Origin of the sequence: Roseiconus lacunae (genome assembly GCF_008312935.1) — a bacterium.
GTDB classification, from domain to species: domain Bacteria; phylum Planctomycetota; class Planctomycetia; order Pirellulales; family Pirellulaceae; genus Stieleria; species Stieleria lacunae.
This window is the reverse complement of sequence record NZ_VSZO01000001.1, coordinates 1,268,773-1,326,443: the sequence shown is the minus strand read 5'-3', so window position 1 is coordinate 1,326,443 and position 57,671 is coordinate 1,268,773. Positions and strand designations below refer to the sequence as shown.

At 55.8% G+C, this 57,671-nt stretch carries 42 protein-coding genes (2 of these 42 only partly in view); 22 read left to right on the top strand and 20 right to left on the bottom strand.

Translation table 11 applies throughout. The annotated features are described in order from the left end of the window. The 5 genes from FYC48_RS05060 to FYC48_RS05040 all read right to left on the bottom strand — a co-directional run. Nucleotides 1-139, bottom strand: the start of a protein-coding gene (locus tag FYC48_RS05060; protein WP_149495511.1) for an ABC transporter ATP-binding protein. The gene continues 854 nt to the left of window position 1, outside the view; 139 of the gene's 993 nt are visible here — the first part of the coding sequence; the start codon lies at nucleotides 137-139; its stop codon lies off the left edge, out of view. A 5-nt stretch (nucleotides 140-144) separates the two neighbouring features. Beyond that, entirely contained in the window at nucleotides 145-1,419 is a 1,275-nt protein-coding gene (locus tag FYC48_RS05055; RefSeq protein WP_149495510.1) for an ABC transporter permease, read from the bottom strand. Next, entirely contained in the window at nucleotides 1,416-2,345 is a 930-nt protein-coding gene (locus tag FYC48_RS05050) for an ABC transporter permease (protein ID WP_149495509.1), read from the bottom strand. Before FYC48_RS05050 ends, FYC48_RS05055 begins: the two co-directional genes overlap by 4 nt. Nucleotides 2,346-2,370: 25 nt before the next feature. After that, entirely contained in the window at nucleotides 2,371-4,356 is a 1,986-nt protein-coding gene (locus tag FYC48_RS05045) for a peptide ABC transporter substrate-binding protein (RefSeq protein WP_200836536.1), read from the bottom strand. Between the two features lie 99 nt (nucleotides 4,357-4,455). After that, entirely contained in the window at nucleotides 4,456-4,692 is a 237-nt protein-coding gene (locus tag FYC48_RS05040; protein WP_149495508.1) for a hypothetical protein, read from the bottom strand. 155 nt (nucleotides 4,693-4,847) lie between these two features. Here FYC48_RS05040 and FYC48_RS27610 point away from each other — a divergent pair, with 155 nt between their 5' ends. Continuing rightward, nucleotides 4,848-5,090 (top strand): hypothetical protein, encoded by a 243-nt coding sequence (locus FYC48_RS27610; RefSeq protein ID WP_160149328.1) that lies wholly within the window; start codon nucleotides 4,848-4,850, stop codon nucleotides 5,088-5,090. A 969-nt stretch (nucleotides 5,091-6,059) separates the two neighbouring features. Here the strand turns inward: FYC48_RS27610 and FYC48_RS05030 are convergent. Continuing rightward, on the bottom strand, nucleotides 6,060-6,656 hold the full coding sequence (locus FYC48_RS05030) for a hypothetical protein (RefSeq protein ID WP_160149327.1): 597 nt from the start codon (nucleotides 6,654-6,656) through the stop codon (nucleotides 6,060-6,062). Between the two features lie 433 nt (nucleotides 6,657-7,089). Here FYC48_RS05030 and FYC48_RS05025 point away from each other — a divergent pair, with 433 nt between their 5' ends. The 4 genes from FYC48_RS05025 to FYC48_RS05010 are packed head-to-tail and all read left to right on the top strand — an operon-like array spanning nucleotide 7,090 to nucleotide 13,220. Continuing rightward, nucleotides 7,090-7,785, top strand: coding sequence for a DUF6677 family protein (locus FYC48_RS05025; protein WP_235034072.1), 696 nt, complete (start codon nucleotides 7,090-7,092; stop codon nucleotides 7,783-7,785). Further along, a complete protein-coding gene (locus FYC48_RS05020) occupies nucleotides 7,782-7,973 on the top strand; it encodes a hypothetical protein (RefSeq protein WP_149495506.1) in 192 nt (63 codons plus the stop codon). The genes FYC48_RS05025 and FYC48_RS05020 overlap by 4 nt, the downstream gene beginning before the upstream one ends. Next, nucleotides 7,973-9,322, top strand: a complete 1,350-nt coding sequence (gene trkA, locus FYC48_RS05015) for a Trk system potassium transporter TrkA (RefSeq protein WP_149495505.1) — start codon at nucleotides 7,973-7,975, stop codon at nucleotides 9,320-9,322. Before FYC48_RS05020 ends, trkA begins: the two co-directional genes overlap by 1 nt. 7 nt (nucleotides 9,323-9,329) lie before the next feature. Next, a complete protein-coding gene (locus FYC48_RS05010) occupies nucleotides 9,330-13,220 on the top strand; it encodes a hydantoinase B/oxoprolinase family protein (RefSeq protein WP_149495504.1) in 3,891 nt (1,296 codons plus the stop codon). Nucleotides 13,221-13,226: 6 nt separating this feature from the next. Here the strand turns inward: FYC48_RS05010 and FYC48_RS05005 are convergent, their stop codons facing one another. The 6 genes from FYC48_RS05005 to FYC48_RS04980 all read right to left on the bottom strand — a co-directional run bounded on the left by FYC48_RS05005 (nucleotide 13,227) and on the right by FYC48_RS04980 (nucleotide 20,339). After that, nucleotides 13,227-14,963 (bottom strand): hypothetical protein, encoded by a 1,737-nt coding sequence (locus FYC48_RS05005; RefSeq protein ID WP_149495503.1) that lies wholly within the window; start codon nucleotides 14,961-14,963, stop codon nucleotides 13,227-13,229. Nucleotides 14,964-15,013: 50 nt separating this feature from the next. Beyond that, complete coding sequence (locus tag FYC48_RS05000; protein WP_149495502.1) at nucleotides 15,014-16,015, bottom strand: type III pantothenate kinase; 1,002 nt, start codon at nucleotides 16,013-16,015, stop codon at nucleotides 15,014-15,016. Further along, a complete protein-coding gene (gene obgE, locus FYC48_RS04995) occupies nucleotides 16,012-17,208 on the bottom strand; it encodes a GTPase ObgE (RefSeq protein ID WP_149495501.1) in 1,197 nt (398 codons plus the stop codon). The genes FYC48_RS05000 and obgE overlap by 4 nt, the downstream gene beginning before the upstream one ends. A 337-nt stretch (nucleotides 17,209-17,545) precedes the next feature. Then, entirely contained in the window at nucleotides 17,546-18,106 is a 561-nt protein-coding gene (locus tag FYC48_RS04990) for a DinB family protein (RefSeq protein ID WP_149495500.1), read from the bottom strand. Between the two features lie 80 nt (nucleotides 18,107-18,186). Next, nucleotides 18,187-19,020, bottom strand: coding sequence for an alpha/beta hydrolase (locus FYC48_RS04985; RefSeq protein WP_235034071.1), 834 nt, complete (start codon nucleotides 19,018-19,020; stop codon nucleotides 18,187-18,189). Nucleotides 19,021-19,067: 47 nt separating this feature from the next. Beyond that, on the bottom strand, nucleotides 19,068-20,339 hold the full coding sequence (locus tag FYC48_RS04980) for a type II secretion system protein (RefSeq protein WP_235034070.1): 1,272 nt from the start codon (nucleotides 20,337-20,339) through the stop codon (nucleotides 19,068-19,070). Nucleotides 20,340-20,847: 508 nt separating this feature from the next. Between FYC48_RS04980 and FYC48_RS04975 the strand changes: the two genes are divergently transcribed. The 6 genes from FYC48_RS04975 to FYC48_RS04950 all read left to right on the top strand — a co-directional run bounded on the left by FYC48_RS04975 (nucleotide 20,848) and on the right by FYC48_RS04950 (nucleotide 31,022). Beyond that, nucleotides 20,848-22,161, top strand: coding sequence for a phenylacetate--CoA ligase family protein (locus FYC48_RS04975; protein ID WP_235034069.1), 1,314 nt, complete (start codon nucleotides 20,848-20,850; stop codon nucleotides 22,159-22,161). Nucleotides 22,162-22,236: 75 nt separating this feature from the next. Next, on the top strand, nucleotides 22,237-24,864 hold the full coding sequence (locus tag FYC48_RS04970; protein WP_149495499.1) for a U32 family peptidase: 2,628 nt from the start codon (nucleotides 22,237-22,239) through the stop codon (nucleotides 24,862-24,864). Nucleotides 24,865-24,925: 61 nt separating this feature from the next. Next, nucleotides 24,926-26,359 (top strand): aldehyde dehydrogenase family protein, encoded by a 1,434-nt coding sequence (locus tag FYC48_RS04965; RefSeq protein WP_230775696.1) that lies wholly within the window; start codon nucleotides 24,926-24,928, stop codon nucleotides 26,357-26,359. 175 nt (nucleotides 26,360-26,534) lie between these two features. After that, nucleotides 26,535-28,925, top strand: a complete 2,391-nt coding sequence (locus FYC48_RS04960; protein ID WP_149495497.1) for an ATP-binding protein — start codon at nucleotides 26,535-26,537, stop codon at nucleotides 28,923-28,925. After that, nucleotides 28,922-29,428, top strand: a complete 507-nt coding sequence (locus FYC48_RS04955; RefSeq protein ID WP_160149326.1) for a response regulator — start codon at nucleotides 28,922-28,924, stop codon at nucleotides 29,426-29,428. Before FYC48_RS04960 ends, FYC48_RS04955 begins: the two co-directional genes overlap by 4 nt. Beyond that, nucleotides 29,412-31,022 carry a hybrid sensor histidine kinase/response regulator gene (locus FYC48_RS04950; RefSeq protein ID WP_149495495.1) on the top strand — a complete coding sequence of 537 codons (1,611 nt, stop codon included), beginning with the start codon at nucleotides 29,412-29,414 and terminating at the stop codon, nucleotides 31,020-31,022. Before FYC48_RS04955 ends, FYC48_RS04950 begins: the two co-directional genes overlap by 17 nt. A gap of 105 nt (nucleotides 31,023-31,127) precedes the next feature. Here the strand turns inward: FYC48_RS04950 and FYC48_RS04945 are convergent, their stop codons facing one another. After that, complete coding sequence (locus FYC48_RS04945; RefSeq protein WP_149495494.1) at nucleotides 31,128-31,784, bottom strand: biliverdin-producing heme oxygenase; 657 nt, start codon at nucleotides 31,782-31,784, stop codon at nucleotides 31,128-31,130. Nucleotides 31,785-32,120: 336 nt separating this feature from the next. Between FYC48_RS04945 and FYC48_RS04940 the strand changes: the two genes are divergently transcribed. The 3 genes from FYC48_RS04940 to FYC48_RS04930 all read left to right on the top strand — a co-directional run bounded on the left by FYC48_RS04940 (nucleotide 32,121) and on the right by FYC48_RS04930 (nucleotide 36,744). Then, nucleotides 32,121-32,345 (top strand): hypothetical protein, encoded by a 225-nt coding sequence (locus FYC48_RS04940; RefSeq protein WP_149495493.1) that lies wholly within the window; start codon nucleotides 32,121-32,123, stop codon nucleotides 32,343-32,345. Between the two features lie 665 nt (nucleotides 32,346-33,010). Further along, a complete protein-coding gene (locus FYC48_RS04935) occupies nucleotides 33,011-35,506 on the top strand; it encodes an ATP-binding protein (RefSeq protein WP_149495492.1) in 2,496 nt (831 codons plus the stop codon). A gap of 167 nt (nucleotides 35,507-35,673) precedes the next feature. After that, nucleotides 35,674-36,744, top strand: coding sequence for a potassium channel family protein (locus tag FYC48_RS04930; protein ID WP_160149325.1), 1,071 nt, complete (start codon nucleotides 35,674-35,676; stop codon nucleotides 36,742-36,744). Nucleotides 36,745-36,823: 79 nt separating this feature from the next. Here FYC48_RS04930 and FYC48_RS04925 read toward each other — a convergent pair whose 3' ends face one another. The 3 genes from FYC48_RS04925 to FYC48_RS04915 form a co-directional block, all read right to left on the bottom strand. Next, complete coding sequence (locus tag FYC48_RS04925) at nucleotides 36,824-38,068, bottom strand: DUF1559 domain-containing protein (protein ID WP_149495490.1); 1,245 nt, start codon at nucleotides 38,066-38,068, stop codon at nucleotides 36,824-36,826. Nucleotides 38,069-38,136: 68 nt separating this feature from the next. Beyond that, the gene (locus tag FYC48_RS04920; RefSeq protein WP_160149324.1) at nucleotides 38,137-38,301 is read right to left on the bottom strand and encodes a hypothetical protein; all 165 of its coding nucleotides are present in this window, start codon (nucleotides 38,299-38,301) and stop codon (nucleotides 38,137-38,139) included. Nucleotides 38,302-39,102: 801 nt separating this feature from the next. Continuing rightward, the gene (locus tag FYC48_RS04915) at nucleotides 39,103-40,065 is read right to left on the bottom strand and encodes a hypothetical protein (RefSeq protein WP_149495488.1); all 963 of its coding nucleotides are present in this window, start codon (nucleotides 40,063-40,065) and stop codon (nucleotides 39,103-39,105) included. Nucleotides 40,066-40,166: 101 nt separating this feature from the next. On the opposite strand from FYC48_RS04915, the gene FYC48_RS28310 reads away from it, so the two are divergent. Continuing rightward, nucleotides 40,167-40,841: a hypothetical protein gene (locus tag FYC48_RS28310; protein ID WP_235034068.1), complete on the top strand. Its 675-nt coding sequence runs from the start codon at nucleotides 40,167-40,169 to the stop codon at nucleotides 40,839-40,841. Nucleotides 40,842-41,029: 188 nt separating this feature from the next. Here the strand turns inward: FYC48_RS28310 and FYC48_RS04905 are convergent, their stop codons facing one another. The 3 genes from FYC48_RS04905 to FYC48_RS04895 form a co-directional block, all read right to left on the bottom strand. After that, nucleotides 41,030-42,409 carry a tetratricopeptide repeat protein gene (locus FYC48_RS04905; RefSeq protein ID WP_149495487.1) on the bottom strand — a complete coding sequence of 460 codons (1,380 nt, stop codon included), beginning with the start codon at nucleotides 42,407-42,409 and terminating at the stop codon, nucleotides 41,030-41,032. Between the two features lie 4 nt (nucleotides 42,410-42,413). Further along, the gene (locus tag FYC48_RS04900) at nucleotides 42,414-43,778 is read right to left on the bottom strand and encodes an AAA family ATPase (RefSeq protein ID WP_149495486.1); all 1,365 of its coding nucleotides are present in this window, start codon (nucleotides 43,776-43,778) and stop codon (nucleotides 42,414-42,416) included. Nucleotides 43,779-43,996: 218 nt separating this feature from the next. Continuing rightward, a complete protein-coding gene (locus FYC48_RS04895; RefSeq protein WP_160149323.1) occupies nucleotides 43,997-45,211 on the bottom strand; it encodes a PDZ domain-containing protein in 1,215 nt (404 codons plus the stop codon). Between the two features lie 409 nt (nucleotides 45,212-45,620). Between FYC48_RS04895 and FYC48_RS04890 the strand changes: the two genes are divergently transcribed. The 5 genes from FYC48_RS04890 (at nucleotide 45,621) to FYC48_RS04870 (ending at nucleotide 54,245) form a co-directional block, all read left to right on the top strand. Then, on the top strand, nucleotides 45,621-46,418 hold the full coding sequence (locus FYC48_RS04890) for an SH3 domain-containing protein (protein WP_160149322.1): 798 nt from the start codon (nucleotides 45,621-45,623) through the stop codon (nucleotides 46,416-46,418). 270 nt (nucleotides 46,419-46,688) lie between these two features. Then, nucleotides 46,689-47,324, top strand: coding sequence for a sigma-70 family RNA polymerase sigma factor (locus FYC48_RS04885; protein WP_149495483.1), 636 nt, complete (start codon nucleotides 46,689-46,691; stop codon nucleotides 47,322-47,324). Next, nucleotides 47,321-49,843 (top strand): serine/threonine-protein kinase, encoded by a 2,523-nt coding sequence (locus tag FYC48_RS04880; RefSeq protein WP_149495482.1) that lies wholly within the window; start codon nucleotides 47,321-47,323, stop codon nucleotides 49,841-49,843. Before FYC48_RS04885 ends, FYC48_RS04880 begins: the two co-directional genes overlap by 4 nt. A gap of 32 nt (nucleotides 49,844-49,875) precedes the next feature. After that, the gene (locus FYC48_RS04875; RefSeq protein ID WP_160149321.1) at nucleotides 49,876-51,030 is read left to right on the top strand and encodes a hypothetical protein; all 1,155 of its coding nucleotides are present in this window, start codon (nucleotides 49,876-49,878) and stop codon (nucleotides 51,028-51,030) included. A 62-nt stretch (nucleotides 51,031-51,092) separates the two neighbouring features. Then, nucleotides 51,093-54,245: an Ig-like domain-containing protein gene (locus FYC48_RS04870; protein ID WP_149495480.1), complete on the top strand. Its 3,153-nt coding sequence runs from the start codon at nucleotides 51,093-51,095 to the stop codon at nucleotides 54,243-54,245. Nucleotides 54,246-54,768: 523 nt separating this feature from the next. Here FYC48_RS04870 and FYC48_RS27605 read toward each other — a convergent pair. Next, nucleotides 54,769-54,939 (bottom strand): hypothetical protein, encoded by a 171-nt coding sequence (locus FYC48_RS27605; protein WP_160149320.1) that lies wholly within the window; start codon nucleotides 54,937-54,939, stop codon nucleotides 54,769-54,771. Between the two features lie 25 nt (nucleotides 54,940-54,964). Here FYC48_RS27605 and FYC48_RS04865 point away from each other — a divergent pair, with 25 nt between their 5' ends. Together FYC48_RS04865 and FYC48_RS04860 are read left to right on the top strand one after the other, a co-directional pair. After that, nucleotides 54,965-56,296 (top strand): sulfatase-like hydrolase/transferase, encoded by a 1,332-nt coding sequence (locus tag FYC48_RS04865; protein ID WP_160149319.1) that lies wholly within the window; start codon nucleotides 54,965-54,967, stop codon nucleotides 56,294-56,296. Between the two features lie 112 nt (nucleotides 56,297-56,408). Further along, nucleotides 56,409-57,671, top strand: partial view of a DUF1553 domain-containing protein gene (locus tag FYC48_RS04860; protein ID WP_149495478.1) — the 5' end (the start) only. 2,775 nt of this gene lie beyond the right edge of the window; only the first 1,263 of its 4,038 coding nucleotides appear in the window; its start codon is at nucleotides 56,409-56,411; its stop codon lies off the right edge, out of view.

Below are 57,671 nucleotides of genomic sequence, written 5' to 3'. Positions count from 1 at the left end.
TTTCGCCGACGAGCCCGACGGTTTCACCCGGGTAGACTTCGAAAGAAACACCCCGAACGGCGCGAACCTGGGAATCATCGGTTTTGAAGCTGACCTGTAGATCACGCACATCGAGCAACGGCTCGTCATCTTTGTTCATCGCGGTTAGTCTCGATTCTTCATTCGTGGATCCAACGCGTCCCGCAATCCGTCGCCGAGGAAGTTGAGCGCGAACAAGGTCGCGGCCAACGCACCGCCGGGAAAGACCACCACCCACCAAAACACTTTGACGATCGAGAGTGCTTCGACACCGTCATTGAGCAAAAGTCCCCAGGAGACATCCGGTGGCGAAACCCCAAGTCCGAGGAACGACAAGAAGGCTTCGAACAGCATCACGCTAGGGATGGTCAGTGTCAGATAAACGATCACTACGCCTAAGACATTGGGAACCAGATGCCGAAAGACGATCCGCCACGAGGAGGCGCCCACTGTCTTCGCCGCTTCGACAAATTGTTCATGCCGGAGCGACAACACTTGCCCGCGGACGACGCGTGACATCGTCAGCCAGTAAATCGCACCGATCACGATGTAGAAAATCATGATCTGATCGATGCCGTAGCTGGCCAATTCTTGTTTGACCGATTCCTCTCCCAAAAACGTGACCAGGAAGATCACGACGAAGATAAAGGGGATCGAATACAACATGTCGACGAACCGCATCATGACGGTGTCGACCCGGCCGCCAAAGTATCCCGCGATCGCCCCATAGCTGACCCCGATAATCAAGCTGACCAGTGTCGCGACGATCCCAACGATCAATGACACACGCGCCCCCCAAAATACTCGGGCCAATAAATCGCGTCCCAATTTGTCGGTGCCGAATAAACTGGGGACCGCAAAGTCACCGAAAATCGCGACCCGTGCCTCGCACATCCACCAAGCGATGCCACCCAAGTTGTTCCACATTTGATTGAAGGGGTGTTCGACTTCGATCCGAGCTTCGATTTCTTCGACCAATTGTTGACCGCGTTTGGGATCGGTTTCCTCGGCGAGTTCGCGTCGTGCTTCCTCGATCGATTGCTCGAAAGCGGCGAGTTCACTAGTCAATTTACCGTCTTTAAATTTCAAACCCGGACGGCCACCGAGGACCACCGTCTGTAGGTTGGGCGACAAAAAACGCCGGTTGTTGAGGTCCTTGTCGATCGGACTCTGCAGTGGCAGCAGCGGGGTCAAAAACGCGGCGAGCGCCAAAGCCAGCAGACACCATAGCGAGATCATCGCCGTGCGATTGCGTCTTAAACGGTTCCAAGCGTCCTGCCATAGCGAGACCCCGCGGATCTCGCGCGATTCCTGCAGCACGCGTTCGAGCGTTTCTTGATTCGCCGAACGTGGACGTGCCTTGGATGCTGAATCATCTGGTGAAGTGGTCGATTGACTCATTGCAGTTTCACCCTCGGATCGATGATCGCGTACGCAAGGTCAACCAGTGTGTTCATCATGAAAAGCAACACCGTGTAAGTCAGCACCATGCCCATCGCCAGCGTGTAGTCGCGTTGCGTCGCCGCGTTAATGAAGTGACTTCCCATGCCTGGCAGGGCAAAGATTTTTTCCAGTACCAGCGATCCCGTCAGGACTCGCGCGACCGCCGGCCCCAAATAAGAAACCACCGGTAACAGGGCACCGGGAAGGACGTGCCGCAAGATCACCGTTCGTTTGGGCAGGCCTTTGGCAAATGCGGTGCGCACGTGATCGCGAGTCAGCATCTCAAGCATCCCCGTCCGCGTCAGTCTGGCGATGTAAGCCGCAACCGGTAGCCCCAAACAAAACGCCGGCAGGGCAACTTGACTGAGTGTCCCCCAACCGCCGGCGGGAAAGATTTGAATCATGAACACAAACAGCAAGATCGCCAAACTTGCGATCACAAAGTTTGGAACGGCGATCCCAAACACCGCCGCCGCCATCAACATCACATCGGCCGCCGAGCGTCGATAGACCGCCGAGATCACCCCGGCGGTGACCCCAAAGATGATCGCGAACACCAACGCAAAGATTGCCAATGTCGCCGAGACTGGAAAGCCTTCGGCGATGACTTGGTTGACGCTGTAATCTTCCAGACGTGTGCTCCAGCCGAGGTCAAATCGGGTGACCACGCCGACAAGGTAATCCCAGTATTGCTGGAGCGGAGGGGCGTCCAGGTTGTAGCGGGCTTTCAATTGTCGTTCGATCGACGGCGGTACGCTGCGTTCACCGCTAAAGGGATTTCCGGGAACGCTTCGCATCAACACGAACGACACGGTGTAGACCGCCCACAGCGTCAATAGCATCCATGACAGACGCTTCAATAGATATCCGAGCAAATCTCTCATCGTTCTTGAACTCGTTCCCTCGGAGCTAATGGCCTGTCGTCTCGCCTTCGTCGGCATAACGAAGCGTCGAGAGTGGATGAAGGTCTTGGGCCGTCGGGGCGAACCCGATGACGTTCGGCTTGCACATCTCCGCCGACGTATAGAAATAGATCGGAATCACCGGCAATTCCGTCGCCAAGATCTCTTCGGCTTTCCGGAGTAACTCCAATCGCTTGGCGGGATCTTGTTCGGTTCCCGATTCGACGATCAATCGATCGTATTCCGGATTGCTCCAGTTCGTGTTGCTTTGCGGATTACCGGTGACCCACATGTCCAGGAACGTATTGGGATCGGGATAATCACCGACCCACCCGTAACGTGCCATTTGGTAGTTTTCCAACTGTACCGTTTCGGTGAAGCTACCCCACTCCATGTTTTGCAGTTCGATCTTGATGTTGAGATTGTTTTGCAGTTGTTGCTGGATCACCTCGGCGATCGGTCGGTGAGTTTCGCTGGTGTTGTAGAGCAACGTTAATTTTGGAAAACCGCGTCCACCGGGGAAGCCGGCTTCGGCGAGCAGCGTCTTCGCTTTCTCGACGTCTTCCTGCAGTCCCTTCACGCCCTTGTAGCCGGCGAGGCCTGGGGGAACGACACTGAATGCGGGCTGCTGGCCGGCCTTGGTGACTTCCTCGACGATTTGTCGCCGGTCGATCGCCATGCTGATCGCTTGGCGGACGCGAATGTCATCGAGCGGCGGAATGTCATGGTTCAGTTTGTAAAAGTAAATCGACAGCTTCGGCGCACTGTGAAAGTCATCGCGTTTACGTAGTTCTTCAAGAACCGAGGTGGGCAGATCATTGATCCACTGTAGCTGCCCGGTGACGTACATGTTCAGCGCCGTGTTTTGACTTTCCAATGAGATGAAGTCGATCGTGTTCATCCCGACCCGATCGGCATCCCAGTAATCGGGATTTTTTTCCACACGCACGCGATCTCGAAGGCGGCGAAACTTCAGTCGGTAGGGGCCGTTGGTGACAATGTTTTCGGCCTTGGTCCAAAGCTGTGCGCCATAGGTTTCGACGCAGGCTTGGTTGACAGGGAATAGCGGATAGTACGCGACGAGGTTTAAGAAGTAGGGCACCGAGTTGTTCAAGTGAACGACGAAGGTTCGATCGTCGATCGCTTGGGCGCCGCCTTCGTGTCGAAAGTCAACCATGACGCCGTGGGCGCGGGTGATCGTTCGGTCGCCACGAACGGTTTCCGGCGAGGCGGCGAATCGCTCGCGTGTCGGCTCGTGATCCCAGTCGGGGCGATCGTCGCTTCCCATCGGCACGACATCGACCACGTACACCCAACTTTCTTGCCAGTCGAGCTCGGCGTTTTCCTGGTCATCCTCCGAAGCGTCGTCGGGCAGCTCGGGGCGCGGTGGTTTAATGATCTCGCGTAAGACGCCGTACTTCATCGACCCGCGTGGGAAGTGTTTGATCGCCGCGTCACCTTGCGGTGTCTCTCCCGGACGGTCCCACAGTTCGACCTCGACACGGTCACCAACGTTGACGATGGCGTTGTGGTACTCGCTGGCAAGTCGCACTTCACTGATCAGGTAACCGTACTCACACGCCGTTGCCGGGTGAAGCATCCGGTGCCATGACCAAGCAAAATCATGAGCTGTGATCGGCGTCCCATCGGACCATCGAATGCCGTCTCGCAAATGAAAGGTGTAAGTCTTCCCGTCCTCGCTGACATCCCAGGATTCTGCCATCGCCGGTTTGGGGGCGAGCGGCTGAAGGCCGTTCTCGGGATCCCGCTCGCCTTCGGGAAGCATGCGTAGCAAGCCTTCGAAGAGCTCAAACACGATCCGGCTTTCCGGTTGACCGGTCGCCCGATGCGGATCAAGCGTTTTCGGATCAGTCCCGTTTTGAAGTGAAAACTCCGCCGGGGGGACACTGTCTAGGCGAGCCGCCCAGATGACGGCAACGATTGCCACTAAAGCAGCAACAACGACGAATCCTCGGCGAACTTCCGGGGCCACAGATGTGTCTCTCGTAGTTTGGACTTGGCGAATTGGGCGATACGCGAAAGTTTAGTGGGATCGACAACTTCAATGCGAGAGGAATCGCAAGCAAATGTGCTAGGGGCGTTCAGACCGTTGCACGGTTGCCGCGTTGCGGTCATCCAGACAAACCACCGAAACGATCACGCCGTGGTTGGTCGAAATCCATGATGGTGCCATCGCACCGTAGCGGTAACCGCCAAACGGGCTGTTGAGATAGCCACCATCACCATTCAATCCGTGAAAGCTGCGTACGTCATCGCTTCTTTTGTGGCGCAACGGACGACGATGTTCGCCGAGTGGAGTTGGCCACATTTCATTTGAAGGGCGTCGGCGCAGCAAACAAGCCCGATGCTGCGAGGGGCAACACCGGGCTTGATGTGATATTTCGAGTGCGAAAAAAATTCGCGAGTCGAATTAGATATTGGTGTCAGCGTCAGCTGCGGGTGCCGGAGGAGCATCGCTAGCCGATGCTTCTTCAGCCGCAGGAGCAGCTTCTGCTGCTTCGACGGGAGCTGCTTCAACGACAACTTCGCCGGAGCAACCGGCGCAAGGTGCTGGAGCAGCAACGGCGCCACCGCATCCTCCGCAAGGAGCGGGAGCAGCGTCACAGCAAGGAGCTGGGGCAGCTTCGCAGCAAGGTGCGGGAGCTGGCTCGCAGCAAGGAGCAGGTGCTGGCTCGCAGCAAACGGGGGCTGGCTCGCAGCAGGTAGGCTCTGGAGCGCAGCAGCTACGGCGTGCTTTCAGCTTTGCGATCAGACGACCGAACAACTTCGGGCGGCTGCTGCCACAGCAAGCAGGAGCTGGCTCGCAGCAAGGAGCTGGAGCGGGTTCGCAGCAAACTGGAGCCGGTGCTGGTTCGCAGCAAACCGGTGCAGGTGCTGGTTCACAGCAAACTGGCTCTGGAGCGCAGCAATCTGAAGCATGACGTGCCTTCAGCTTTGCGAGCAATCCGCCGCCACATGCCTTTTTGGCGTGCAGCTTCGAGAACAGTCCACCACCGCAGTTGCCAGCGTATGCTGACGATTCATTCATGGCGAGAGCCGCACCAACCAATAGTGCGAACGCGGCAATCCCGCTGACCACATTCCGATTCATCATATTCTCCCAAGTGTTTCGGAGTTTTTGGTGCGATCCCTCTGCGCACACGTTTCAAATCCAGAAGCCCCTTTTTGGGCTCCCCCGTAGGATCCAGCATCGGCGACCATCGCCGAAACTTCCGAACACGCAAAATAGGTGTTTTGCGGAACTTTTGCGGCCCACGTGATTTCGTCGATAAAGTAACTTTGGGCACACGCGTGTCAATCACACCACCGCGCGAAAGCGCATAGAAAAGTGGACCATCCAGGGTGGTCTGCGGCGTTTTGGTGGTTGCGCGGTTTGCTAGCGAAAATCGCCCGAAAAGTACGTAAGTCCCGTTTATCGTTCGCTTAACGGCAAGCTACGAACGAGATCTACACCACCTCGAAATGGGGGCATCGAGACACATTGTCGCGGATCGGGCGAATTCTTGGTGAGTGAGAAGCGAAGAAAAGATTGCCTATTTTCTCACAAATAAGAGCGTGATCGGGCAACAATCACCGCTCCGAACTCTCTGGGTTACCGGCTGACGAGAAGAAAAGTCTGCGTGTTGTCGCCGGTGAACCCCAGGATAATCGCGATCGGAAATTCGCCAAATGGATTTAACGTGTGGTCGTTTCCGGGGTTTGCTCGATTGCGGACAAACGAGCGTTGAATTCGTCCCCGTTTTCGAAATTGAACTCCAACGGGTCCAATCCTTCGCCCTGATCGACATGGAATCCACTGATGCGCCAACCTTCGGTTTCTTGCCGTAGGGTCCAGACGACTTCGTATTGGACGCTCTGGCCGCTGTCGGCATCGGGTTCGCGAAGGTAGGTTTGGACCCAGACGCGATCCTCTGTCTCGGGAACGCGAAACGAGTTGCGAACTTCGAATGTCGTGTCGGGGGAACCCGGCAATTGCAGGGGACGACCGATACGAACCATTTCCTGCTGGGCGAGTTGGGTAAGTAAATCGCTGGCCGCGTTGCCGTCACCGCCGCGTCGCATTCGGTCAAGAAATTGGCTGACGACTTCGGTCGGCTCGGGAAGCTTGTTCGGTGCCGCCACGGCGGGCTGCTCGCCGGTCGCTTGGGCGACCGGTGCTTCGCTCGAACCACCACATCCGACGGAAAACAGGCTGATCACCATCGTTGCCAAGATCGGGCCAGTGCAAGCGAAAGTCCGACCGTAGGGTTGTGTAGTTTGCGTACCGTCCATGTGTGCAAATAATTTATCGAGCGAGGGTGAGGTGTGTGGTAAAGCGACGCGGAAGTCGATCGATCTATCATGCGTGACGAGTTGGGAACCGGACGCGGCAACCACGGACCGTTCGCTTTGAAAATCATTTGACTTCGGTCGAGGACCTTTCCAGTAGCATCGGGAGGGTGTCCGGGTCAACACCAGCGGCTTCGTTGTCACTGGAATCATTTCATCTTGTGCTCGATTCCGAAAAGCGAATTCGATCACCAGACGGGTGATCATGATTGGCGAAGCGTTTCCGCCGAATGTTTCGGAGCGGTTGTTCGTGCCGATGACGGTGCGGAAGTCGCTGCCTGCCAGACTCGGCTATCGCTTGGGGACGGTTTCAAGCAAAATGCGAACTTCTACGACGCCCACCTCTAAGTTCAAATGACCACGGGGTTTTCTCCTGATGCCCGCTAGCCAGAACGTGATTCAGGTCGACAACCAAAAAATCGACTTGAAGAACCGATATCTTGCCGCCTTCCTTGCCTGGTTGCTGCCCGGCGCGGGGCACTACTACCAAGGTCGCCATACCAAGGGCAGCTTGTATTTGGTTTGCATATTGACGACTTGGATCGTCGGATTCGCCCTCGGCGGCGGGCACGTCGTGTATGCGTCTTGGCAGCCGGGCGACAAACGCTGGCACTATTTTTTGCAAGCCGGCGTCGGGGCCGCCGCATTGCCAGCGCTCGTGCAGGGCAACCACATGCGAAAGGCAACCGATGGTGGCAGAACCAAACGAGGTTACGATCCGCTATGGGGTGGATTCATGGCGCCACCTCACCGGCCGGTGATCGAAGACCAACCCGACGAAATTTCTGCTTGGTACGCCCAATACGGTGCCGGCTATGAGATGGGCACTTGGTACACAATGATCGCCGGCTTGCTAAACATCTTGGTGATCTACGATGCTTATTCGGGGCCACTTTCGGTCCCGATCAGCGGTCGCAAAAAGAAGGGCAAGCAGGACGACGAAGACGATCAAGACACCGGCAATGACGCTGCCGGCAATGACACTGCCGGCAGTGACGCTGTAGAGTCATCGACAAACGCCGGGTCTTCACAAACTGTTTCGAACTCCAAAACCGCGGAGGCTTCGGCATGATTTCCATCGGACCGACTTACCTGCTGTATTATGTTCCGTTGATCGTGTCGATTTCGTTGGTCTTCGGGGCGACACGGCACGAAGACACCCAAACGATTCTCAAGCATGCGTTCTACACCGCGCGTTGGGTGACCGGGTTCATGCTGATCATCTTTCTTGTCCTCCTCATGCTCGGTTGGATGCTGTAGTGCGAGTTCTGACGCTGGGTGCTGGAACGGTCGGCCATTGGATTGCGGACGTCCTTTGCCGGCGCCGTCATGACGTGACGGTGATCGACACCGATGCCGAACGGGTTCGACAGATCGACAGCGAACTTGATGTGCGGGCGATTCACGGGAACGCCGCCCACAGTTCGGTCTTGTTCCAAGCGGACGTTTTCAGCGCCGACATTTGCTTGGCGGTCACCGGTGACGACGAAGCCAACGTGGTCAGCGCGAGCATGGCCAAAGCGCTCGGCGCTCGGCGCAGTATCGCTCGTGTGTACGCCCCCGTCTTTCGCGAAGCAAGCACGTTTGATTACCAAACCCACTTCGGAATCGACTCGCTCTTGTCGCTCGAACAACTGAGTGCGTTCGAGCTGGTTCGGGCGATCCGCAACCCGGATGCGATCCCACTGGAACACTTTGCCCGGGGACATTTGGAAGTTTACGAGGTCGAGGTCGAATCGAAAGCCAGTGCGGTCGGCGTTCGGCTCCGAGAATTGCGACTGCCCGGAAGCGTGCGTATTGGATCGATTCAACGTGACGGTGAAATGTGGATCGCCAGTGCCGAGGATGAGATTCACGGCGGCGATCGGATCTCGATGATCGGCGTGCCATCGGACCTTAACAAAAGCCGTGCGAAATTCACGACCGTTTCCAAGCGTCGCAAACGAAACACGGTACTGATCGCCGGTGGCGGTGAAATCGGATTTCACTTGGCTCGCGCGCTCCCCGCTTCGGACTACCGGACGACGATTCTGGAGTATGACCCCCGACGCTGCGAGCAACTGGCGAAGCTGCTTCCGGACCTGACGATCGTTAACGCAAGTGCGAATAACCGTAGTGTGTTGGAGGACGAAGGCGGCGGGGCGGCGGATTACTTTGTTGCTTGCACCGGCAGCGATGAAAGCAACATCATGGCCTGCGTCGAGGCTCGCGAATTGGGCGCGCGGCGCGTGATGGCCGTCGTCGGTCGCCCCGACTATGCGAACGTTGTCGGAAAGTTGGGCATCGATCATGTCGTCAGCGAACGCGACACCGCCGCGCGTCAAATCTTGGGTTTTCTCAACGAAGGCCCAATCATCAGTCATCGCCGATTGCCCAACGGAAACATCGGCGTGTACGAACTTGAAGTCGTCGATGGTGCGCCGGTGACCGAAGCCACGCTGGCCGATTTACCCTTCGCCGGACGCTGTTTGATCACCGCGATCCAGCGCGATAGCTTCATCCGTGTCCCGATGGCTTCGGACCAACTCAAGCCTGGCGACATCGTCGTCGCCCTCGTCGATCAACAACACGCCAGTGACTGTATGGCGCTCTTTGGCGGCCGCAGTTAATTCGATCATGACCGACCCCGCATCGTTATTTGTTTGCGCCGATGTCGGCGGTACATTCACCGACTGCATCGTGGTGCAGACGACCGCCGACGGCTCACAAACGCTTCGCAGCATAAAAGTGCTTTCAACGGGATTGATTCGCTGTGACGGTGTCGCCGAACAGCCGACCTCGCTGCGACTCAACCTACCCGACGAGTTATTGTGTGGGCTTCCGAACCAACGGTTGCCGAACCAGTTCTTTGTCGGTGCCGTGATCAGCGAGTTGATTTCGGGGGTTCATTCACCGATCGGAACGATTACCGATTACGACGCTCGGTCCGGACAAGTGACGGTTCATCCTGACGGGGCAATCGAGTTTGCCGCCGGCGACCTCCGGCGTACGTTTGAAATCGACTGTGGATTGGAAGCCCCCGTGCTCGCGACTCGGTTACTGTTGGGGGTCCCCCTTCGTACTTCGCTGCCGGCGATGGTCGCCCGCGTTGGCACGACTCGTGGAACCAACGCGTTGCTCACGCGAACCGGAGCGACGACGGCCTTGGTGACCAACGAAGGCTTCGGCGATGTGCTTCTGATCGGCGAACAAGATCGCGAAGAGCTGTTCGACCTGTCGTTTACGAAATCGATCCCACTGGCCGAGAACGTGATCGAAGTTCGCGGCAGATTGGATGCGGAAGGTAGCGAACTGATCGCGCTGAACGAATCCGAGATTCACGACGCACTGCAAGCGATGTGGCGACGAGGTGTCGAAGCGATCGCGATTTGTTTGATGCATTCGTACTTGAACCCCGAGCATGAACAGCGAATCGAAGCAATCGCCCGTTCGATCGGCTTTCGGCATGTCAGCCGATCGAGCGAAGTGGCGCCGTTGATCAAACTGATTTCACGGGCCGAAACGACTACCCTGGATGCGTACCTGAATCCGATCCTTTCAGACTATGTTCGTCGGGTGGAGCAACAGTTCGGCAAAACTTCGTGTCAGCTACAGATGATGACCAGCGGAGGCAATCTGGTCGCCGCCTCACAATTTCGTGGTCGCGACAGCGTTCTTTCGGGGCCCGCCGGCGGCGTGGTGGGTTTGCAGTTTGTCGCCGAAAACAACGACCTGAATCTGGCGATCGGGTTGGACATGGGTGGAACCAGCACCGACGTCAGTCGCTTCGACGGACAGGTCGGGCGCCGCTACCTTTCGAAGGTCGCCGGCGTTCGAGTGATGACACCAATGATGGACATACACACGGTCGCTGCCGGTGGCGGATCGATTTGTGACTATGTCGGCGGCCGCTTGGAAGTCGGGCCCGGAAGCGCCGGTGCTTCGCCTGGCCCGGCGTGTTATGGCAGTGGCGGCCCACTGACGGTCACCGATCTAAATGTATTACTTGGTCGAATCGCCATCGATCGTTTCCCCATCCCACTGTCAACCGATGCCGCCCGCGAACGTTTGGAACACGTGGCCGGCAAGCTTCCCGACGCGCCCGAATCGATCGAGTCGTTGGCCGAGGGTTTCCTGGAGATCGCGGTGACGCACATGGCCGAAGCGGTCCGCGCGATCACGACAGCCCGTGGCGTTCCGCTGGAAGATCACGCGTTAGTCGGTTTCGGAGGTGCTGCCGCTCAGCATCTTTGCCGGGTAGCCGAATCACTGGGCATCAAAACAATCGTTGATCACCCGCATGCGAGCGTGCTGAGTGCGGTTGGGATCGGCGTCGCTAAGTCAGGCCTGATCGAAACGATCGGTATCTATCAAAAAGTGGATGACGTCGGCGCAAAAGCAGCACAAAATCTCGCCGACCAATTGATACGGTCGAACCTTGAATCGCTCGGTGTCTCCGATTCCAAAGTGACCCATCGGTTCGAAGCTGATTGTCGCTACGTCGGGACGGATGCGACGATCTCTTTGGAACTGAGTGACTTCGATGACGAGGCAATCGCCGGACTAACCGATCGTTTTCACCAACAGCATCGTGCCCAGTATGGCTATGAACGAAATGATCACACGGTGCAATGGGTCAGCCTGCGTTGTGAGAGCCAATCCGCCGACGGAGACATTCAACGACAGCTTTCAGATCCGTCCGCCGTATCGACAAACAAAACCGTGTCCGCGCAAGCTCGCGTCTTTCACCGCGGGCAGTGGAAACAATTTCGCCGCATTGATCGCGAGTCCTTAGCCAGCGGTGCGGTCATCGATCCGGGCAGTGTGATTGTCAGCGATCAAACGACGTTGATCGTTGAACCGGATTGGAGCGGCGGTGTGCGTGACGACGGCTCCATCGTCTTGACGTTTGATTCGCCGGATCGTGACGAGCGCGCGTCGACGTCGAACGAGTTGGTTCAGATGGAAATCGCCGCGCGACGGATGCAAAGCATCGCCGATTCGATGGGTGAAGTTTTGCGGCGTACTGCGATCAGTGTAAACGTCAAAGAGCGATTGGATTTCAGTTGTGCGATCTTTCGCGGCGACGGGACACTGATCGCCAATGCGCCACACGTGCCGGTTCACCTTGGGGCGATGGGGCACACGGTCAAACACCTTGCCGAAACGTTTCCCGAGATGGCCGAGGGCGACTGTTATGTTTCCAACGATCCGTATGCCGGCGGGTCACACCTGCCCGACGTGACGTTGGTTTCACCGGTGTTCTGCGGGCCGAGTTCGAATGGTGCTCGGCCAGATTTTTTTGTCGCAAGTCGTGCCCACCATGCCGAAATCGGCGGGATGACACCTGGATCGATGCCGCCGGGGGCAACGACGTTGGCCCAGGAAGGCGTGTTGATCCACGCCTTCGCCCTCGTTCGCGATGGCGTTAGCTATGAAACCGAGTTAGCCGAATTGTTGTCTTCCGGTGACTATCCATCACGCAACGTCGCAGAAAACATCGCCGACTTGCGGGCCCAGATTGCGGCCGGTCAGGAAGGCGGGCGTTTGCTCCGACAAATGAACTCAGAGTTCGGATCGGAGTCGTTAGGACGGTTGATCGATCGCCTGCTGGACGTGGCCGAAGAATCGGTAATTCGCTGGATCGAAAAGTTGCCGACCGATGCACTGCGTTTCGAAGACGAACTCGATGACGGGACCAAGATCGCGGTCGAACTTCAGCGCCGGGGCTCGCGTCTGCGGATCGATTTCGCCGGTACCGCCGATGTTCATCGGGGTGCATTCAACGCGACACGTTCGATCGTCAATTCGGCGGTGCTTTACGTGATGCGTTGTTTTTGCGAATCTAACTTGCCGCTGTGCGATGGTGCGTTGCGTCCGATCGATCTGATCATCCCTCCGGGCCTGCTCGATCCGCCTCGGCATCCCGATCCAAAGCAATGTCCGGCCGTGGTCGCCGGCAATGTCGAAACCAGCATGCGAGTCGTCGACGTCATGCTTGGCGCGATCGGATCGACTCATTCTCAAACCCCGGTCTTCCGAGGCGTCGCCGCAAGTCAAGGCACCATGAATAACGTCTTGTTCGGCGATGATCGATTCGGATACTACGAAACGATCGGCGGTGGAGCCGGTGCGACGGTGTTTGGACGCGGCGCCGACGGGGTCCATACACACATGACCAACACTCGCATTACGGACGCGGAAGTCCTTGAATCGCGGCATCCGATTCGATTGCGAGAGTTTTCGATCCGTCGGGGAAGCGGCGGCGAGGGAAAACAACGCGGCGGCGATGGCTTGGTTCGCGAATTTGAATTTCTTAAACCGCTGACGGTTTCGTTAATCACCAACCGTAGAAACTCGCAACCGTACGGTGTCTTTGGTGGTGGTCGCGGTGCCTCGGGACGAAACATTTTGGTCAAAGGCGATCAAGAAACTGAATTGCCACCAACGACAACATTCCAAGTCCTTGCCGGTGAACGTTTGCGTTTGGAAACGCCCGGCGGCGGTGGCTGGGGTGCGAAGGACTGACGGCGTTTAGTTGGCCGCCGAGGAGTCACCGCCTAAAACTTCTTTCGCCACCGTGATCAGCTTTGTGGTATCGACGTTCTGCAGTTTGCCGTCAACACTTTGAAGCATCTGCCAAGCGTCCTCGCGGTACCCTTGGTTGGTTGCCGGATGGATCAATCGATAGAGCGCCAGTGCCGCTTGCACGTCCGGTTGCTCGGGCTGTAAGGCGAACGAGGCAAGCTTTTCCATGAGCCGCGGCGGCAATTGATCCAGCGTGTACTCCTTCGTCCGTTTGTTAAACTGGATCGCGATCGACTGGGGTGTCGCTTCGACAACAATCACCGGAAGCCCCTCGACGACTTCAAAGGTATTCCCCGTTTCACGCGACGCAAGTCCTCGTTCGATTCCGCCCCGATAGTAACTGGCAAGATCCGCCATGTCGTAAAGCGTCGAGACTCGTTCGCCTAGCTTGCCAGGCAGGTTTTGTTTTAACAGTTGATCGGCGGTCGGTTTCATCTGCTTCCAGTCGGCTGACTTGATCAGGCCTTCCAGCCGTTTGATGTCGGCGGACATCGCTTCCATTTCTTCGGCAGAAGGCTCTTCAGGTTCGCTCGCGTCGGGCGTTTCAGAAGCCTGCATCGCCGTCATGCCGGGCGGCTGGGAATCAGGGGTCATCGACGATGGAGTCGCCATGTCGTCCGGCGAGTTCCCATTGTCCGACGCCATTGAATCCATGCCGGATGGATACATGCTGCCTGGTTGATCAAGACGAACACTTGGATTGTTTCTACGAATTGAATCGGCGACCCCGCTGCTGGCCGCACCGCCGAGCACGCCGTCGTTTGGCGTCGCTCTGGTGCGTGATCGTGGGTCGCGGCGATCGGCATCCGGGGCCGGCTGCGAGACAACGATTCCGCCATCGTTGGCCTGCGTGACTTGGATGCGTTTGTTGTTCGTAAACATCGTCAATAAATACACGATTGCCGCCAACATGATGACGACAAAGCTACCCAAGACAAACATGCCGGAACTCTTGCGGCGGCGTTTCTTCGGTTTTGGTTTCGGGGGCGTCCACGTCACCGGAGCGGCACCGGGACTTTCCTGAGGCGAAACAGAAGTTTCTGGCGTGCCGAACTGTGGCGCGCTATTCAAATTCGCTCCGCCTGCGGGCGACGGCGAGGGGGCATTGGCCGGTAAAGGAGCACTCGCGGGTGAAACTCCTGGGCTAGGCGTTGCCGGACTCGCTGACGGTCCCGGCGGCGGGGTTCCCAACGGCGGCATGCCTAAGACCGCGGCTGCTTGATTCGGCGGTGAAGGAGTCGCCGAATCGGACGAGCCACCGGTGCGGTCGGCGACCGGGTTCGACTTGGGCAGCAAATCGGCAAGCGGATCGACCGCCGTTTGCGCCGTCGGCGGGTTGTGCGAAGGCAAACTCCCCGACGACGGATTGACGGACGACTGGGGGATCGGCGGTGGGCGAAGCGTCTTCGACTTAGCGGATTCGATCGCAACGTCCAAACTTCGTTTTCGATCGGGATCTTCGAGCACTTGTCGAGCCGCCTCGGCGATCTTCAACGCTTGGTTCCAAACGTTCGGTTCGGCGCTCGATCGAGTTTCCTTCAGTCGCTGATAGGTCTGTCGCATCCCCGCTTTGACCCGCCGCATGTCCTGTTCGCCGGCCTGGATTCCGAACACCTGATACGCGTTCGGCTTGGACAGACTCGGGTCGATTGGCAATAAGTCGGAGAGCTTCGTAAGGGACATTTCTCAAACGCTATCGATGTTGGCGAGCGTGCCGGGGGTCAGTCCCCACATCATAGTGGCGGGGCGGACCGAAAGCACTGGCGACCGGCTAAGTCTAAAATGCCTCGACAGACGAGATTGTGCTTCACAATGTGAGAAATTCGCAAATGTCGTGAAATCAAATCCGCATCTCCGCCGGAAATGACTACAGCGATTTTTCCACCCAGGTCCGGTTCAACTGCCGCGGCGAACTTGGCGTAATCGCCGGCCAAGCGTTCGACCGCTCCGGTAATCGACGAGATCACGCCCAAACGAATGGCCGATTCGGTTTCTTTTGCGGGCGCCGAAAACGCCCCCACCGACGGGCTTGCCGTCGTCGGCTTTGCCGCTGGTGACATCGCCGCAAGGTCGGTGGCTGGAGCGACGGATGCGGATGCCATGGCAGGCAAGTTTTCTGTTCCGCCGGCGAGCGCGGCGAACTGCATGCGAACTCCGGGCAAGATCGCTCCGCCGTGAAAGACAGGATGCCCATCCGGCTCCGCGTTCAATCTTGCTGGGGTGACTAAATCGATCGTTACCGCCGATCCGGAGTCGACGACGATCGCCCCTGCGGGGAACTCGATCGCCGCGGCGTGGGCGCTCAGCAATCGATCGATGCCAACTCGATCGGGATAGTCAACCTGGACCGACAGTGGCACATCGGTTCGTGACAGTTCATTCCAACAAGCGGTAGGGTGTCGCTCTATGATCGTGACACCAAGTGGGACACTGACCGCGCGGTTCACCGAGGAGACCCAAAAATTGACATCGCCTTGATCGAACAGCGGCGCGGCCCAGTCCAGCAATCGCGCCGCAAGATCCTGGTCGGCATTTTGGTCGGTTGCGGAGATCAAGAAGGTTTGATCGGGGTGTTGATCGTCGTCCGCCGTCGCAAGCACACTTGCCTTGATCGCCGAATTGCCGATGTCCAGTGCGACCTGGTTAGGGGCGACCTGGTTAGGGGCGACCTGGTTAGGGGCGACCTGGTTAGGGGCGACCTGGTTAGGGGCGACCTGGTTAGGGGGCGTTGTCACGACGTCTCCCCTGAACCGGACTCCTTTGGCGTTTGTTGCCCTTCGGTCTGCTTGGCTTCTTCGTCGGACATGTCTTTCGCTTGCAGGTCGTTGGAAAGCTGAGCGGTCGGGCCGGCCAAGTGCGGTGGAACGCGTCGCTTGCGTTTGGGCTTGGCTTCCGTTTGGGTTTCCACAACCACTTCGCCGGCATCGGTCATCGCTTGGCGACGTTCTTGGACCCGGGTCATGATTTCTTCTTTCAGTTCCGTCAGACCTTCGCCAGTCATCGAACTGACGAGAAATACCTTCCGCCCCGTGATTTCATGCAAGCGTTTGGCAACATCGGGGGCCGCATCAAGCTCACATTTGGTAACGGCCAGGATTTCGTCGCGTTGTCCGAGCGACTCGTCGTACAGCGAAAGTTCGCTACGAATCGCTTCATAGTTTTCAAGCGGATCGGTTTGATCGGTCGGTTCTGGTTCGACGAGATGGACGAGTAGACCGGCGCGTTCGACATGTCGCAAGAATTCGTGCCCGAGTCCGACGCCGTCGCTGGCACCTTCGATCAATCCGGGGATGTCGGCCAAGACGAACGAGCGAACTTCGTCGAGTTCAACGATGCCGAGGTTAGGATGCTTGGTCGTAAACGGATAGTCGGCGATTTCGGGTCGAGCGGCCGAGATTCGGCTCAGCAGCGTGCTCTTACCGGCGTTGGGTTTTCCGACCAGTCCGACGTCGGCGATCGATTTAAGTTCCAAGATGACCGACCGAGCCTCGCCTTCTTCGCCGCGGGTAAATTCGCGTGGCGCTTGATTGGTGCTCGATTTGAAATGCGCGTTGCCTTTGCCGCCTTTCCCACCTCGGGCAACAACGAAGGACTCGCCGTGAAGCGTCAGGTCTTTGATCACAAATCCCTGTTCGGCATCGATCACCGTAGTCCCCGGGGGAACATACAAGGTCTGGTCATGACCGCGGCGTCCGTGTCGCAGAGACCCCTGGCCGGGTTGGCCTTTGGGGGCATTGTAAAATCGTCGGTTGGCAAACGCGGCCAACGAATTGACCCCCAGCTTGGCTTCTAAAATCAAGCTGCCACCGTGCCCGCCATCTCCTCCGTCTGGCCCACCACGAGGGACATACTTCTCGCGACGCATGCTCATGCAACCGTCGCCCCCCTTTCCGGCATGAAGCTCAATTTGAACGCGGTCGACAAACATGGTGATCAGAATCTTTTCAAGTGAAGTCGCCGAACCGGGCGATGTCGGCTTAGTGGACCGTCCGGCCTAGTGCTCCGTCTAGACCCAATGTTCGGGTTCGGCTCATCAGCCGACGACGGGCGTTAGCCTCGGTTATTACACCGAAACCGTGGCTAACCCTAAAATCAAAGGTCGACGAAGCATTAGTTGGATAACTGGACGGCTGCTGTCCAGATTTGATTCGGGAGCCCCTGCCGTTACCAGGCGGCGGGTTTTCCACACTCTGGCGCGGGTGACTCGCCAAAAATGTTGGCGAGACGCAGCGCTGGTTCGCAGAGCCCGGTTCAGGAAAAGCGACTCACTTTACCATGTCCGGCATTCGTTTCGCAGTGACCGAGCAGCGGTTTTCCACAATTTCAAAGTGGTGCAGTAGATGCCCCGCGGCCAACCAGGCTAGCGCCCGGACGGTGATCCGATGCCCCGAAGCGGTTCCGGCACAGTCCCAGGCGGAGGGGACAAGTCGTTCAAGGAGCAGCAGGTTGGCTTGACGCAACTCGCCCAGTTCGGTCACCAGCCGTGAAAAGTTGCCTAGTCCGAATCGGCTGTCGGCCGAAACATTCTCGTCCCAGGCAGGGAGGTCGGGCTCGCTGCCGTCGGCGATGCACATGATTCGGTAGCCGAACATCCGCTCGGCGTTGGCACAATGCTCGAAGACTTGGCGAATCGTCCACGAATAGGGAGCATGCACCCGATCGACTTGTTCGGTCGAAACGCTTCCGGCGAGATCACAGATCCAGAACAATTGCTGATGCAGGACCGCCGTCGCCGACTCACCTTCGACGCGGGCGATCAACTCGCGGTGGTAGTCAAAACTGATCTCTTCGGGTTGTGGGCGGCGACTGGCAATGCGTTGGGTCATCACAGGAAGGATACTCGACTCGTTCGCGGTGGCTGGGCATCCCCGGCAAAGGGGCTTCGGCGGTAATGGGCGGACTGCCCTTACCGGGTCAATTCTTTAAGCATCGTCGCGGTGGTTTGGATCGAGTCACCGTCGATCGTGTGCGGTCCGTAGAACTGATGAAACTTCAGATCGACTTCGGCCGAAATCAGCATATCACGAAGGCGTTCGGCGGACGCGAACGGCAAAATCGGATCGACCGTTCCGTGGGATTGATAAACCCGTGTGTGGCTCAACCGTGACATCTGAACGTTCCACTGAGGCTGACAGATCACGGTGCCAGAAAATTGGAACAGCAGGTTCGGGGCACGACATGGGCCTTGCAGTGCCGTGTCCATTGTTAACATCGCGCCTTGCGAAAAGCCACCGATCGCCAGCGGGATGTCGTCGATCTTTTGGCCGGTTTTATCGGCCATCCGCTCAAGCGCCGTCTGAATTAACTCGCCCAATTGGGTGCGGGCGGCGTCCAATCCCGGTGGTGTTTCGGCATGCAATTCTTCAAACCGCTGCGCCTGAACGGCCTCCATCATCCGGGCCATATTCAGGGACCACCAAGCTCGGCCCCCTGGCATGCCTAACTCGGCCAGGCTGAGCGGCGCGAGGGGGCACAAAAATTGATAGCGACTGGCTTGTTCACCCAACAAACTGGCCCAATCTTGGACCACGCCGACCATGTCACTGCCCGGCGCGCCATAGCCATGGCACAACACCACGACAGCTTCTGGAGGGGAATCACCGGTCGGTTCAAGACAGAAACTATCGAGCGATCCGAGCCGGATCTGCCTGGGTACTAACATCACGTTGCCATCGTTGGACAAGACTTGCCATAGAAACGCAGAGTCTAACCCGACGTCGACGCTTTGCACAGCAAACATCGTGAGCCACGATGAAACGCTCTGTCCTTAGGCGGAAGGCAATCCCATCAGTTCACCGGACCGTCGGATTTCAGCGAGTAATAACTCGCTAGTTTCGATTTGTCCGCTTCGATCTTTGGACTCGTCCAGATGATGGTGCCGGTGGGCATGTCGAATCCATTGTTGATGTACTGATCGTTGTTGGAATCGACAAGTTGCTGGACCGAGCCATCCGCCATCAAACAATTGGCGATTCGGATGTGAAGCGGCATGACTCCGCGGTAGTCTTGACGAGTGAAGGCGCTCCACTGTTTGTACCAACCATCGGGACCGCCACGGAGGGTCCCGGCCGCGAACGCGGTGCCTTTGGCAGGGTTGCCGGGCGTTTTCAAATGATGTGGGTTGGCAACGGGGGACCCGGAGGCGTCGAGAATCGTTTGCGAACTGAAGATCGGTGTCCCAACCATCGGCGTCGCGTAGACACTGCCACGGGGAATGCCGCCGACGTCGGTGCTGATGTATCCGGTCGGTGTGGCATCACACAGCAACGGGATCGTGGACATCGGTGCCCGAGCGGTATCGACCACGTCGACCCGAAGTGGACCCTTGGTGACGTTCTTTCCGCGAGGGTCCGTCCCACACGCAGGGAATTCCGGTTGCAGGTTCCCCGTGGTGTCCAGAACGACATCCCCGCGGACCATGAACCAAGATGCCGCGTAGTTGGTGTTAAAACCGTTTTCGACCATCTTGCGGGCAACGATCTCGGCACGTTGGGCCGAACCGGCGGCTGCCGAATCGATCATGATTTGGCGGATCACATTGGCAATCGTCGTTCCCGTACTGTCAGTGACCACCGGCGATCCCAGTAAATCAGCACAGGGATTGGGGCTGGTGGTTTCGGCGGCTAGATCAGCAAGCGTAACGTTGAGCACTTGATCGATCGCTTTGCTAGCTTTGGCCGGATTACTTGGGCACATCATCTCGCCGGTCATAATCCCGCGGTCCACCAAGTCCGCGACCCAGCCATATTCGGTTGGCACGCCGTCCCGTTCGTAGTCAAAATTACCACTGCAAAATGCCTTGTCGGGCATCGTATTGGCTCGCTGGATCAAGCCGATTCCGAATTGGCGAAGATTCGATTGGCATGCCGCCGATCTGGCCGCCGCCCGCGCCTTGGTCAGTGCCGGAAGTGCCATCGATGCGAGTAAACCGATGATCGAGATGACCACCAATAGTTCGACCAAGGTAAACCCAGCCCGTTGACGGAGGCTGACGTTCACCGCGAAGATCCGGCGGTGATGCATCGAGTTGAGTTGCACTTTGCAGCGAGTGGTTCGCATGAATCAGCCTTGAGATTGATTCGAGAGAGGGGGGAAGCGTGCGGGGAAGGCACGCTGATAAGGTCCCCTCGCACCCACCGCTCAACAATCACAAATCGGTGTTCTTCACGCTTCCTTCACCTCCGCTTTCGCAATCGCAAACAAAGTGGTCCCGCGAGTGGATCTGATAGCAATCCGGAGACGTAGTCACGTCACCGAAACACCGCAAATTCCGGGCGTTGCGGTGATCGCCGGACGCCGGCTATCCAGCGTGTCACGACCTTCGTCAGCGGAAAACGCCGCCCACGCGAGTCTCGTTGCCGCTGGCACGTCAACTCACTTCTTGCAGTGACCACCGACTGAAGGCGACCAATGAATGAATTGGTGCTAAACTGTGCCCCCTTCATCGCCAGCAGTCACCAGGCCACCACGATCCGCCTTTTGGACGCCCGTAGCCACGTCGGTCGACCGCCGTACTTGCTGGCTCGATAGTTGCCAGTTTGTCTGCCCCGCTGATTTTGGTTTCCAATTGCCTGCCAACGACTTATCTAATGCGGTTGACGATCGCGATAGCGGCGACCTAGACATCACGTGGAAATCGGATCGAACGGCGATCGAATCGATCCAGCTCAGGCGTCTCAATCAAATCCTTGCGTCGGCGAAGACGCAACCGTTTTACCGCGAACGCCTTGCCGATCTCGCGTTGCCACTGGTTTCGCTTGAGCAACTCGCCGCGCTACCGCTGCTTGAAAAGCATGAGATGATGCCCGAGGCGGTCGGGTCGGCGGGGCGAATATTCGGATTGCCGCGTTCGCGGTACACGCGTTACCACCAAACCAGTGGAACGAGCGGGTTTCCGATGCCGGTGCTCGACACGCCACGCGATTGGGCGTGGTGGCTGGAGTGTTGGCGTCATGTGCTTCATGCCGCCGAGGTCGACGAAAGCGACGTCGCGATGATGGCGTTTTCCTTTGGACCATTCATCGGCTTCTGGACCGCGTGTGACGCTTTGGTCCGGTCAGGCGCCTTGGTGATCCCGGGTGGGGGCGTGTCTAGTGAAACCCGCCTGCAAATGATTCTTGATCACCGCTGCACCTTGGTTTGTTGCACGCCGACGTATGCGCTGCACCTGGTCGCACTCGCCGAGCAGCTTTCGATCGATCTAGCCGCTTCGCCGGTCACTCGGTTGATCGTCGCCGGAGAGCCGGGAGGGAGCCGCGCAGAAATACGTTCGCGAATCGAAGCCGGCTGGGGGGCCAAGGTGATCGACCACAGCGGTGCCAGTGAAGTCGGCGCCTGGGGATTTGGTAGTGCCGACGGTCGCGGTCTGCATGTCATCGAGACCCAGTTCATCGCCGAACGGTTGCACTTCGATGACGCCACGCCACTTGGTCGTCCTGCTCAAGACGGCGAAGAAGCGGAGCTTGTCCTGACTGGCCTGGGGCGGCACGGAGGCCCCGCGATTCGGTACCGCACCGGTGACATGGTTCGCGGCTATCGCGACCACGCGCATGATTGCCGGTTTCTGTTTCTCGACGGCGGGGTGCTCGGACGTTGCGACGACATGATGGTGATTCGCGGCGTCAATGTTTTCCCTAGTAGCATCGAAGCGATCGTGCGTGAGTTCGACGGGGTCGCCGAGTTCCGAGTAATCGTCGACCGAAACGGTCAGATGGACACCCTTGCGGTTGAGGCCGAGTTACCGACCGATCGCTGCATGCATTTGTCGGAACTATTTCAAAAGCGACTGGCGATGCGGGTGAATGTCCAGCCGGTCGACCAGGGCTCGCTGCCACGGTTTCAGGCCAAGGCCCGACGACTGGTTGACCGTCGCGAGAAGTAATCGCCGGGTCCGGCAAGCAATTCGACGGGAAAAAAGACCCTACGCAATCGGCTTGGCGTCGGCCATACTTCGGGGATGAATTCGCAATCGAAAGTTAACGCCGAAAATGCTGCGTCCGTCAATGCAACTGGTGACGAAAGGACTCGGTTCAGTCGCCCCGAATTGCTTGCCCCGGCTGGTGACTGGGAATGTGCGCGTGCGGCGGTCGAAAACGGTGCGGATGCGATCTACTTTGGGCTCGATTGCGGTTTCAACGCACGGCACCGGGCACAGAATTTTCATCTCGATGACCTCCACGAATTGATGCCCTTTTTGCATCGCCGTGGCGTTCGTGGTTACACGACGATGAACACGTTGGTGTTTCCGAGCGAGTTGCCCCGATTGGTCCCGCTCATCGAAACACTCGCCAGCACGGGGGTCGACGCAGTTCTGGTCCAGGACTTCGGTGTCGCGCGTTTGGTCCGTGAAATCTGCCCGGATTTGGAGGTCCACGCCAGCACTCAGATGAGCTTGACCAGCGCCGAAACGATCGCCGCTGCCGAATGGTTGGGAATCCGGCGAGTCGTCCTAGCGCGAGAATTGTCGGTCAAGGAGATCAGTCAAATCGCGGGATCGACCTCGATGCCGCTAGAGGTGTTCATTCATGGTGCCCTTTGTGTTGCCTATTCGGGGCAGTGCTTGACCAGTGAATCGTTGGGCGGGCGAAGTGCTAATCGCGGCCAATGCGCCCAAGCGTGTCGACTCCCATACGAAGTCGTCAGCGACGGTGATGAAGTCGACCTTGGCGACGTTCGTTACCTGCTTAGCCCGCAAGACCTCGCCGGCTATGATTCGATCGTCGCTCTTGTCCAGGCCGGCATCGCGTCGCTGAAAATCGAAGGCCGATTGAAGACTCCCGAATATGTGGCGAACATCACGGGGCACTATCGCCGGGCCATCGACCAAGCCGTTCACGAAGGCATCGTTTCAATTGACCCGATCGCGCGGCAAGAAATGGAGCTGTCGTTTTCACGCGGGTTCTCACCCGGATGGCTCGAAGGTAATGATCACAAGCGATTGGTTCCCGGGCTGCAAAGTGCCAAACGTGGCATTCGTTTAGGGCGGGTCGAGCGAATCAGTAATGACCGGGTGCTAACAACATTGGAAGCACGCTTAGCCTTGGGCGACGGGCTGGGGATCGAATCGACAGAACGTCAAGGTAGCGAACAAGCGATGCAAGGCGGACGCGTCTACTCGATTGAATTGACGGCCAAGAAATCCGCCGGGGACTCGGTCAAGTCGGCTGAATCGGGCGTCCAGGTTTGGATCGGCTTCGGGAGAGGCGAAATCGATTGGTCGGTCATCGAAGCGGACGGCACGATCTTTAAAAACGACGATCCCAAGCTCAACAAGCGTTTACGGCAAACGTTTGAATCGTCCAAACCGGCAACGCGGATCGACGTCGATTTCCAAGTCGATGCGGTCGTCGGCCGACCGCTGGCGTTGACGGCAACCGTTGCCGGAGTGTCTACCGATGCGGCGGTCTCGGCTAGCATTCACTCCGATCAAACCCTCGAAGCGGCGCGCAAGCACCCGGCGGACGAAGCGATGTTGCGTGACAAGCTTCAGCGATTGGGGACGACTCAGTTTCAGCTCCGGCATTTGGACGCGCATCTTGAAGACGGCCCGATGGTCCCGGCAAGTCTACTGAATGAATTGCGACGTCAAGTCATTGAATCACTCGACCGGCAACTCGCGTCACCCCCGAATCGTCGAATCAACGTCAAGGCCGGTGAGCGTCTGCTGGCCCCGATCCAACGCGACGACGATGAGCTGCCTTCACAGCAACGTGAGCCAGCCTCATCGCCAAAGTTAGCCGTGTTGTGCCGTACGCTTGAGCAAGTGAAAACGGCGGCGCAGTGTGATGTCGATTTGGTTTACGCCGACTTTCATGACATCCGTCAATACGCCGAAGTTGCTGAATTATGCCACCCGCATCAAACGCCCTTTGGGATCGCCACGGTCCGAATGCAGAAGCCCGGTGAAACGGGACTGCTGCGTGTACTGCGACGGCATCAAGCCGACGTGGTCTTGGCGCGCAACCTCGCCGCGATCGATTACTTTCGTGACCAAGGAGTCGAGGTAGTCGCGGATTTTTCACTCAACATTGCCAATCACCGTGCCGCCGAATGGATTCGCAGTTTAGGGGCGGTGCGGACCACCGCGTCTTATGATCTAAACCGCGATCAACTTGGCGATTTGGTTCAGGCGTTGCCGAGTGAATGGTTGGAAGTCGTGTTGCAACAACACATCCCGATGTTTCATATGGAGCACTGTGTCTTTTGCAGTGTGCTTTCGCCGGGGACGAATAAGACCAATTGTGGCCGCCCATGCGATCGCCATGTCGTCGAGCTTCGTGACCGTGTCGGTGCGTTGCACCCGCTGCATGCCGACGTGGCCTGCCGCAATACGCTCTACAACGCGACGCCACAAAGCGGCGCGGAAACCGCCTCCGAATTGTTGCGGTCGGGCGTACATTGGTTTCGGGTTGAGTTATTAGGCGAGTCCCCTGGGCAAACGAAAACGACGATTGATTTGTATCGGCGTTTACTGCGCGGGGAAGTCGACGGTGCGACGGTCTGGCGGACGCTCAAGGCAACCAATCGTTTAGGAGTCACGCGGGGAACGTTAGAATCGAAACGCCACCCGCTGGCTGTGCTCTAAAACGCTTTGAGTTCACCCTTGTGTCCCGGGCGTTGCCTTCCCAGTTGCCGAGGTTTTGACCATGACGATGCAGAATCGATATCCGCTTTACCTCGCCAACCGTCCACAGTACAGCGAAGCGACACTTGATGTCACCGACAAGTACACCGGAAAAGTCGTGTCGACGGTGTCGCTTGCCAACACGAATATGATCGATCGTGCGATCGAGGCGGCGGTCGAGGCGAGTGATGCGATGCGGCAATTACCGCCTTATCGTCGACAACGAATCTTAAATCACTGTGTCCGTCGTTTCGAAGAACGCGCCGACGCACTCGCCGATAGCTTGTGCGTCGAAGCCGGTAAGCCGATCAAAGATAGTCGCGGCGAGGTGACCCGTCTGATCGATACGTTTCGGATCGCCGCCGAGGAATCGGTTCGAATCGAAGGGAGCGTGCTGAATCTAGAGATCTCGCGACGTGCCGAAGGCTACCGGGGCATGGACCGTCGGGTACCGATCGGGCCCTGTTCGTTCATTTCCCCCTTCAACTTCCCGTTGAATCTTGCGGCACACAAGATCGCACCGGCCATCGCCGCGGGCTGTCCGTTTGTACTTAAACCGGCAAGCCGAACGCCGATCGGAGCATTATTAATCGGGGAGGTGTTGGCCGAAACCGATTTGCCGCGTGGCGCGTTTTCAATCCTGCCTTGTCATCGTGATGCGGCCGACGCACTGACGACGGACGAGCGTTTTAAGCTGCTCAGTTTTACGGGGTCCCCGGAAGTCGGCTGGGATCTGAAAAGTAAGGCGGGGAAGAAAAAGGTCGTTCTAGAACTCGGCGGGAATGCGGCCTGCGTCGTCGATCAAGATGCTGATTTGGACGACGCGGTAGAACGATTGATTGTGGGCGCGTTCTACCAGTCCGGGCAAAGCTGCATTGGCGTGCAGCGTATCCTTGTCCATCACGCAGTCTACGATCGCTTTCGAGACAAACTTGTCGACGCAACACGGCAGCTTCAGATGGGCGATCCGAAAGACGAGTCAACCTTCTTGGGACCGGTGATTTCCGAATCCGAGGGTGAGCGGTTGAAGGGATGGATTGACGAGGCGATTGCTGCCGGTGCGACGCTACTTTGTGGCGGCGGTCGCGACGGGGCGATGGTCGAAGCGACGTTGCTCGAAAACGTTCCGGAAACGCTACCGATCTGTGCACAAGAGGCTTTTGGCCCGGTCGCAGTGCTCAGTACGTTCCAGGACTTTGATCAGGCGATTAAGCAGATCAATGACAGCCGGTATGGATTACAGGCGGGAATCTTTACGCGAGACTTGTATAAGGCGCTGAAAGCTTGGGACGAACTCGTCGTCGGAGGCGTTGTCATCGGAGACATCCCGTCTTGGCGTGTCGACAACATGCCGTACGGCGGGGTGAAGGACAGCGGTTTGGGACGGGAGGGCATTCGCTATGCCATCGAAGAAATGACCGAGCGGCGATTATTGGTAATCCGTAACCGAGTCTAGGGCCTGCGTCTTTCAGCCACCCCCAAGGTCAGTTATATTTGCGTCAATTCTGCACCTGATCGACCTAAGGCAGTTCGGCGGATCAGCAGACCAAGAACTGGACAGCCGCGTGATGTCATGATGTCATCAGGAGGACGGTGTCAATTTCGTTTGATCATGATCTGAAAAACTGCCAATGGAGCCCTACGATCTCCCCGGGACGCCGTTACAAGGTCCGGTCGAGCTGACCAATTGTGACCGGGAACCCATTCATCTTCCCGCGACAATCCAGCCGCACGGCTGCATGATTGCCGTGCGCGAAAGTGACGAAACCGACCGCCGTCTGATTGTCTCGGTCAGCGAAAATTTGTTTCAGTGGATCCCGGAACGCTGCTTGGCAACGCATGCATCTGTTGCGAGTATCACCGAAAACGACTCCCATCACAAAGGTCCAATTGCCGACGACACGCCGCGGACGGATGACTGCCAGTCGTTGATCGGTCAGCCAATTGCGACGATTGCCCCGGAGCTCGATTCACTTGCCCAAGTGGTTTCGTCCCATCGTGAAGGCAAGCGGTTGCGACGGCCCGTCCAAATCGGTGACCGATCGCTGATCGCTTCGGCCCATCACTGCGACGATTTGATTTTGATCGAATTGGAACGTGATTTGGCCCCCGACAACACGATCGGCCCGGAACTTGTCGGGCAATTGTTCGCGGGACTAGAAGATCAACAACTCGAGCAAATCTATCAATCGACGATCGAGATCATCCGATCGTTCACCGGGTTTGATCGGGTGATGTTATATCGTTTTCACGATGATGATCACGGCAGTGTGATCGCCGAAGCGAAGCGAGATGACCAGGAAGCGTTCTTAGGACTTCACTACCCGGCCGGTGATATCCCGCTCCCTGCCCGCAGGCTTTACGTCCTCAATTGGATTCGTGTCGTCTCGGACGTCAATGCCGATCCGATCCCCATGTCGCCAGCGATGATCGGCGAGCCGGGCGCGTCGACAGATCAAGCTTCGTCGTCACGCTCGATTGACATGTCCTACGCCCAATTGCGCGCCATTTCGCCGATCCACTTGGAATACCTTCGCAACATGGGTGTCGGCGCAAGCATGTCGATCTCGATCATCAACGGTGATCGGTTGTGGGGGCTGATCGCTTGTCATCATCGAACGGAGAAGGTGCTTTCGCCCGATCAACGCGATGTATGTGAACTTGCCGGTTCGCTGCTGTCGACTTACCTCTCCAGTCGTCGTCAGGAATCATTGCTCGCAAGACGAATCGAGATCAACGACAACATCGCCCAACGAGCGATGCAGTTTGCCAACCGGGAAGATCTTCAACAAGCAATTTTGGATTCGGCACCTTGGTTCACCGAACTGTTTTCTGCCGACGGTATCGCGTTTCACCATCGCGATCAAATTCTCTGTTGGGGGACGACGCCGGACGAAACGCAAATCCAAGCCCTACTCAAGCAACTGAACGAGCAAACCGAAGACCACTTGGCGTTCACCGACAAGCTTTCCAATTGGATCCCCGAAGCTTCTGACTATAAAGATCAGATAGCCGGAATGCTGGCGATTCGGTTGGGACGAAAGCATAGCGGTGAGTTGCTATTCTTTCGCGCGCCGTACGCGTCGACCATCCATTGGGCAGGCGATCCGGTTAAAAGCGAAACGGATGAATCGGGTCGGCTTTCCCCACGAAAGTCGTTTGCCAAATTTACCGAGCAGGTTGAGGGGACATCGCTTCCGTGGTCGCCCGCCGAGCGTGAAACCGCCGAAACCTTGCGTGCGACGCTGAACAACTTGGTCATCGAACAAGCCGATCGTGTCCAGCGAATCAACGACGAACTTCGGCAGCTTAATGCTGACCTTGATGCGTTCGCGTATGCCGCATCACATGACTTGAAAGAACCGCTTCGCGGACTGAATCATTATCTATACCTGCTCGAACAAGGGCCAAAGAACGACGCCACGTTTCAGAAAGGCATCGGCGGACTGAAACGATTGGTCGGACGGATGGGCGAATTGCTTGACGGCTTGCTGCGTTTTTCACGGGTCGGTCGTCAGGACCTACGGTGGGAAACGTTCGACCTGAAGGATGCGATGGCGCAGGCCATCGACATCTTGTTCGGTGGCAGGAATCCGGACGGCGTTCGGGTCACGTTGGTCAATGACGCTACCATCGTGGGCGATTTTTCTTGTGTCCGCGAAATCCTGATGAACTTGATTTCTAACGCCATCAAATACAACGAAAGCCCCGAAAAAGTAATCGAAATCGGCCAGGTGGATTATCGACAGTCGCCGTTGAATCAATTCCCCGAATTCGGGCCGAACGTCATGTTCGTACGTGATAACGGGATCGGGATCGACGAAAAATACCGTGAACAAGTTTTCGATATTTTCCGTCGACTACACCAACATGATCAGTACGGTGGCGGAAGCGGGGCGGGCCTGACGATCGTCCGTAGGATCATCGAACGCCATGGTGGTCGGGTGCAAATCGTGGCCCAGGAAAGTGGAGCCAGTCTGTCGGGGACGGCGTTCTTTTTTGGATGGGAGCCGGCATCATGACCACCCGTACTCTGAATTGGTGGGTTTTGGAGGACAACAACGAGGACTTCGAACTGCTCGATTCGGCATGCCGCAGAAGCGACGGACGGATCGAGATCGAACGATTTCGTTCTGGCGATGACTTGCTCGCACGGTCGAAGGACAGCGTTCCCGATTTGCTGTACTTGGATTTACGACTTCCCGTCACTGGCGGAATGGAAGTTCTCGGACAACTAAAACAAAACCCCGCTTACGAATGCATTCCTAAATTGGTTTTTTCAACTTCAGCCAACCCCAACGAAATTCGCCAGGCTTATCAACTCGGCGGTACTTCGTTTCACGTCAAACGCGTCGAAACCAAGGAGATGATCAAACTGCTTGATCACACCATCACCTACTGGACCGCTGATGTCGCCTTGCCAGAATACTCTGCCCGAAATGCCTGCCGATCACCCCTGACCGGCGAGCCATCCGACGCCCGCCCCACGATTCCCAAAAGGGTTCCTGATGAACACGAAGCGTAAAGATCGGGTTCAAAGGATCCTATTAATCGACGATTGCGAGGAAGATCGCGCTCGAGTGCGTTCGGCATTGATGCAAGGTGCGCCCGAGCGACGCTACCACTTTTTAGAAGCCGATAACGGGGAGTCCGGGCTTGAACTGTGCCTCAATCAATCCGATCCGATCGATTGTGTGATCGTTGATCTGCACATGCCACGTCTTTCGGGCAATGATTTCCTTGAACAGATTCGCCGTCCGACTGGGGTGCCAATGATCCCGATTGTCGTTCTGACGGGCAGTACGATGAACAACGATGCCGGTGAATCGCTCCAGCTGGGGGCGCAAGATTACATCACCAAAGATTCGATCTATCCGTCGGTCCTGTTCCGCGTCGTCGACAACGCGATCGAACGGCATGAACTACTCAAAGAGGTCCATGAAAGTCGCCAATCGGCCGATGCAGCGAACCAGGCGAAATCGTCACTTGTGGGCAGTATCAGCCACGAGATTCGCACGCCGATGACGGCCGTCTTGGGGATCTGCGAATTGCTTTTGGAGAGCGATCTGTCGGTCGATCAAGAAGAACTCGTGCGGACGATGCGCGACAACGGGCAGTACCTGGTCGAAATCCTGAACGACCTTCTCGATCTTTCGAAACTCGAAGCAGGCAAACTGGAGGTCGATGAGGAGGCCTTCGAGCTACGCCAGCTCTTCGCCCGTTCGATCGAGCTGATGCGGGTCCGTGCCAAGGAAAACAAAACAACTCTTTCCTTGGACTTCGACGAATCATTGCCCGCGGTCGTCAGTGCTGATCCGATTCGGGTCCGCCAAGTCGTTTTAAATCTAATCAGTAACGCGATAAAATTTTGCCCCGGTGGCGATGTCAACGTTCGTGTTCGCACACAAGCCGACAAGCCGTCCAATCCGTTTTTCCTGGTCGAAGTTGTCGACAACGGATGCGGCATTCCACGACACGATCTCGAAAGAATCTTTCTTCCGTTCATCCAATCAGAAACGAAAGGAAAGGCCAAGACCGGTGGCGGGACCGGGTTGGGACTCGCTATTTGTCGTCGCCTCGTCATGTTGATGGGTGGCAGCATGCACGTCGAAAGCGAGGTCGATGAGGGCAGCACATTTTCATTTACGGTCCCACTGCGTCCTGCCGAAATGCCGGCGCCCGCCGAATCTGAACGCCCCCCGTTGTCCGCATCGATCGAAGAACTGTTGCAAGATTGCAAGTTCCTGATCGCCGAAGACACCGCGGCGACGCAGATGATCCTGAAGCGGATCATCGAGGCAGCCGGTGGAAAAACCGACATTGTCGCAAGCGGGGTTGAATTGCTGGATCGAGTTCGCAGCCAACCAAACGAGTTCACCGCGGTCATCACGGACATACAAATGCCTGAGATGGATGGGTTGGAAGCCACCGAAAAGATTCGTCAATTCAATTCGACGATTCCAATCGTTGTGCTGACCGCCGATGCCGTCTCGGAAACCAAGCAACAAGCTTCCGCGGCCGGCGCGAACGACGTTTTGACGAAACCGATTGTGCGACGAGACTTACTCGAAACGCTCGCGCGTTATTGCGATATCGAATGCGATTCTGACTGCAATTGAATGCCAAAGATGGATTGCTAAATCAAACGCGATTGCACTCAAATTGCACTCAATCTGTCCGAACGTCGCACCTGCACGCATCGAGCAAGGTATGCGGGCCCGCGGCTAATGCTGACCGCCCAGATCGGAGAGGTTCGAACTCCCGTGAGTTCTTTCTTCATCTTCTGAACGGTTCAGCCGAAGTAACAGTTGTTCCAAAATAATTTCCGCTTGCCGAAACGTTGCCTTCGCCGATGTGATGGCTCGATCGGAATCAATGTCGGTGGCGCGAAGCCCCTCGATGAATCGTGGCCAGCGGTCTGCCGCATGACCCGAGAGTTGACGTAAGAACTCGCTGCCGAGGTAAGGATCCAGTTTTTGCTGGGCTTGCCGATAAAGAAACACGCCCCCCATCGAAGAACCTTCGATGACGTAAGCCGTGCCCCACTGCTCCGCACTGGGCGAGCGACGCTCGCGGACCGTATCGCTACCGTTTTGTTGCGTTGTATTCGCTGACTGGTTTCGCAGCGATGCGTGCCCGGTTGAGTCCAGATCTTGCTCCAGCGAGCGGATCAACACCTCGTTGCTTGACAGGTTTAAGTGATTCGCCACACAGTTGATCGAATCAGCCATTGCCAAGTGCAATGAATGCATCAGAGCTAAGTAGGCGGCGTAATGCTGTGGTGATCCGAATAGGTCCAGGTCGCCCATGCGCTGATCAAGCTGTCTGTGGGAAGCCGCCGTTTCGCTGCGAAGGGCTTGACGTAAATCGGGCGTTGACATCGTACGTTTCAGGGCAAGTGAATGAATCGGCAAACTGCATTGTGGCGTGATCGATGCGACGAAAGCTTGCGATCATGACAATTTCTTATCGAATCCTGTCGATCGTCACAATCACTAAACCGCTGGTCAGCAAACGCGCGTCGTGCACCAAGATCACCCTCGATCGTCCTGTATTGCGGGAAAAAACCGCATCATCAGCCACGTTTCTGTTGCCGTTCGGACATTGGCATAAAGGATGCAAGATAGCCCTCAAACGAAGATGATGTCCTCTTGCGTGATAATCTTGGAGGAACCCAGTAGAGCCGCCCAATTGGATGGTGCGATGAGATGAAACCGATGGATAAGAATCGATACACTAAGCCTGAACTTCGACAAAGACTCCGCTACCAGTTGCTTCACAGCGATACCGGGGGGCCGAAAGGCGAATGGACGGCGAAAAAAGCTCAGCTGCTCGTTCGTGAATACGAACGCCAAGGCGGCGGATATCGACGGGCAAGGCTCTACACAATGTTAACTTCGATTCTAACCCGGGCCCCCGAACGCCAGTCATCACCGCAATGAATCAGTCCGCTGATTGAAGTGAATTTCTCCAACATTCCGGCGATTAAGTTAGAAGCAATGGTTGGCGATCATCCGGTCAATCTGCTGGCAAAGCGAGTTTGTTGTCAAGTGAGTTCTAGTCGGGGGTTCGCGAAGGGGTGACACCCTCACGATCCGAGGGATCAAGCGACACGTCGCTATGCCCTTACAATTGGAGCGGAAGCTCGCGGATGACTCGTCCCGCTCGTAAATGCTTTCTGCTGCCCAAACTTTGCATCGAATCACCGGTGACACCGAATTCGCACGCTAAATTGATCGCTTGAATCGAAGGCCTCAGGCGCTAGCGAGTACAAGATTCTCAGTTAGACTTAGAAGCGTTCAAAAGTTGAATCATTCGAGCTTGAATGCTGACGCCGACGGTCACATTGCACGTGTTTTCGATGTTGGCCCGATGCTAGCGTTGACCAGACAATTTTCGAATCGGTTCTTCTATACCAAAGTTGGACGTCGACGGTTTCTCGTCAGCCTGCAAGTGATGTCTCGATCCTCCAGCGTTGGCGGGCGGGTCACAACTTTCGCCAGAAGCCGGCGGAAGTTCATTAGCTGGCGAGCCCAGCCGTCAATGATCCGTCACCAAACAACCGTCCCTTACGGGATGACTGGCGTAACGCCGCTGAATGAAGGCAATGTCCGAATTCTTCCAGAAGCTTCTCAACACCGATGACTTTCCGGCGCGTTGGTACTGCGGAAATTGGTCTGACTTTTTAGGTTGGCTTCACATCGTTTCTGATGCGGCAACATTTGGTGCCTACTTTGCGATTCCGATCGCACTGATCATCTTTGCCCGCAAGCGTCGTGACTTTCCGTATCCGAAGTTGTTTTGGCTGTTCGCATCGTTCATCTTGGCATGCGGGACGGTTCACGCGATTGAGGCGATCATCTTCTGGCACCCCATCTACCGAGTGTCAGGGTTGGTGAAAGTGATCATGGCGGTTGTCTCTTGGGTGACGGTGATCGTTTTGATCAGGCACATGCCGCAACTGATGTCATTACCATCGATTTCGACCACCGTGGAGCAACTGAAAGAGGAGATTGTCCATCGCGAAGAGACAGAACGACGCCTACGCGAAGCCAAGGACCGACACGACGCGATTCTTCGCAGCACTCGCAGCATTGTTTGGACGACAAATTCGGAAGGCCAATTTCTGATCCCACAGATTTCTTGGGAACGTTACACGGGGCAAACGTGGGCGGAGCACCAAGGTATGGGGTGGTCAGAGGCGATCCATGAAGACGACCGTGCCGAGTTGATCCGTGGATGGAAAGAGGCGGTCATAGAAGGCAAGCTGTATCAGACCACTGGCAGGATTTGGCATCGCGAAAGTCAATCCTTTCGCCGGTTCGTCGTCGAAGCGGTCCCGGTCAAAAATGCAGATGGCAGCACCCGTGAATGGGTCGGCACGATCAGTGACGTCGAGGATCAGTACCGCGCCGAAACGAATTTGGGCATCATTCGAAGTGAACTTGAACGGCAAAAGCGGGAACTTGAACTGATTTATCAGGCGGCACCGGTAGGAATGTCCTTGGTCGATTCCGATCTTCGCTTCAAACGCGTCAACGAATCACTCGCGGAAATTCACGGATTACCGATCGAAGATCATATCGGTCGATCGATCCACGAAGTCATCCCGACATTGACAAAGCAACTCACACCGATCTACGAGCAGGTGTTTCAGTCAGGGCAAGAAACAGTTGGAATCGAAGTCGTCGGGACAACTTCCGCCGGACCTCAGCGACACACTTGGTTGGCAAGTTTCTACCCGCTTTGGCTGACCCCGGAAAGCGAGCAAGATATCAGTGAAGGTTCGGTGTCGGCGGTCAGTGCGATCATTCAAGACATCACCGAGCGGAAGGCGCAAGAAAGGCGTTTAAAGAAAAGCGAAAAAGCGGCTCAAGCGGCTAGCCGTAGTAAGAGCGAATTCCTGGCCAACATGAGTCACGAAATTCGCACGCCGATGTCAGCTATTTTGGGCTATGCCGATGTCTTGCTTGGTCACTTGCATGACCCCGATAACCGCAATTGCGTGCTGATCATGAAACGTAACGGCGAATACTTATTGGAACTGATCAACGACATTCTCGATCTATCCAGAATCGAAGCCGGTAAGTTAGATATCGATCCCGAGGATTGTGCGTTACCGGAACTTGTCGCCGACATCCAATCTCTGATGCAGGTACGTGCCGAGGAAAAGGGCGTCGACTTCGACATCCACTTTGACGGGATGATTCCCAAGTGCATCAATGCCGATCCGAAGCGACTGCGCCAGGTCCTGATCAATTTGATTGGCAACGCGATCAAGTTTACCGAAGAAGGTCGAGTAATCTTGAAAGTAAAGTTTGTTAAAGATGAAACACCGCAGCTTGAGTTCGCCGTCGAAGACACCGGGATTGGAATGACCGACGAACAAATCGAACGGCTCTTCAAGCCTTTTTCTCAGGGCGATACGTCGGTCCGACGAAAGTTTGGCGGTAGCGGACTCGGCTTGGCGATCAGCCACCGGCTGGTCGACATGATGCAGGGTGAACTGGACCTCGAGAGCGAGATTGGAGCGGGATCGACGTTTTATGTGCGATTACCGCTAGAGGCGGAAGACGAATTAGAGTTAATTCGACCTAGCTTGATCGTCCGCACCGAACCGGAGGTGATCGCTCCAAAGAAGTTGCCACCTTTATCGGCAAAGATTTTGGTCGTCGATGATCGGCGCGATATACGCCACATCAGTCAACACTTTTTGGAAAAAGCGGGCGCGGATGTGACGACGGCGGAGGACGGTGGCGAAGCAATACGGATCGTCGGCGATGCCGTCGGTCGTGGCGAAGCATTCGACTTGATCGTCATGGACATGCAGATGCCCAACGTCGATGGACTCGAAGCCACCGCACAACTTCGTTCGATGGGCGTCGAATGGCCGATCATCGCGCTCACCGCCGATGCGATGAAAGGCGATCGTCAGCGTTGCCTCAATGGTGGCTGCGATGACTATCTTTCCAAACCCATCGATCACGCCAAACTGGTCGCGATGGCGGTGCGTTATACGCAGGAAATCACACCGCATGACCTGCGTACCCGACGGCTCGAACGCGCCGATCAACTTCGCGATGAACTCGAAGATCAGACGTAAGGAACAAACCGATTCGCTCAGCGGCTGCGTTGCTCAGTCCGAACCGCCGTAAGGGTCCGTTAATGACTCGGCGGTTGACCTTGCAGAACGATTTTGTTGACAGCGGTTTCGTCGCTTGTCAGGCTGCAGCGGTACCCGGTTTTTGTTATCGCAAGGGTGACCACCGAATGTCAGGATCGAGTTCGATTCACAAGATGCGTCTGGGCATGTTCGTCCTGGTCGGGACATCGGTGAGCGCTGTCATCGGCTACACGCTTGCCGGCTGGAGCGTATTGGACGCCGTCTATATGGTGGCGATCACGATCTTTGGGGTCGGTTACGGAGAGGTTCGCCCGATCGTCGACCCTGGGTTGAAGGTGTTTACCTTGTTGGTCGTGGTCACCGGATGCAGCTCCGGAATCTATGTGCTCGGCGGATTCGTACAAATGATCGCCGAAGGTGAAATCCAACGTGCCTTGGGGGCTCGCCGTATGAGTCGTGGAATTGAACAAACCAGTCAGCACGCGATCATCTGTGGCTATGGTCGAGTGGGACAAACGTTGGTCACCGAACTTCGCACGTCGGGTATTCCAATGGTGGTGGTCGATCGCGATGCCGATCGACTCGCCGAGGCTGAACGGGACGGTGTGTTCGTCGTCGTCGGTGATGCGACGGATGAAGTCGTTCTTAAGCGAGCCGGGATTGAGCGTGCTTCTGTCTTGGCGACGGTTCTCAATGGGGACGCCCAAAACGTTTTTGTGACGTTAACTGCGCGCGACCTAAATGAATCGATTCAAATCATTGCCCGGGGTGAATCAGTCGCGACCGAACGAAAACTGCTGCGTAGCGGTGCCGACCGAGTGGTCTTACCGACGATGATTGGCGCGACAAAGATCGCCAACTTGATTTCTTGCCCTAGCGTTGAAACGTTGGTCGGCGACGCGGGAGCATTCGCAAGGATGAATCAAGACCTCGAAGCGTTCGGGCTGGGCATGCTAGAGATCCCGATCAACGCCAAATCAGCGTTGGCCGGTGCGACGATCAAGGACATCGAATTGACCGGTGATGGGGGCAACGTGGTCGTTGCCCTGTGTCGCGATCACGGCGAAGTACTTCGCAACCCAAAGCACTCCGACGTCGTTTCGGCCGGCGATCGATTGATCGTTTTGTCTCACAAAGAGGACTTGCCCGCGGTCACACGAAAGGCCGCACAGGAAAGCGGCACCATGGTCTATCGAGGAACAAAGTACACCTCCTAAACGGCGGCAACGTTGTTCCTCGATCGTGACCTGTCTGCCTCGACTTACTACGCTCCCAAACGTTGACCGATTCGCGGGTTCACTGATTTAAGGGTTCGTCGATGATTTCGCGATTGGCACGCGTTCCGAGGGCGCCCCACAAGCCGTAGGGACTGGGCATCCCCGGGGCTCGGTCGGCGGTCCCGTTCCAAACCACCATTCCCGCCGTCTTGTCACCGGCTTCGATTGAATCGGTGATGAACGTGACCGCGCCGTCGCCCATCAGAATGTGGGCGCCGCCTTGGTGACGGCTGCTTGGACTGTAGATCCCAGGTCGCCACGTCCCTGGACCACTGCTGCAGACAGGACTGTTCGGTGGCAAAATGGTCGTGATCCCGGTATGCACGCAGTATCCGCTGGACCATTTGAAACCGCGTTGACCTTGGTTGCCGCCGGTCAGCGTTGCCGTGTCGGGATCCCAGAATCGTGGCCGCTCCGGATCGACGTCTTCGATACAAACCGATGGGTTGGTCATCACCCTTCCCAAGCCGCCTTCGTCGACCGATTGAGTGGTCACATGGCGATCACCGAGGTGCGTGTTCATTTCGCCCGCCATGACGGTGTTCGAGAGTCCGTCCAGGACATCGCGGAACCGTGTGTAAATGCGTGGGAAGAACATTCCGCGGCACGTTGACTTAGCTCGTGGGTGGGCGGTGTTATTGAAACTTCCGTCCTGGTTCCGACCACCGGTGTTTTGAAACTGCAGCGCATCGCCAAGGCAGACGCCATAGTTGACACGCGATTGTGCCGGCAATCCCTGTCCGGGGTCACTCGGACACCGAAGCATAGGAATCTCGGTCAGCCATGGATCGTATTGGTACTGACCATGTTGGGCGAGCGACATGTCAGCGTTAGGCCCCATCGCACTAAACTCGTACTGCCCCGCTGCCGACGCCGGTTCGCGGACGCGGAACGGATTGCTAATTTGATCCCACAAGCCTTGCTGTTCGAAGAACGGGCAGAGCTGAACTTGGGCACTGAGATTGTGCAGATTGTTTCCACCGTACGAACCGCCAATCGTCCGCGGCTCTCGCGACTGTGGATTGTTCGAGCCATGGACCCGGGCAGTCCCACCGCGGTTGGCAGGCAACATTTTATAGGTCGAATGGTAGTTGTGGATCGCAAGGCCGATCTGTTTGAAGTTGTTGCTACAACTCATCCGCCGTGCGGCTTCACGAGCAGCTTGCACGGCCGGTAACAGCAGGCCCACTAAAATGCCGATGATGGCAATCACGACAAGAAGCTCCACAAGTGTGAAGCCATGACGAGACGAACGTTGGTTCATCAACGCTACCTCCAGAAAAGAGCAAAAGAATAACGCCGCGAGGGCAGAACGATTTAGATTGAGTTCGTCTATTCGCTTCCCGCCGAAAGTTCGTCTTGCTCATCTTCGAAGTCATCGGGATTGTCTTCGCGTTCCTCAGGGTGATCGTTCAAGTACTGCTCGATCTCTCCCAACTCCGGACCTTGGGCTTCCGAGTCCCCTTCGCAGCCGACCGCGAAAAACAAACCAAGCATGATACACACTAACGACGAGAGAAGTTTAAAAGACTTCATTGATCCGAGGTTCTCCAAAGACACCATACGGGAAAAGTGAACGTGTAGCGGCTCAAACCAGGGCTCGGTAAGACAGGGCTGGCAAGACTTTCGCAAAGAACGCCACACTGTGCTTGTTCCATTTGAAATTATGGATGCAAGTCTTCAGTCGACGGGCACTAGCACCAATTGTTGCTCAGAAGCCGTGGCTCACGCCGAGCGGCTGATCCCGATTTCAAGTGTTGACAAAACACGAGGTTCAAACAACAGAGTGTGCCCCCAACTCAAGCTAAGTCACTACGTCACTCTATCGTTAAGGACAGCGCGGCCGTGCACAAGTGAATTCCGAGGCAACGCGATGAATCGAACAGCATTTTTGTGGCGTGAATGCGCTTCAGCACCAGTTCGAAAACCGCAGACCAAACATGCTAGCATCGGAATTGGGATGCAAACATGATGAAGAACGCGTCCCGCTATAGATGCTCTGCCTGGACCGCTTGCTTGGATTCGGAGTTTTAGTCGATGGGTGTTAACCGCGGTTTCTAAAGAGAGTTTCTACAGAAAACCCGTCTTACGTCCTGACGAATATCCGCGATAAATGGCACGCGGCTAACCCGACGATCAGAGAAAGACACAACGCTGTTAAAGACACTACGCCGTGCCGCCTGCCTCCAGATTGGCCGACACCGGTGTTCCGATAGGATCGATATTGTTCGATCATCCGAGAACACGATTCAGGATGATACGAACGGATGTTGGCCAATGTTGGCCAAAGACGAAGCGTTAAAACAGCTGCCAAGCCTTCGCTTCAAGCTCACGTTGGAGCTCCGGATCATCGGCACGCGCGAGTAAATCATAGTACGCGTAGGGATACTTAAAGACATGTCCCAGTCCTAAAGAACGATCACCACGTCGCTGCCAATATTCGGCATCTTCGGGACGCAAATCGGTTTTCTGGTGATCCTTGATCTTTCTAGCATCCGGTTCTGGCCCTCGACGTGTGACGGTGACGTACTTGCGAAATGCCGTACGACAACTTTCCGCCCACTCGAGATCCCCCATCGCGGCAAGTTCAATGATTGACTGACCGAACGTCAACATGTGTCCTGTGAATCCTTGGCCGTGACCGGCAAAGCGATCAATTGCATGACTCGCCTCGGTTAACACGAAGCGCGCCGCTTCTTTTTGGTCTTGGAACGATGGCGGGTCGACGTCGGGATCGGGATCGATATCTCGCCAAGGTTCGAAGAGCTTGATCAGACGACAAACGCCATCGACCCGTTCTCGGGTTGCGAGTTCGGGCATCATACGAAACGCCTTGATCGCGTGCATAGCAAAGATCACATCGTGCCCGACTTGGCGTAGTACGCCGCTTCCTTCGGCGAGCGCCTTGCCCACTCGCTCGGTCGCATCCTCGACGCGATCACCTTCCGGAAACGGCTGGCAAAGTTTCGATGACGCCCAGTTGAGATCAAAAAGTTCGACAATTCGCTGAGACGCCGTTTCGTCGAAATGATTGTTGACACACATCAGGTGCGCAGAAATCATTGAGGCACCGCGATGCCCATCGTTGAAGTAATTTGTATCAGGCGACCGAGCTAGCGCGTTGAGCCCAAGCTCTATCAGTCGTTTGTTTTCGATCGAAGCGATCTCGGCCCGAAGATCGTTCGGCAGCGTCGCATAAATGCCGGTGACCATCGCCCCTCCGGCAACGACAAATGTTCGACGATTAGGAGTCGCTCGCATCTTGAGAAGCCTTTGGCAAGTCTTGGCGGTTTAACTTCGGATCACAATGAACGGCATCGGATTTTAGCTGATACAGCCGGTGGCTGCGAACACGAACGACCATGAACGGCAATCAGTCGGTGTGGTTGGTCAACGGCCAATCATTTGTGTCCTACTTCGATTTGATTGGCGAAATTGTGTCTCTGAGCCTGTTCGAGGCGACGTGGGTTAGCGCCGGAAGAAGCAGTTCCTACGCAGCCAAGCGTCCTCTGATTGCGGCACTGGCACACGTGTTGCACATTGATCCGGGCTGGGTTGAAGAGTCTGGCGTGTCACTGCGACCGACCTCTCTCAATCGACGCACGCGGGAATCGTTATCGACAGGTTCACTGTCTTTTGATCACGCGAATACCTCTATGAAAAAAGGTCGAATCATGACTACCGATACGAATACCAATCCACAAATCGAAGCACAACTTGATTCACTCGCGACACACTGCTGTGACGTCTTATTGGGCGAAGAATCACTCGCGGATGATCGGTGCGACCAACTTCTCCGATCATTGCTAATGTCTGGTTATCGCAACAAAGATGGACGATCGATCCAAGTCGAATTGGACGAGCGGGTAAAAGAAAAATGCGGAGAACGAGCGATGCACCGTGGCGGTGAATTGTCCTCGATTACGTCGAAGGTCGAGAAACGCTTCACCGAGATCGCACGGTGGGAATCCAAAAGCCCGAAAGACGACACCGACGATACGAAGCCGGCCAACATCAGTTCCGCGACCGACGCGTAATCTGTGCACCGTGGTGATTTCCCCATCGAACGCGACGATGATGGGGGACGACGCCGTGAAAGCTGGCGTCTTTGATCAAGGTTAGCCGCACGGCGCTGGCAACCATTACGCCGCAGTTACCACAAGATCACGACAGCGTTGATCGAAGTCAACTGACACTCTTTCAGTCGTCGCGGGTCAATTCCCACCTATTTTTCAACCCGATTGAAGTAGTCCGAGAGCCATGTCATCGCGACGGCTGGCCAAAGGAAAAAGTCGTTTAGCCGATTCTGGGATCGGTAGTATTGGGCGATCTGGAGTAGCTTACTTTCTTCGTCGCCACTCGGAACCGCGTCGTCTCCATCACGTAAGGCGACTTCCTTTACAAAATCCAACATCTCTCGCAGTGAGCCAAGTCCTTCAATACCAGTATCGATATACCATCGATACCAATAAACACTGGCAACGGCGAAGATCGCAATCACGGCGATCGCAGTCAACTTGCGTTTCGCGCGGCGAGAAGTATTCAGACACACGGCGACGGGCATCAAGAGAATCGCATAGTAAATGACATCTTGTTGCCGCAGTTGGGTAACGATCGGCCCAGACAAAAAGATTGCCACGGCAACAAGAGCGAGAGCGAGGTAGGTCGTGTCGGCTTTTCGTTCATCGGTGAGAACCATCCGTCCGTAGCGACTCATTCGCAACAGCAGATCGAATAACGGACTTGCCAACCACATCGAACCGACAAAGGCGAGGTAGCCGAGAGCCAGGAAGCTGCCAAGGGTTTGCAGCGAGCTTCCCGATGGCATGCGTACCAAAATTTGCAAGACTACGATCACACCGATGAAGGCGAAAAGCTGCGTCTTTGGCGGAAATCGGGAGACCCAAAGCATGTAGCGAAGAAACTGGCGATAGACAATGTTCTTTGCCTTTAGTGATTCGATAATCCCGCTTCTCGCCCATTGATTGTTCGGGTCGAGACGCAACGCCTCTTTAAAGTGTTCGGCCGCTTGTTGGGGCTCGCCCCCATGCAGTTTGTTCCACCCGCTGTTTGCGTGCGTGACCGCGTCTTCGGGATTCTTTGCCAAGACCGAATCGATCGTCGCGCCGGCTTCTTCGCGCCGGCCGAGACGTGTCAGCGCGATCGCCCGGGAGTTATTGCAGCTTTTATGATCGGGATCGAACTGCAACCCCATTTCGGCCGACTCGAGTGCGTCCTGCCAGCGATATTGCTGGAGCGCGATGAGACTCTTCAGACTGTGAAAATCGGGGTCGGTCGGATCCAACTCCGTCGCTGAGTCTACCGCCGTTGATGCCTCGTCATACCGATCCCGTTCATAGTAAACCGCGGCAAGCGTGTAATGGGCATACGCGTTGTCCGGTTCCATCGCGATGCCGCGTTTGGCGAGTTCCGTTGCCTCACGGTTCTGACCTTGGACGCACTTGATATGCGCCAGCATCGAATAAGCGGCACCATGATCGGGATCGAGTGCGATTGCTTTGCCTAATTCTTCTTCGGCAAGATCGTAACGATCTTGGGCGGCCAATAGTTGCGCGCGACTGATTAGCGAGTCGTACTGATCCATGTTTTTATCGCAGCTTCAGGTAATCCAGGATATCGTCGTAGGCCCCACCTTGATTCGAAAAGAGGGCATAATTCTTTGCCGTCGAAAACCACTCGCTCGTCGAAGGTTTGACCTTCGACATCGCTTGTTGAAGGTCTTTGGTCGTGAGCGGTTTGGGGATACCTTCCTTCATTGCTTCCGACAATTTGGCTTCGATCGCAACGTCGACGACGGCCTTTAAGTCAGCACCGCTGAAACCTTCGGCCTTCTTCGCCAAAGTTTCGTAGGAGACTTTATCGATCGGTTTTCCGGCGAGCATGATTTCCAGGATTCCGGATCGCGCCGGCCGGTCCGGTGGTGGAACGAACAAGACTCTGTCAAAACGGCCGGGACGACGAAAGGCGGAATCAAGATGCCAAGGGGCGTTCGTTGCCGCGAGAATTAATACGCCTTCGTTGGATGCGTTGATACCGTCAAGTTCGGAGAGGAACTGATTAATCAGGTGACGACTACCGCTTGTTTTCATGTCGGTACGCGAAGCCCCCAACGCGTCGACCTCATCGAAAAACAATACACACGGCGAATTCTTACGAGCCTGTTCGAATAACGCGTGAAGTTGCTTTTCACTGTTGCCAATCCACATATCAAGAATCTGGTGAATCCCGACCGACATGAACTTCGCATTGACCTGCCCTGCCGTCGCCCGTGCGAGGTGTGTCTTGCCGCAACCGGGCGGCCCATACATCAAGATTCCACCGCCGATCGATTTGCCGTACGCCTTGTAAATTTCAGGGTGCGTGAGCGGATGAATGATCTTCATCCGAATCTCTTCCTTGATCGAATCCATTCCGCCGACGTCATCAAACGAGACTGTCGGACGTTCGATCTCGAAAGTCGATTGAGGTGTCAATTGCTGATCACCGGCCGGCTGTGCTTGCCGCCAGGGCTGTGATTCGGGATCCGATGGCTCTCCCCACGCCGGGGCAGGAAAGACACCTAATTCTTCCCCCAGTGCCTCGTCAACTAAATCGGGATCTTCATCAATTGCCGAACGGTACACGTTGGCCGCTTGTCGCGTTTCACCACCACGAGCGAGTAATCGCGCTTGTAGCAATAACGCTTCGGCATACTTAGCGTCTTGCTTACCGATCGTTTCAACCAAGACGATTGCTTCGTTGTCTTTTTGTTGCAGATAAAACGCATTCGCAAGCGCTAGTTTCAACTCCGCATGGTCAGGGCGGTTGACGAGTCCTGCTCGCAGCAGCGTCTCCGAGTCCTCATATTGCCGCAGACCGAGAAGGATCTCGGCCAGATGCAGGCGTAGAGGCACGTTGTCGGGCGAGACTTCCAACGCCATCCGCAGGCTCTCGATCGTCTTCTGGTCGCTCATTTCTTTCCGCTGGGGTGATTGGGATCATGCTGAGTATAGCGACAACCGGCGGCGATCTTCCATGTGGGCAACTCGTGGCCGAAAGTGTGATCAAGGCGATGTGGTCTGACCAAAAAAAATACCCCGGCCAGTGACCGGGGTACTTTGATCGGGCCGTTCGAGTCGGCCACATCTGTCTATAAATTAATTTCTGCTTTCGCCGAATTATTGTTCGAGGCTTACTGTTCGAGGCCGAGACCGTTACCTGCCGATTCCACCGTTTCCCGGGCGGCATCGGTTGCATTACGGGCGGCATCAGTCGCCGACTTCGCAGCTTCGTTAGCGGCTGCTTCGGTCGAGCGGACGGCGTCCCGTGTTGTTTGCGAAGCTTCCGCAGCAGCTTCGCGCGCGGTACTGGTCGCATTCTCAGCGGCAGCGTTCACTTCGTTGGCTGCTTCGTAAGCTTCGTTTTCAACGTTATCCGAAAGCGTTTCGCCGCGTTGACGAGTTGACTCGATTGCTTCGTTACCAGTCGTTTGAATGTCACGACGCAAGTCATCGATGGTGGTTCGCAAACTGTTGAGCTGCTGCTCCAGCTGATTGACTCGATTATTCAAGTCGCGATTGCCACGCATCATTCGGTTGCCATTACCGGTTCGCGATTGGCTATCCATTTTAGCACCGAGCGATGCCGTCAACTCTTGTTCCCGACCGTCACGTTTGACAACCAATTGCATATTGGTATCACTCTCCGCATCCGCGATTCGTTGTCCCAGTGCTTGTGGCGATTCAATCTTTTGGCCGTCGGCGGTGACGATCACGTCGCCAGTCCGTAGACCGGCTTTTGCAGCCGCGCTGCCTTCGACCACACTGGTGACGCGAACCCCCTGATCGGTTTCTTCGATCGCAGCACCGAGACGCCCACGTTCTGAATGGCCTTGATAGCCGACATGCGCGTTGCCTTGGTGCCCATAGTATTGGGCGTGGCTCTGGGCGCGGTGATCACTGCCGTATTGACCGCCTTGCGATGCTGAACCGCTGTAAACTGCTCGATTATTGTTATCAAGGTAGAACCAGCGACCGTCGTTGGCTTGATACATCGTTCGTGATTGACCGCGTACATCGCCACGATTACGGATGTAACCTTGACTGTCGGTGTAGACGCCCGCGTTACCGCGAACTGCCCCATCGGTATACGCTCTGTTTTCAACCGAGCGGGCAGTTTCGTTGATCCCGTCGCGTACGGCTTGATTTAAATTGTCGCCACGGAGCACGCCACCGGTGGCACGTCGGATGCCATTGCGAAGGGCGTCTCGCGAATCGATCGTATTACCCGGGCTGAGCCGATCTTGTACAGCATCACTGATCGCGCCACCAACATTCTGGGCTTGGGCTGCGGGCATCATCAGTGCGACAGTGGTGCCAACGGCAGCGATTCGAGTTCGAAATTTCATGTATGTCTCCTTGAAAAGGTGGAAGGGGAAAACCGCACCGCGTGAGCGAACCATCCGATGCCAATCGATCTGTCTGATTGAATCCAAAACGTCTCGCCTTTCAGTCGCCTCGTGCTTTCTTCTTGAAGTCAACTCGGTTGAGGTACTGATTGAGACGAAGCTGGTTTGAAACGCTGGCCTGGTGGAAAAGGTGTCGTACCAGGGCGGGCGGTCTGGGTTTAGAAATCTGCAAACGGAGTTCCAATCTCTCTCGATCAGGACAAGTTTGACGGCAAGATTTTTCGCTGGCAGAGTCCCTGCAACGTGACTTTTGCGGTAAGAAACCGCATGGATCGACTCCTCGATTGACATTTTTTTCCCGGCAATCAATCATTCGAGCACCGAGAACTCGTTCAACCTGATGAAGCTAATGCGTACGCCTTTAATCATTCTGTTCATCTTTGGATCAGCCATTGTTGGGCGATCGTCCGAACCGGAAGAATTGCTGCGGCAAGGAATCGACAACTACCAACTTGCATTGGAAACGACCGATCGGGGGCAGAGAACTGAACGATTTGAAATCGCCGAAACCTACTTCAAGAAGGCTGTCGAATCGTCGACGCAGCGTCCGACGGCGGAGCTTTGGATCAACATCGGAAACGCTGCGCTAGGTGCAGAGAACCTGGGGTCGGCGATCATCGCCTATCGTCGGGCGATCGCAATTGCTCCCGGCAACGAGAAGGCGAGGCAGAACTTACTCCACGCCAGATCACTGCTGCCCGATTGGGTTCCGGTCCCTATCGAAGACACGATGTGGCTGGGTTGGCGATGGAACCGGGCGGCCAGCGCCACGAAGAAAACTTGGTATGGCATTGCCGCGTTGCTGTTTGTCGGATTCGCGATGGGTCTGGTGATCAGACAACGCGGCGTGTTCGGCGAGGGGGCAATCGTAGGTCGGGCGTTGCCAACGATCTTGTTGGTCGTTTGGTGCGGGGTGCTAGCAATTGGTGTCGTGTCGTCACCACAGCGGGATGGCGCGGCGGTCGTCGTCGTCCCGGATGTGATCGCTCGGGCAGCCGACTCCCCTGCCGCACCGGCGCGATTGAAAACCCCACTTCCAGCCGGCGTCGAAGTGACTGTCTTGGAAGAACGCGACGACTGGGTCCGCGTCGGTTTGGCCAACGAGCAAGACGTGTGGATAAGGCGATCGGAAATCGAGATGATCTAGAACTTCCTGTTTCGGGTTCGACTCATCAGCCAACTAGCCTTCGACGCAGTTATTGCACGGAAACCGTGGCTAACACCAATCGGCTAATCCTAATTTCGGATGTTGACGAAGTACTGGCCCCCTATCATTGCTAGCCTCTATCGTTTGGGGAGTTGATCGCCAGAGGGGAAATCGGCGACTGTTTGTAAAAAAGCGGCTGTGATGCAGAAACACTCGCCCCAAAATTCGCACTCTTGGGGTGACCGTTATGCAATCTTCAAGGCAAATTGAGTGGCGATCTCTTCGACTGAACAGATTGAATCTGCGATCGAGCAGGCTCGAAATCAGGGCGGGGACGCTCTGGGGTGTTTGCTGCAAAGTTATCGCAACTACATGTATCTGCTTGCTGCTGCGCAGTTAGGAAAACAATTGGGCCAACGCGTCAGCGCATCTGATGTGGTCCAAGAGGTGATGTTGGCAGCTCAACGTGACTTTGAAAAGTTTCGCGGAAGTTCGGCCGGCGAGCTATCGGCCTGGCTAAAAATCATACTCTCACGCGCCCTCGTCCGCGAATTTGAACGGCATGTCGAAGCGGGCAAGCGGGATGTGCGGCGGGAAGTTTCGCTTGATGCGATCGCGGCCGGATTGGAATCGAGCTGTACTCTGGCTGCGTCAATCTTGCCGGGACGAACACCGGATCCTGCCGAAATTTTGATCGCAGACGAAGAATCGCGGCGAGTGGCAGACCTGGTTGCGAGCTTGCCGGAGCATTACCGAACCGTGGTCATGTTAAAAAACTTTGTTGGAATGGAAACCGAACAAATCGCTATGCAAATGGGACGTAGCCCCCAAGCGATTCGGTTACTTTGGATGCGAGCCTTGCGGGCTTTAAAAAGTCACTACGAAGCGGAATTCAACGACGCATGAAAGCGCAACCGACCGAGTTGACGGACAATGACGATCTCTCTTTTGAAGGAAGAGTCGCCGAGCTTCTCGAAGCATTCGTCCAGTCGGGAAGAAGTACTGACGAAAGTGAAATTGAAGCGTTCATCGCTGCCAATAGTACGTACGCGGGTCCCTTGCGTGAATGCCTTGACGGCCTGGCACTGCTGCATTCGGCAGTCGATCCTGTCGATGCGCCGAAACCGCGTCGTGTTTTGCAACCGGGTGACTTGCTAGGTGATTACGAAATCATCAAAGAACTTGGCCGTGGGGCGATGGGTGTGGTGTACCACGCCCATCAACGCACCCTGAATCGACCGGTCGCGTTAAAAGTATTCTCACCGGTTTCGTCTTCGGACCCGGCACGTGTTCAGCGTTTTCAACGTGAGGCTATGGCGGCAGCTTCGCTTGAGGAACCTAACATCGTCCCCGTCTATGATATCGATCAGATCGACGGAGTTCAATTTTATGTGATGCGTTTGATTGATGGGACAGCACTCGATTGTCCGGGATGCGCCTATCGTCAGCCGCCGTCCGACCAAGACGAACAAAATCGTCAACGGGCGATCGCATCCTCGTTTGCGGACGTCGCTTCGGCTCTGGCGGCGACCCATCGCTTGGGAGTCATCCATCGCGACGTCAAACCATCGAATCTTTTGCTCGACAGATGGGGAAAGGTTTGGATCAGTGATTTCGGCTTAGCCCGCGTTTCCTTCCTGGCCAACCTGACAGTAAGCGGTGATGTGGTCGGCACGTTGCGGTACATGAGCCCGGAACAAGCAAGCGGGCGAAGCGAGGCGATCGATCGCAGAAGTGACATTTATTCACTTGGCGCGACGCTTTATGAAGTCGCCACACGATCACAGATCTTTTCTGAGTACGATGGCTTGCGACTGTTGCGGCAACTTCAATCTGGATTCCCACCCCCGATCGAGCAGACTTCGACTGGCCCCTGCCACGCGGTTCCTATCAATCGTGATTTGCTGACGATTGTCAATCGTGCCATGCGACCGGACAAATCAGACCGGTATGCCGATGCCGATGAAATGTCCGCAGATCTGAAACGATTTGCCGCTGGCAAGCCGATTGTGGCGACACCGGCTTCATTCATCGAACGCATGCGTGGATTGAGTCGACGTCATTCGAATGTGATCACTGCGATTTGTTTGATCACAATCGCGTTACTGTCACTCTCGTTGATCCACAATTTGATACTGCGCGGCGAACAACTTAGAACCGAATCGGCTTTACGGTCAGCGGCAACCAACTACGACCAAGCCCGTGCTGCTGTCGACAACTTGGGAATCGAAATCGCCGAGCAGCTGGAGGGCATTCCCGGTTCCGAAGCAATCCGCCATCAGATTCTGGAACGGTCGCTACGGTACTACCAACGGTTTATCGAATCGTCACAGTCCGATACGGAGCTTGCCGCCGAAGTCGCGATGACACACTGGAAGATCGCCCGGTTGCTTACCAAGCTAGGTGAGTATCAAAAAGCAGATCTCGCTTATGAAACTGCAATCGAACAGTTATGTCAGTCCACCCCACAGCGCGGGCAAACAGACTTGCATCAGGCTCTCAACGAACGTGCGATGTTGCGTTCTAACGCCGGTGACCATGCTGGTGCACTCCGGCTCTTACGTCAAATCAAACTTCCCAAAGACGCCGAGAGTGAAGCGAATCAATACATCCTTGCGATGACCTTGAATCATTTCGGTATCGTCTATCAACGGCTCGATCGCATCGACGATGCGATCACATTAATCCATCGTTCGATGGATCAATTACGCAACCCAGCATCAATTCCTCACGATGCCGCCAATCTCTCCTCCGGAACATTTGCTGCACGTCAAGTCGGAACGCTCGCCGATGCGATGAACAACCTCGCGGCAATCATGAGCGATGCGGGGCGATCGGATGATGCTCTTACTTTGGCTCAACAATCAACCCAACTACGCGGAACCTTACCACTGACGCAGCAGAGTTTTCCCCGCGTCGCGATCGGATACAGCAATCTCGGAACGATCAACCGAAGCATCGGGGCGAATGCGGAAGCTATCAAGGCTTTCGAGGCTGCGATCGAAGCGTTTGAAAAAGCGATTGATCGTTTGCCGCCAAACAATTTTCCCGTTGGCGAGACTTCCCAAGCTAAGACGCTCCGTTGCCACTTCGCGATCACGCTCAGCAACCTCGCGATGCTCCTACAACAGGTCGGCCGACCTCGCGAAGCCGAGCAACAATTACAAAAAGCGATCACAGTGCTACAACCGACTTTCGAATCTGATTCCGATGACGCGTCTGTGCTAAATCTGCACGCGAATTTGATCGGTAACCTTGCGGCACTATTGAATCAACAAGGGAAACCGCATGAAGCGTCCCGGCTACTAACTCGGACTCGGATTGGTCCGGAGAGTGAATTGCGATCATCGGCGCTGAATAAACACCGATCTATCAACGATCAAACATTCCCCACCCATCTGATCACACTTGGTTTAGGACTATGAATCCCTTTTGCAAATCTCGACGCCACTTATCGGTGCAATCGCTCGAAGGGCGAAAGTTGCTTGCTTCGTTAATTTCACAGCTACCACCGATACGGGTCGCAATGAATGAAACGGTGATGATTGTGGATCAGTCCGGACGAACCGAGGAACTATCTGGCGCCACGTTCCAAGGTTTGAAGCAATTGGAGCAGCTTCATGAAATCGCCAAAGAGACGGCGCCCGCCAACGTCGAATCACTTACCGACTTGATATGGCAACAAGCGATCACCCGACCGTCCCACAACACAAGTTCGACACCCGACCTTCGGCAAGCAACTGATCTCGCCGCTGCTGGGTTCCAGGTGGTCGGAGATGATCCGTTTGGAACGCCATTGTCGTTTTCTTACCCCACGGAATCCGTTCGCACTTCATCCGATGTTGTGAATGAACTTCAAACCCTTGATCCGGTCGAACCGAACTTGCCATCGGTCTCTTCCTCGCTGGAAACGAGTAGCGGGGATCTTGTTGACAGCGCATGGGATGATTTCAACGGCATTCCGAGCGACGCAAACTCGAATGCCCGCGAAGACGATCAATTGCAATCGGACGTTCCGTCGGCCTCCGTCGTGGATAATTCGGCGGACGTTGCCGCGGTGATGAATCCGACCATTCCGACGACAAACCAACACGATCTAAGCCGCAGTGGTTCTGGGAAAGCAGACTCTCACGCGGAGTTGATCGGCTTGAACCTTGATGCCGACGCGTGGCCGAATCGCCACACGGTTTCAAACGCACAAGAAGACGTCTCGATACATGTCATTGAGCACGGCATTTCTACCGTTACAACAGCAGACTCCACTCCGGCTGTTGCGATGCACTGGTTGTCACTTGACGGAGTCAACCTGCTTGAGAGTTCCCCGGCGCCTACCGAGTCATCGCAGATCCCCTCCGAATTCAATTCCTTTGGAATCGTTCAACTGATCTCCGGCCAGCAGGTAACCGTGGAGAGTAAGGCGAATTGGCCGATCATCAAAGCCTTTTCGGTAGAAGCCGAACCGACCATGCGAGGCTTCGAATCGTTCACCCTTCGTTGGCAATGGTCGTTGTATTCGGTCGCCGCGGTTGTTCTGGCTGGCTATTTGTACCGCTCCCACGTTCTTCCGCAAAAATGCGAAACGGACCGGCGTGATCTCTCACTCTTTCGTTAGGTGACGTTCGCTTGTAACTGTTACTCCGCAAAACCCCCGACTGATCCGAGATGAGCCCCCTGATGAGAACGAAAAGAAATCGCCGTCTTCGTCTTGATTTTCTCGAAGCACGTCGACTGCTTGCCGTTTACTCTGCTTCTCCTGAGATTCCCGATGGCACCGACGGAAGTTTACGGGCGGCTTTGGTAGCGACCCAATCCGGTGGCCATGATGATACGATCCAACTGACCGAAGGAATTTATCGGATCAATGCGGGAGACCTGCGAGTCGAAGAAGTTGGCAGCCGATTGGAAATAAGTGGGGCAGGTAAAGATACGACGGTAATTCTGATCGAAGGTGACTCTCGTTTTCTGGACATCGATTTCGGCGCCCGAGTTGATCTAAGCGGAGTGACGGTGCTCGGCGGCAGTGCTTCCGAAGGAGGGCAAATCCGATCGGCCGGCCAACTATCGATTACCGACGCCGTCTTTCATGGCGGGGAAGCCTTACTCGGAGGAGCAATCTTCAACGGTGGGGTGATGGAAATCAATGAGGTGGAGTTCTGGCAGAATGATGCCGCGTGGGGAGGGGCGATTTGGAACCATGCTGGTGCGCGGATTCAAGGCACGGGTTTAGTGTTTGTATCGAATACTAGCACGTCGCCTTCCAGCGGTGAGCCAGAAGATCTTGTCGAACTTGGGATCGTTCCGCCGCCGATTGCGGGAACGATGGAACATTTCTTCAACCGCCCCGGCGGCGCCGCCATCTTCAATGCCGGGCAATTTGAAAGTCACGGATTGGTTGTCGCACAGAACCGAGCCGAACGTGGGGCTATCGTGACCAACTTTGGTCTCGACGCGAAGATGGAACTCGAGGAGACACACCTCTACTTCAACACAGCGCCGGGCCACTCGATCGTTGCCAATTTGGATGGCGAGCTTACTATCGTTGCATCTGCCCTTTTTGAAAACTCGGGCGGAAACGGAGTCTTAGCCAATCACAACGGTATCGCTGACCTTTATGCCGTTTCGCTATTCGACAACTTAGTATCGGGATTCGGAACCGTATCCAGCATCGGTCATTTGCGAATGGAAAACGTTTCGATCGTCAACAATAGGGCTGATTCGAACGAAGCATTTTCATCGGAGTGGGCGCGATCGTTTACGGCAGGGTTGTTTGTCGCGAACCAATCGCGATCGACAACGGAGCTAACTGGGGTACTGATCGACGGCAATACGCAGCAGTCCGCCATGTCACCCGGGACGGTCGCATTTCCGAGAGAACGCACGCGTCCTTCTAACGCCATCATATTGAACGGAACGCTTGTTTCGGGCGGCGGAAACCGTTTTGGCCAGTCAACCGAGATTGCCAACAAAGTCACCAGCATCAGCGACTCATCCAAAGCGGCGGATCTCTATCTCGATGACATCGCCGGAAGTGATCAATCGGCCTCCTTCGAGCTTCTTGAGCCGGGAACCTACGATGGGGTTGTCGGAGTCGCTCCCGCAGGAACAAGTCGTCTTGTGGATCTCTTGCCGACGACCTCACGCAGTATCGATGGCAACGGAGATGGGATTGCCGAAGCGGATGCCGGTGCCATTGAATTCAATCCAGTATTAACGCATCCCGATGCACTGCCAGTTCCTTTCCGAGGGCATCGAACGCTCGACGAAGATACCTCGGCCGTCGTCACGTTCGACAACTCGATCGATACGGATGCTGCCCTAGGGAGCCTTCTCCGCGAACCATCGGGGCAATGGAGTTATACCCCGCCTGTTGACTTCTTCGGTTTTGATCGGTTGGTCACACAATCTGCTTCAGGTGCGATCTCTGTCGAAATCATTCAGGTAGCTCCGGATGCCGATTCCCCGCATGCCCAAAACGATTCTTTCGTGGTGATCGGAAGGAGCGAAATGCGAATCGATTCCAACGCCACCGATGCTGACGACTCAAATTCAACAGCCGACAGAAACATCACACGAACGAAGCTCGATGTTTTGCGAAACGATACTGCCGGACCGGATGGAAACCGCTCTTTACGCGTCGTCGACGTTAGCGAGCCCCAACACGGCAGCGTCGCGCAGCTACATTACTCACCGGACCCTGGTTTTGTCGGTGTCGATTCATTTACCTATACCGCGATCAATGCATCTGGATTGACCTCCACCGCAACGGTTCAAGTTGAAGTCCTCGACCCACAACAACTTTCACCGGTCGCACAATTGGTCGCGCACTTCGTTGATGCGGACTCCAACCCAATCGAACAGATTTTCGTTGGCGAGACATTCTTTGTGGAACTGGAAATCGCACTTCTTGCCGACCAGTTTGAACCGGTCCCCAATGCAGGCTTTCTTAATAACGCTACGGCCGGAGTACGAATCGAAGGGACTATGGTTGAGATAGCGGAATCGTATTTGGAGGATACGGATAACGGACCACGAGAAGTTCCGGTTCAGCCGAAATCAATGTTGCCAGGCGGTTTGGACTATTACCCTGCCAGTCAAAGTGCCAACCAGCTTGACGAGAGCACGCTCGAATTCCGGGCAACGGTCGGAGCGATCGGCGGCGTCCGCCAAGGTCGTTTCTATCGTATCCCGATGGTTGCCAATGCCGCCGGACCGGTATCGATTACGTTTGATGCCGCCTTGGGAGATTTCGTTCAACTTGCCGGCTATGGCCCCTTACCGCATGATGTCGTTGTCTCTAAAGGTGCTGAAATCGATGTCATCACGGTAGATGGGAACGAGCTAACGCCCGAAGACGTCAATGGCGACCAACAAGTCACGGCGCAGGATGCGTTGATCATCATCAATTCCCTGAGCCGGATGACCGCCGGTGAAGGTGACAGCATTCGTCAATCTGCGTTTCAGCTTGACGTCGATGGGAATGGTACGTTGACAGTACGTGACGCATTGCGAGTGATCAATTATCTCGGTCGGCAGCAACTCTCCGCTCGGTCCAGTTTAGCTGCATCAACACAAGCGTCCGGAGAATTAGTCACCCCGGCAAGCCGTCCATTGCAGCCCAACTATGCTGGCGAACCATCACTCATCAAGACGACGCCTATCGCTCGACCAACAGATAAAGTCTTTTCGACTTGGGCCATGCAGCCGTCTTTCGACGCCGACTCGTACGATAACAAAGCACCGGAAAACAACACCGAATTTTCCGATCAGGAAAACCAGGCGGCCCGGGCTGGGCTTACCCTGCTAAGTGAAGCCACACGTCAACTCTGAACGTACGGTGCTTATCGTGTGATCTCTTTTAGCATGATCAAATTTTTAGTTATCATGCAGCTCTCGTGTTTCGTTCTAACTCGATTTCAAGATTAGCCTCATCGCGTTAGCCACGGTTTCGGTGCAATCACCGGGGCTAACGCCCGTCGGCTGATGAGCCGCCCCCTCATTTTCAGATCGAACGAAGCTCTACGTTTGACTTCTCATCGCCTAAGCATGACACTAAGCACCGATCTGAAACCTGTCAGCTTAACGCATCTGTGTCGAGCTACTTTGCCAGATTTAGCAAGGGCGCCGCGATAACCTGCGTCAACACCGCCGGCTGCATGCTCACGATTCGGTAGCGGAATACGCAGAGAGTTTCGATTGGTCGTTTCGTCGGAACCGGTGATCCGACCGTGTTAGCGTCGGGCCGGCGTTGAAAAGCGAGGCCCGCGGCTAGCGTTGTCGACTCACTAGTTGGCGATAGCGGTTTTCAGATAGGTTTCAATGCTACGTTCGTTTTCAGTGTGACATCCGATCGCTAATTGACGATTTCAATGATCCAAATCTTTGCGTCTAACTCTCGTCGTAGTGCAATCCAAACCTCGTCGTCTGCCGCGTCCAATTCGACGAAGCCACTTAGATTAACGATCATCGCACTTGGCATTTGTTCGATGCTGCCGGTAATCGGATTGGCCCAATCAGTTGCCACGAAACAAACGCGTCCAAACGTCGTCGTGATCATTGCCGACGACCTTGGCTATGGTGAAACTGGGATGATGGGCAATCGCGAGATTCCGACACCGAATATCGATCGCTTGGCCGATAGCGGAGTTCGTTGTACAGCGGGATATGTCACATCGTCATACTGCAGCCCTTCACGGGCGGGGATCGTGACTGGAAAGTATCAATCCAGATTTGGATACGATCACAACCCGACAGGTAAGCGAAACCTACTCCCCAACGCGGGGCTGCCACTCACAGAAATCACCTTCGTCGAAAAACTACAACAATCGGGCTATCGAACAGGTTTGGTCGGCAAGTGGCATCTCGGTGCGGTCCCAGATTTACATCCGCTCGAACGCGGGTTTGATTCGTTTTACGGTTTCCTTCACGAAGGTCACTTTTATGTCCCTGGCACCGTAGATCAACCAGAATCGTTTGCCGACGTCGTGACGATGATTCGCGATCAGCGTGTCGCCGAAGGCGAGCGTGTCCGTGAAGGTCAGTTCATCCGTGGTAACTATGCACCGATCAATGAACCCGCGTATGACCAAGACAACCCGATTCTTCGCGGCACCGATGTCATCGAAGAGTCACGCTACCTTACCGAAGCGATTTCGGAAGAAGCCGTCGAGTTTATCAACCGCAACCGTGAATCACCGTTTTGCTTGATGGTCGCATACAACGCCGTGCACAGTCCGATGCAGGCGAAACTGGATGACTGTGATGCGTTACAACGCATCGAGGACATTCAACGTCGGATCTTTGCCGGAATGTTGGTCTCGATGGATCGCGGAATCGGGACAATCCTTGACGCCGTTGACGAACATCGCTTGCGACGGAACACACTGATCGTTTTCGTGAGTGACAACGGAGGCCCGACAAAGGAATTGACCAGTAGCAACGAACCGCTTCGAGGTGGCAAGGGTTCCTTGTATGAAGGCGGCGTCCGGGTTCCAATGATTTGGAGCTTTCCAAATCGACTGCCCGAAGGGACGGTCGAGTCACGCCCCGTTCTCAGCCTGGATATAGCGGCGACGGCCTTGGACCTTGCCGGATTGCCTCAGGAGGATTCCCTTGACGGCAAAAGCTTATTCGATTGGATCGATTCACCGTTGGCCAAAGGTCACGAGACAATCTTCTGGAGAATGCAGCGTGGTAAGAAAGCACTTCGCAGCGGAAACTGGAAAATCGTTTCTCCCTCCGACGGTCAACCGTTTGAACTTTACCACCTCGCGAGTGACCTTGGCGAAGCACGTGACCTAGCGAAAGAGCAAACTGAAAAACTGAGTGAACTGGTCAACCGCTGGCAAGCATTCAATCGCCAGATGCCGCCGCTAAAGTGAAGGCTGCCGAGGTCGCTCAAGGCCGAAAAACTTGCGATCAGCCGTCGAAGTGCTTAGGGTAGCGATACCCACCTCCCGCCTTTTTATCCTTCCTAGCCGCGGCGGCCTCGCGATGCTCGACTTTCGAAGCCTGTTTCCCGTTCTGCTGATCGGTTTGTCGAGTATGGCAGCGGCGGCAAATCCTGGGTCGGTCGATTTTTTTGAAGCGAAGATCCGACCGGTTTTGATCGAACACTGCTACGACTGCCACAATTCCGACGGGGCAGACGAAGGCGGCTTTGTCAGCGACTACCGCGATGGGATTCGTCGCGGCGGCGAGTCGGGAACATTGATCGTCCCAGGGCAACCGGAGGAGAGCCGTTTGCTCGCGATCATCCGCCATGAAATTGAAGGGCTGGAAATGCCCGAAGGCGGTCCCAAGCTAGATGATTCCGTCGTCTCCGATTTCGAAGCTTGGATCCGCGCCGGCGCCGTCGATCCACGCGATGAGCCACCGTCTGATGAAGAACGCCAGCAAGCGACTTCCTGGGAAGAAACACTGAAGCGACGGAAGCAATGGTGGAGCTTTCAACCCATTGCAGATGTTCAGCCGCCACAATCAGCGTCCGGCAACCCGATCGATTCGTTCATCGACCAGGCCATCGAGCAACAACAGTTGACACGTTCGGCACCCGCCGAGCCCGACGTGCTGGTCCGGCGTCTATTTGTTACCTTGATCGGCTTGCCACCCACAGTCGAACAAGCACGTCAGTGGACCGAACGAATCGCGGGGGCTGTAGATCCTAAATCGAAGGAACGAGTGACCGCAGAACTGGTCGACACGTTACTAGCGAACAAACACTTTGGCGAGCGCTGGGCCCGACACTGGATGGACTGGATCCGATATGCCGAATCACATGGTAGCGAAGGCGATCCGACAATCGATGGCGCGTGGCACTATCGCGATTATCTAATCCGCGCATTCAACAACGATGTCTCCTACGATCGACTCGTCCGCGAGCATATTGCAGGCGACTTAATTGACGAGCCTCGTATCAATCACGATTTGGGGATAAATGAGTCATTGATCGGTACGGCCCATTGGCGGATGGTGTTTCACGGCTTCGCGCCAACCGATGCCCTGGACGAACGCGTTCGTTTCACCGATGACCAGATCAACGTATTCAGCAAAGCCTTTCTGGGACTAACGGTTTCGTGCGCCCGTTGTCACGACCATAAATTCGATGCGATCAGCCAAAAAGATTACTACGCGATCTACGGAATACTGCAATCCTGTCGTCCCGGCCGAGCGATCGCAGACGTTCCGGAGAACCTGCGACGACACAACGAGCGACTTGATCATCTGAAGCAACAAATCAAATTGGCGCTCGCAGAC

Bases quoted from the DNA above. Each gene is read 5' to 3' on its own strand.
- FYC48_RS04985 (WP_235034071.1), bottom strand. From the start codon at position 19,020: ATGTTTGCTGTGCAAAGCGTCGACGTCGGGTTAGACTCTGCGTTTCTA.
- FYC48_RS04960 (WP_149495497.1), top strand. From the start codon at position 26,535: ATGGAGCCCTACGATCTCCCCGGGACGCCGTTACAAGGTCCGGTCGAG.
- FYC48_RS04935 (WP_149495492.1), top strand. From the start codon at position 33,011: ATGTCCGAATTCTTCCAGAAGCTTCTCAACACCGATGACTTTCCGGCG.
- FYC48_RS04965 (WP_230775696.1), top strand. From the start codon at position 24,926: ATGACGATGCAGAATCGATATCCGCTTTACCTCGCCAACCGTCCACAG.
- FYC48_RS05005 (WP_149495503.1), bottom strand. From the start codon at position 14,963: ATGTCCCTTACGAAGCTCTCCGACTTATTGCCAATCGACCCGAGTCTG.
- FYC48_RS28310 (WP_235034068.1), top strand. From the start codon at position 40,167: ATGAACGGCAATCAGTCGGTGTGGTTGGTCAACGGCCAATCATTTGTG.
- FYC48_RS27610 (WP_160149328.1), top strand. From the start codon at position 4,848: ATGCTTCTTCAGCCGCAGGAGCAGCTTCTGCTGCTTCGACGGGAGCTG.
- FYC48_RS04980 (WP_235034070.1), bottom strand. From the start codon at position 20,339: ATGCGAACCACTCGCTGCAAAGTGCAACTCAACTCGATGCATCACCGC.
- FYC48_RS05010 (WP_149495504.1), top strand. From the start codon at position 9,330: ATGACCGACCCCGCATCGTTATTTGTTTGCGCCGATGTCGGCGGTACA.
- FYC48_RS05055 (WP_149495510.1), bottom strand. From the start codon at position 1,419: ATGAGTCAATCGACCACTTCACCAGATGATTCAGCATCCAAGGCACGT.
- FYC48_RS04915 (WP_149495488.1), bottom strand. From the start codon at position 40,065: ATGCGAGCGACTCCTAATCGTCGAACATTTGTCGTTGCCGGAGGGGCG.
- obgE (WP_149495501.1), bottom strand. From the start codon at position 17,208: ATGTTTGTCGACCGCGTTCAAATTGAGCTTCATGCCGGAAAGGGGGGC.
- FYC48_RS04945 (WP_149495494.1), bottom strand. From the start codon at position 31,784: ATGTCAACGCCCGATTTACGTCAAGCCCTTCGCAGCGAAACGGCGGCT.
- FYC48_RS04930 (WP_160149325.1), top strand. From the start codon at position 35,674: ATGTCAGGATCGAGTTCGATTCACAAGATGCGTCTGGGCATGTTCGTC.
- FYC48_RS05020 (WP_149495506.1), top strand. From the start codon at position 7,782: ATGATTTCCATCGGACCGACTTACCTGCTGTATTATGTTCCGTTGATC.
- FYC48_RS05040 (WP_149495508.1), bottom strand. From the start codon at position 4,692: ATGTGGCCAACTCCACTCGGCGAACATCGTCGTCCGTTGCGCCACAAA.
- FYC48_RS04880 (WP_149495482.1), top strand. From the start codon at position 47,321: ATGAAAGCGCAACCGACCGAGTTGACGGACAATGACGATCTCTCTTTT.
- FYC48_RS04920 (WP_160149324.1), bottom strand. From the start codon at position 38,301: ATGCTTGGTTTGTTTTTCGCGGTCGGCTGCGAAGGGGACTCGGAAGCC.
- FYC48_RS05030 (WP_160149327.1), bottom strand. From the start codon at position 6,656: ATGGACGGTACGCAAACTACACAACCCTACGGTCGGACTTTCGCTTGC.
- FYC48_RS04925 (WP_149495490.1), bottom strand. From the start codon at position 38,068: ATGAACCAACGTTCGTCTCGTCATGGCTTCACACTTGTGGAGCTTCTT.
- FYC48_RS05025 (WP_235034072.1), top strand. From the start codon at position 7,090: ATGCCCGCTAGCCAGAACGTGATTCAGGTCGACAACCAAAAAATCGAC.
- FYC48_RS04905 (WP_149495487.1), bottom strand. From the start codon at position 42,409: ATGGATCAGTACGACTCGCTAATCAGTCGCGCGCAACTATTGGCCGCC.
- FYC48_RS04970 (WP_149495499.1), top strand. From the start codon at position 22,237: ATGAATTCGCAATCGAAAGTTAACGCCGAAAATGCTGCGTCCGTCAAT.
- FYC48_RS04940 (WP_149495493.1), top strand. From the start codon at position 32,121: ATGGATAAGAATCGATACACTAAGCCTGAACTTCGACAAAGACTCCGC.
- FYC48_RS04870 (WP_149495480.1), top strand. From the start codon at position 51,093: ATGAGAACGAAAAGAAATCGCCGTCTTCGTCTTGATTTTCTCGAAGCA.
- FYC48_RS04950 (WP_149495495.1), top strand. From the start codon at position 29,412: ATGAACACGAAGCGTAAAGATCGGGTTCAAAGGATCCTATTAATCGAC.
- FYC48_RS05050 (WP_149495509.1), bottom strand. From the start codon at position 2,345: ATGAGAGATTTGCTCGGATATCTATTGAAGCGTCTGTCATGGATGCTA.
- FYC48_RS04890 (WP_160149322.1), top strand. From the start codon at position 45,621: ATGCGTACGCCTTTAATCATTCTGTTCATCTTTGGATCAGCCATTGTT.
- FYC48_RS04955 (WP_160149326.1), top strand. From the start codon at position 28,922: ATGACCACCCGTACTCTGAATTGGTGGGTTTTGGAGGACAACAACGAG.
- FYC48_RS04990 (WP_149495500.1), bottom strand. From the start codon at position 18,106: ATGACCCAACGCATTGCCAGTCGCCGCCCACAACCCGAAGAGATCAGT.
- FYC48_RS04895 (WP_160149323.1), bottom strand. From the start codon at position 45,211: ATGAAATTTCGAACTCGAATCGCTGCCGTTGGCACCACTGTCGCACTG.
- FYC48_RS04900 (WP_149495486.1), bottom strand. From the start codon at position 43,778: ATGAGCGACCAGAAGACGATCGAGAGCCTGCGGATGGCGTTGGAAGTC.